46 protein-coding genes, 1 pseudogene and 1 riboswitch (2 of these 48 cut by a window edge) are annotated in these 57,671 nt (G+C 52.3%); of the genes and pseudogenes, 20 read left to right on the top strand and 27 right to left on the bottom strand.

What is annotated here, in order from left to right; genetic code table 11:
• A protein-coding gene (gene ahr / locus HF324_RS17505; RefSeq protein WP_168860360.1) for an NADPH-dependent aldehyde reductase Ahr crosses the window boundary here: on the top strand, positions 1-558 show its 3' portion. Its footprint begins 453 nt before the window's first position; only the last 558 of its 1,011 coding nucleotides appear in the window; the start codon falls outside the window, past its left edge; its stop codon occupies positions 556-558.
• Positions 559-621: 63 nt separating this feature from the next.
• On the top strand, positions 622-4,491 hold the full coding sequence (locus tag HF324_RS17500; protein WP_168860359.1) for a PAS domain S-box protein: 3,870 nt from the start codon (positions 622-624) through the stop codon (positions 4,489-4,491).
• A 2-nt stretch (positions 4,492-4,493) separates the two neighbouring features.
• Here HF324_RS17500 and HF324_RS17495 read toward each other — a convergent pair whose 3' ends face one another.
• From HF324_RS17495 to HF324_RS17470, 6 genes are read right to left on the bottom strand one after another with little or no spacing between them, the layout of a single operon-like run.
• On the bottom strand, positions 4,494-6,746 hold the full coding sequence (locus HF324_RS17495) for a glycoside hydrolase family 20 protein (protein ID WP_168860358.1): 2,253 nt from the start codon (positions 6,744-6,746) through the stop codon (positions 4,494-4,496).
• 20 nt (positions 6,747-6,766) lie between these two features.
• Positions 6,767-9,643 carry a tetratricopeptide repeat protein gene (locus HF324_RS17490; RefSeq protein WP_168860357.1) on the bottom strand — a complete coding sequence of 959 codons (2,877 nt, stop codon included), beginning with the start codon at positions 9,641-9,643 and terminating at the stop codon, positions 6,767-6,769.
• A gap of 17 nt (positions 9,644-9,660) precedes the next feature.
• Positions 9,661-11,157, bottom strand: a complete 1,497-nt coding sequence (locus HF324_RS17485; protein WP_220100770.1) for a glycosyltransferase family 2 protein — start codon at positions 11,155-11,157, stop codon at positions 9,661-9,663.
• Between the two features lie 24 nt (positions 11,158-11,181).
• Entirely contained in the window at positions 11,182-12,636 is a 1,455-nt protein-coding gene (locus HF324_RS17480; protein ID WP_168803698.1) for a glycosyltransferase family 2 protein, read from the bottom strand.
• Positions 12,637-12,642: 6 nt separating this feature from the next.
• Complete coding sequence (locus HF324_RS17475) at positions 12,643-13,788, bottom strand: HEAT repeat domain-containing protein (protein WP_168803697.1); 1,146 nt, start codon at positions 13,786-13,788, stop codon at positions 12,643-12,645.
• A gap of 46 nt (positions 13,789-13,834) precedes the next feature.
• Positions 13,835-14,212 (bottom strand): response regulator transcription factor, encoded by a 378-nt coding sequence (locus tag HF324_RS17470; RefSeq protein WP_168803696.1) that lies wholly within the window; start codon positions 14,210-14,212, stop codon positions 13,835-13,837.
• 104 nt (positions 14,213-14,316) lie between these two features.
• On the opposite strand from HF324_RS17470, the gene HF324_RS17465 reads away from it, so the two are divergent.
• Positions 14,317-15,423: a sensor histidine kinase gene (locus tag HF324_RS17465; protein ID WP_258539137.1), complete on the top strand. Its 1,107-nt coding sequence runs from the start codon at positions 14,317-14,319 to the stop codon at positions 15,421-15,423.
• A gap of 45 nt (positions 15,424-15,468) precedes the next feature.
• Here HF324_RS17465 and HF324_RS17460 read toward each other — a convergent pair whose 3' ends face one another.
• From HF324_RS17460 to HF324_RS17450, 3 genes are read right to left on the bottom strand one after another with little or no spacing between them, the layout of a single operon-like run.
• Positions 15,469-17,058 (bottom strand): MFS transporter, encoded by a 1,590-nt coding sequence (locus tag HF324_RS17460; protein WP_168860356.1) that lies wholly within the window; start codon positions 17,056-17,058, stop codon positions 15,469-15,471.
• Between the two features lie 6 nt (positions 17,059-17,064).
• Positions 17,065-18,114 carry an HlyD family secretion protein gene (locus HF324_RS17455; protein ID WP_168803693.1) on the bottom strand — a complete coding sequence of 350 codons (1,050 nt, stop codon included), beginning with the start codon at positions 18,112-18,114 and terminating at the stop codon, positions 17,065-17,067.
• Positions 18,111-19,418, bottom strand: a complete 1,308-nt coding sequence (locus HF324_RS17450) for a TolC family protein (protein WP_168860355.1) — start codon at positions 19,416-19,418, stop codon at positions 18,111-18,113. The genes HF324_RS17455 and HF324_RS17450 overlap by 4 nt, the downstream gene beginning before the upstream one ends.
• A gap of 89 nt (positions 19,419-19,507) precedes the next feature.
• On the opposite strand from HF324_RS17450, the gene HF324_RS17445 reads away from it, so the two are divergent.
• The gene (locus HF324_RS17445; RefSeq protein ID WP_168803691.1) at positions 19,508-20,296 is read left to right on the top strand and encodes a helix-turn-helix transcriptional regulator; all 789 of its coding nucleotides are present in this window, start codon (positions 19,508-19,510) and stop codon (positions 20,294-20,296) included.
• 6 nt (positions 20,297-20,302) lie between these two features.
• Positions 20,303-20,830, top strand: a complete 528-nt coding sequence (locus HF324_RS17440; protein WP_168803690.1) for a class I SAM-dependent methyltransferase — start codon at positions 20,303-20,305, stop codon at positions 20,828-20,830.
• A 109-nt stretch (positions 20,831-20,939) separates the two neighbouring features.
• On the opposite strand, the gene HF324_RS17435 is transcribed toward HF324_RS17440, so the two are convergent.
• Positions 20,940-21,584: an ankyrin repeat domain-containing protein gene (locus HF324_RS17435; protein WP_220100769.1), complete on the bottom strand. Its 645-nt coding sequence runs from the start codon at positions 21,582-21,584 to the stop codon at positions 20,940-20,942.
• Between the two features lie 225 nt (positions 21,585-21,809).
• Between HF324_RS17435 and bla the strand changes: the two genes are divergently transcribed.
• Entirely contained in the window at positions 21,810-22,565 is a 756-nt protein-coding gene (bla, locus tag HF324_RS17430) for a subclass B1 metallo-beta-lactamase (protein ID WP_168860354.1), read from the top strand.
• 13 nt (positions 22,566-22,578) lie between these two features.
• Here the strand turns inward: bla and HF324_RS17425 are convergent, their stop codons facing one another.
• The 4 genes from HF324_RS17425 to HF324_RS17410 are packed head-to-tail and all read right to left on the bottom strand — an operon-like array spanning position 22,579 to position 28,001.
• Positions 22,579-23,133 (bottom strand): hypothetical protein, encoded by a 555-nt coding sequence (locus HF324_RS17425; protein ID WP_168803687.1) that lies wholly within the window; start codon positions 23,131-23,133, stop codon positions 22,579-22,581.
• A gap of 12 nt (positions 23,134-23,145) precedes the next feature.
• The gene (locus HF324_RS17420; protein WP_168860353.1) at positions 23,146-24,642 is read right to left on the bottom strand and encodes a hypothetical protein; all 1,497 of its coding nucleotides are present in this window, start codon (positions 24,640-24,642) and stop codon (positions 23,146-23,148) included.
• Positions 24,643-24,649: 7 nt separating this feature from the next.
• Complete coding sequence (locus tag HF324_RS17415) at positions 24,650-27,133, bottom strand: PAAR-like protein (protein WP_168803685.1); 2,484 nt, start codon at positions 27,131-27,133, stop codon at positions 24,650-24,652.
• Positions 27,126-28,001 (bottom strand): hypothetical protein, encoded by an 876-nt coding sequence (locus HF324_RS17410; RefSeq protein WP_168803684.1) that lies wholly within the window; start codon positions 27,999-28,001, stop codon positions 27,126-27,128. Before HF324_RS17410 ends, HF324_RS17415 begins: the two co-directional genes overlap by 8 nt.
• Positions 28,002-28,278: 277 nt before the next feature.
• Between HF324_RS17410 and HF324_RS17405 the strand changes: the two genes are divergently transcribed.
• The 6 genes from HF324_RS17405 to HF324_RS17380 all read left to right on the top strand — a co-directional run bounded on the left by HF324_RS17405 (position 28,279) and on the right by HF324_RS17380 (position 31,935).
• Positions 28,279-28,617: an ArsR/SmtB family transcription factor gene (locus HF324_RS17405; RefSeq protein ID WP_168803683.1), complete on the top strand. Its 339-nt coding sequence runs from the start codon at positions 28,279-28,281 to the stop codon at positions 28,615-28,617.
• The gene (locus HF324_RS17400) at positions 28,610-29,116 is read left to right on the top strand and encodes an SRPBCC family protein (protein WP_168803682.1); all 507 of its coding nucleotides are present in this window, start codon (positions 28,610-28,612) and stop codon (positions 29,114-29,116) included. The genes HF324_RS17405 and HF324_RS17400 overlap by 8 nt, the downstream gene beginning before the upstream one ends.
• Complete coding sequence (locus HF324_RS17395; protein WP_168860352.1) at positions 29,113-29,676, top strand: dihydrofolate reductase family protein; 564 nt, start codon at positions 29,113-29,115, stop codon at positions 29,674-29,676. Before HF324_RS17400 ends, HF324_RS17395 begins: the two co-directional genes overlap by 4 nt.
• 350 nt (positions 29,677-30,026) lie before the next feature.
• The gene (locus HF324_RS17390) at positions 30,027-30,710 is read left to right on the top strand and encodes an outer membrane beta-barrel protein (protein WP_168803680.1); all 684 of its coding nucleotides are present in this window, start codon (positions 30,027-30,029) and stop codon (positions 30,708-30,710) included.
• A gap of 139 nt (positions 30,711-30,849) precedes the next feature.
• On the top strand, positions 30,850-31,290 hold the full coding sequence (locus HF324_RS17385) for a DinB family protein (RefSeq protein ID WP_168803679.1): 441 nt from the start codon (positions 30,850-30,852) through the stop codon (positions 31,288-31,290).
• A gap of 3 nt (positions 31,291-31,293) precedes the next feature.
• A complete protein-coding gene (locus HF324_RS17380) occupies positions 31,294-31,935 on the top strand; it encodes a phosphatase PAP2 family protein (RefSeq protein WP_168803678.1) in 642 nt (213 codons plus the stop codon).
• Between the two features lie 62 nt (positions 31,936-31,997).
• Here HF324_RS17380 and HF324_RS17375 read toward each other — a convergent pair whose 3' ends face one another.
• Positions 31,998-32,510, bottom strand: a complete 513-nt coding sequence (locus tag HF324_RS17375; RefSeq protein ID WP_168860351.1) for a hypothetical protein — start codon at positions 32,508-32,510, stop codon at positions 31,998-32,000.
• Between the two features lie 416 nt (positions 32,511-32,926).
• Complete coding sequence (locus tag HF324_RS17370; RefSeq protein ID WP_168803676.1) at positions 32,927-33,445, bottom strand: FUSC family protein; 519 nt, start codon at positions 33,443-33,445, stop codon at positions 32,927-32,929.
• 106 nt (positions 33,446-33,551) lie between these two features.
• On the opposite strand from HF324_RS17370, the gene HF324_RS17365 reads away from it, so the two are divergent.
• Positions 33,552-34,610 carry a PCMD domain-containing protein gene (locus tag HF324_RS17365; protein WP_168803675.1) on the top strand — a complete coding sequence of 353 codons (1,059 nt, stop codon included), beginning with the start codon at positions 33,552-33,554 and terminating at the stop codon, positions 34,608-34,610.
• Between the two features lie 16 nt (positions 34,611-34,626).
• Positions 34,627-35,388: a porin family protein gene (locus HF324_RS17360; protein ID WP_168803674.1), complete on the top strand. Its 762-nt coding sequence runs from the start codon at positions 34,627-34,629 to the stop codon at positions 35,386-35,388.
• Between the two features lie 196 nt (positions 35,389-35,584).
• Here HF324_RS17360 and HF324_RS17355 read toward each other — a convergent pair whose 3' ends face one another.
• Complete coding sequence (locus tag HF324_RS17355; RefSeq protein WP_246269583.1) at positions 35,585-37,132, bottom strand: S10 family peptidase; 1,548 nt, start codon at positions 37,130-37,132, stop codon at positions 35,585-35,587.
• A 74-nt stretch (positions 37,133-37,206) separates the two neighbouring features.
• Positions 37,207-38,016 (bottom strand): AraC family transcriptional regulator, encoded by an 810-nt coding sequence (locus HF324_RS17350; protein ID WP_168803673.1) that lies wholly within the window; start codon positions 38,014-38,016, stop codon positions 37,207-37,209.
• Between the two features lie 236 nt (positions 38,017-38,252).
• Between HF324_RS17350 and HF324_RS17345 the strand changes: the two genes are divergently transcribed.
• Genes HF324_RS17345 through HF324_RS17335 form a run of 3 tightly spaced genes read left to right on the top strand, consistent with a single transcriptional unit; the run spans position 38,253 to position 42,112 of the window.
• Positions 38,253-39,437: a TolC family protein gene (locus HF324_RS17345; RefSeq protein ID WP_258539545.1), complete on the top strand. Its 1,185-nt coding sequence runs from the start codon at positions 38,253-38,255 to the stop codon at positions 39,435-39,437.
• A 3-nt stretch (positions 39,438-39,440) separates the two neighbouring features.
• Positions 39,441-40,514, top strand: a complete 1,074-nt coding sequence (locus HF324_RS17340) for an HlyD family secretion protein (RefSeq protein WP_168803671.1) — start codon at positions 39,441-39,443, stop codon at positions 40,512-40,514.
• A gap of 2 nt (positions 40,515-40,516) precedes the next feature.
• Entirely contained in the window at positions 40,517-42,112 is a 1,596-nt protein-coding gene (locus HF324_RS17335) for an MFS transporter (RefSeq protein WP_168860349.1), read from the top strand.
• 122 nt (positions 42,113-42,234) lie between these two features.
• Here the strand turns inward: HF324_RS17335 and HF324_RS33795 are convergent, their stop codons facing one another.
• The 5 genes from HF324_RS33795 to HF324_RS17310 form a co-directional block, all read right to left on the bottom strand.
• Entirely contained in the window at positions 42,235-43,368 is a 1,134-nt protein-coding gene (locus HF324_RS33795; RefSeq protein WP_168860348.1) for a TlpA family protein disulfide reductase, read from the bottom strand.
• A 53-nt stretch (positions 43,369-43,421) separates the two neighbouring features.
• Positions 43,422-45,002, bottom strand: a complete 1,581-nt coding sequence (locus HF324_RS17325) for a RagB/SusD family nutrient uptake outer membrane protein (RefSeq protein WP_168860347.1) — start codon at positions 45,000-45,002, stop codon at positions 43,422-43,424.
• Between the two features lie 19 nt (positions 45,003-45,021).
• Positions 45,022-48,444 (bottom strand): SusC/RagA family TonB-linked outer membrane protein, encoded by a 3,423-nt coding sequence (locus tag HF324_RS17320; RefSeq protein ID WP_168803667.1) that lies wholly within the window; start codon positions 48,442-48,444, stop codon positions 45,022-45,024.
• 115 nt (positions 48,445-48,559) lie between these two features.
• On the bottom strand, positions 48,560-49,585 hold the full coding sequence (locus HF324_RS17315; protein WP_168860346.1) for a FecR family protein: 1,026 nt from the start codon (positions 49,583-49,585) through the stop codon (positions 48,560-48,562).
• An 85-nt stretch (positions 49,586-49,670) separates the two neighbouring features.
• The gene (locus HF324_RS17310; RefSeq protein ID WP_168860345.1) at positions 49,671-50,267 is read right to left on the bottom strand and encodes an RNA polymerase sigma factor; all 597 of its coding nucleotides are present in this window, start codon (positions 50,265-50,267) and stop codon (positions 49,671-49,673) included.
• A gap of 135 nt (positions 50,268-50,402) precedes the next feature.
• Here HF324_RS17310 and HF324_RS17305 point away from each other — a divergent pair, with 135 nt between their 5' ends.
• A complete protein-coding gene (locus tag HF324_RS17305; RefSeq protein ID WP_168803664.1) occupies positions 50,403-50,984 on the top strand; it encodes a TetR/AcrR family transcriptional regulator in 582 nt (193 codons plus the stop codon).
• Positions 50,985-51,038: 54 nt separating this feature from the next.
• Positions 51,039-51,830, top strand: a complete 792-nt coding sequence (locus HF324_RS17300; protein ID WP_168860344.1) for an SDR family NAD(P)-dependent oxidoreductase — start codon at positions 51,039-51,041, stop codon at positions 51,828-51,830.
• A gap of 17 nt (positions 51,831-51,847) precedes the next feature.
• Here HF324_RS17300 and HF324_RS17295 read toward each other — a convergent pair whose 3' ends face one another.
• Entirely contained in the window at positions 51,848-52,675 is an 828-nt protein-coding gene (locus HF324_RS17295) for a helix-turn-helix domain-containing protein (RefSeq protein WP_168803662.1), read from the bottom strand.
• A gap of 163 nt (positions 52,676-52,838) precedes the next feature.
• Here HF324_RS17295 and HF324_RS17290 point away from each other — a divergent pair, with 163 nt between their 5' ends.
• Positions 52,839-54,569, top strand: a complete 1,731-nt coding sequence (locus HF324_RS17290) for a hypothetical protein (RefSeq protein ID WP_168860343.1) — start codon at positions 52,839-52,841, stop codon at positions 54,567-54,569.
• Positions 54,570-55,260: 691 nt separating this feature from the next.
• Here the strand turns inward: HF324_RS17290 and HF324_RS17285 are convergent.
• The 3 genes and pseudogenes from HF324_RS17285 to glk all read right to left on the bottom strand — a co-directional run.
• Positions 55,261-55,698 (bottom strand): VOC family protein, encoded by a 438-nt coding sequence (locus tag HF324_RS17285; RefSeq protein ID WP_168803660.1) that lies wholly within the window; start codon positions 55,696-55,698, stop codon positions 55,261-55,263.
• An 80-nt stretch (positions 55,699-55,778) separates the two neighbouring features.
• A pseudogene (locus HF324_RS17280) lies at positions 55,779-57,067 on the bottom strand (voltage-gated chloride channel family protein).
• 46 nt (positions 57,068-57,113) lie between these two features.
• Positions 57,114-57,187, bottom strand: a riboswitch (Fluoride riboswitch).
• 9 nt (positions 57,188-57,196) lie between these two features.
• On the bottom strand, positions 57,197-57,671 hold the 3' portion of the coding sequence (glk, locus tag HF324_RS17275) for a glucokinase (protein WP_168860342.1). It continues 578 nt past the right edge of the window; the window shows 475 of its 1,053 coding nt (coding positions 579-1,053); the start codon falls outside the window, past its right edge; the stop codon is at positions 57,197-57,199.

The raw sequence follows: 57,671 nt of genomic DNA, 5'->3' as shown, positions 1-57,671 counted from the left end.
GGACTGACGGTCTTCAACCCGTTGTTGATCGAAGGGGTGAAACCTACCGACAGGGTGGGCGTGATCGGTATCGGCGGCCTTGGGCACCTGGCGCTGCAATTCCTCAAACACTGGGGCTGCGAGGTGATAGCTTTTAGTTCAAATCCCGCCAAGTATGAAGAAATTCTGCAGATGGGCGCCACCCGTGTGATCGACTCCAGGAACGCGGATGAACTGAAAACGATGCAGGGCCAGCTGGATTTTATTTTAAGTACGGTGAATGTACCCCTGGACTGGCAGGTATTCCTCGGCTGCCTTGCGCCCAAAGGCAAGCTGCATACGGTAGGCATCGTACCTGAACCGATGACGGTGCCCGTTTTTGACATGATCGCCGGACAAAAGTCTGTTGCCGGAAGCCCTGGTGGCGGTCCCGCCGTGATACGCAAAATGCTTGACTTCTGCGTGCGTCACAACATTTATCCTGTCGTGGAAGAATTTCCGATGGAACAGGTGAACGAAGCCATCCGTCATCTGGAACAAGGTAAGGCGCGCTACCGGATCGTCTTAAAGAACAATTGATCTACAGAAAGTAGGTGGAGAATGCGTTTAGTTTTTGTAAATTGACGGCATTAACCACCTATTATGTTGAACCAGTCGGCTGCTGCACGCACGGAGGAAATGGAACATTTCCGGAAGTTTTTTCTATTGTCCAATGATTTGTTCTGCCTCGTAGGCAGTAAAGGTACCTTTGAAATGGTAAACCCTGCCTTTGGCCGGGCGCTGGGTTGGAAACCTGAAGAAATACTGGGCCGGTCCGTTTTTGATATTATTCATCCGGACGATATTGACAGTTCGGGGGAGCAACTGAAAGGGCTAAACGAAGGAATCAATACGGTGAACTTTGTAAACCGTATGCGGACAATCAACGGCGAATATATATGGCTGCAATGGATGGCTTCCCCTGAGGTGTCCACCGGGCACATCTTTGCGGTGGGAAGAGATATCTCGCAGGTGATCTATCAGGAACGCCAGCTGCAGGAAAGCGAACACCAGTTCAGGGTATTCTTTAATAACTCGAGGGGCATGATGTGTATGCATGACCTCGATGGAAAACTGCTGGCGGTGAATCACGCCAGCGCTGAGAGTCTCGGTTATCAGCCTGCCGAACTGATCGGCAGAATGCTCTGGGAAATCGTTCCTGCGGTTTTCAGGGAGGGTGTTTTTGAATACCTCGAGACCATCAAAAGAGAAAAACAGGTGAGTGGCCTGATGCATACCTGCCACCGCGATGGCAGCATCCGGATCTGGTTGTATAATAACGTACTCGAATACTCTGTGGATGGAAACCCATACGTGATCGCCAATGCACTGGATATCACGCTGCGGCATGCCCTGGAAAAAGACCTGAAATGGACCACGGAAATGCTGGAGCGGACCAACAGCGTAGCACGGATTGGATTCTGGCATCTGGACCTGGAAAAACAACTGCCTTACTGGTCTGATGTAACACGTCGTATCCATGAAGTGGGAGACGACTTTGTACCGACGCTGGAGGGAGCGCTGGAGTTTTACAAAGAACCCCATCGCACGGTCATTGAGAATGCCGTCAACAGAGGGATTGAGTTTAATGAACCCTGGGATATTGAACTGGAGATCGTCACCGCCAAAGGCAGAGATATCTGGGTCCGTTCTATCGGCAGCCCTGAATTCAAAGACGGCAAATGTATCCGGCTATATGGCACCTTCCAGGACATCGACCGCCAAAAGCGGCTGGAAGAAGAAATACAACGGTCGCGCAAACTGCTGGAAGACATCCTGCAGTCGGCCACCGACGTCAGCGTCATCGCGACAGCGTTAGACGGCACCATTACCTTGTTTAACAGCGGTGCGGAAAACCTGCTGGGATATTCCTCCCGTGAAATGGTCGGCAAACAAACACCGGTCGCTTTCCATGAGCCGGCGGAACTGTCGGAAAGAGCGGCGGCCAAAGGCGTGAGCCCTGTGGAGGTATTTGCCGAAGCAGCGGCTGGTCAGCGCCCCGGCGCACAGCAGGAATGGACCTACATCCGGAAAAACGGCTCTGCGGTGAACGTGTCGCTCGTCATTTCCGCTATCCACAACATGAACAATGAACTCACCGGCTATCTTCATATTGCTACTGATATCACAGACAGAAAAAAAGCGGAGCAGCTGCTGCTCGATGAAAAAGCCAAGCTTTCCGCTTTTGTGAAACATACTCCCGCAGCGGTGGTGATGCTGGATAAACGGCTTCGTATTATCGCCTATAGTAATGCATGGCAGGAAGACAATCAGCTAACGGGGCAGCAACTGTATGGTAAAATGGTCTATGACCTGTTGCCCAATATCCCCGCGGGATTCAAACAGATCTACCGCGACACGCTGGCCGGTAAGGTGGACAAGAACGGCGAATTCATCTGGCGGCCGCCTGGATGGGAGCACGACCAGCACCTGCACTGGGAAGTAAGGCCGTGGTTTTATCATGACGGCGGCGTAGGCGGGATCACCATCCTGACGGAAGACGTAACGGCCAACGCAATGCACCAGGAAGAACTGCAACAAGCCAAACAGCTGGCGGAACAGGCCAGCGTGGCCAAATCGGAATTCCTGGCCAATATGAGCCATGAGATCAGGACCCCGCTGAATGGTATCATCGGGTTTACTGACCTCGTACTGAAAACACGGCTCAACGAAGTGCAGCATCAATACCTCTCTATCGTTAACCAGAGCGCCAGCACCCTCCTGAATATCATCAACGATATCCTCGACTTCTCGAAGATCGAAGCCGGTAAACTGGAACTGGATATCCAGAAACAGGACATCTTCGAAGTCAGCAGCCAGGTGAGCGACATGGTAAAGTTCCAGGCGCAGAGCAAAGGCCTGGAAATGATCTATGACGTGTCCGCGGACCTGCCCCGGTTCATCTGGACTGACCAGCTGCGGCTGAAACAAATATTGGTCAACCTCCTTTCCAATGCCGTCAAATTCACGGAGAAAGGGGAGGTCGGCCTGAAGATTTACCCCGTTTCACCGGCGAATGCTGAACTCTATCGCACCATTCGTTTCGAGGTGTCAGACACCGGTATCGGCATCCGCAAAGAGCGGCAGGAAAAAATCTTTGAAGCCTTCTCCCAGGAAGATATATCCATCACCAAAAGATATGGTGGCACCGGGTTGGGCCTTACCATCTCCAACAAGCTGCTGGGGTTGATGAACAGCCGGTTGCAGGTGGAAAGCATCCCCGGTGAAGGAAGTACTTTCTTTTTTGAAATAACCGTGGAAACAGCCGACGGACCACCGGTAACCTGGCAGCATATCGAGGCGGTAAAAAAAGTGCTGGTGACGGATGATAATGAACATAACCGCACCATCCTGCAACAGATGCTGTTGCTGAAAGGTATTGAAACCGACATGGCCCGCAGTGGCTTTGAAGCACTGCAGCTGCTCATGGAAGGGCGCACGTACGACGCCGTGCTGATGGACTATCACATGCCGGTGATGGATGGCCTGGAAACACTCCGTAAAATGCGGCAGATGGCCGACCAGCTGGGTACCTGGACGCCGGTCGTATTGTTGTACAGCTCTTCAGATGATGAAACGGTACAACGGGTATGTGAAGAACTGAAAGTGGAACAACGGCTGGTGAAACCCGTTAAAATGCAGGACCTGTACAACGCACTGGCACACCTGTCATTGAAAAATTCCGATCAGACCGATATTGCAGGGGCAACAACCCAAAAGCTGCAACCGGAGCGCACGTCGTTAAAAGTATTGCTGGCGGAAGACAATAGCGTCAATATGCTGTTGATTAAAGCCATCATTACCCGGTCTGTGCCCATGGCTACCATTGTGGAGGCAAAAACCGGCCTGGAAGCGGTGGAGCTCTATATGAGCGAACAACCGGACCTCGTGTTCATGGACATACAGATGCCCGAAATGGACGGGTATGATGCCACCCGTCGTATCAGGGAACTGTTTCCGGAGAAACATACTCCCATTGTGGCACTCACTGCCGGCAACACCAAAGGCGAACGCGAAAGATGCATCGCCGCCGGGATGGATGACTTTCTCTCCAAGCCTTTCGTGGAAGATGAAATACTCGCGCTGGTCAACAAATGGGGGACGGGTGACGAACCGGCCGGGATAGAAGCTGCAGGCGTCCGGCCACTGGACCTTTCCGTGCTCATGGGCTACCTGGGCAGCGATACAAAGCAAGACCCGTTGCTGCGCGAAACACTCTCCCTGTTGCTGGGGGACTGTAAATCAGTGAAAGCGGAAATAACGGGACAGGACATGAGCCAGCATCCCAAAAGGATCAGGGAGATATGCCACAGTATGCGGAGTGTAACCACCTACGCAGGTTTGACAGGGCTGGAAAAAGCAATCCGGGACACAGAGACGAACGGTGTTACAACGGAACAGCTGCAGGTATTGGCAACAGAGCTGGATAAAGCTATTGTAGCGGTGCAGCTGGCGCTGGACCAGCTGCCCTGATATTACTGTACATAAATTTCATCACAACAGATAGCCGGCCGTTTAGTTTCCGGAGCTTCCCGCCATACGGGGATTTCCGTCGGACAAACGCCGGTCACGCGGATATAGCGTACAGCCTTTCCCGTTAACCGGAAAGAAACCGGTATATTTTTTACATCATAGTCTTCTCCCTGTAAGGGCGTAATGACCTGCTCACCTGCGTCCGTAAAATGGGCGCCGTCTTCAGACACCGCCACTGTTACGCGGGACGGACTGAAAATATAATGCCGGGCATCCAGCAGAAAATGCATAAAGACAGTATTGACCGGTTTGGCAGCACCCAGGTCAATGACTGCTACGAGGTCCTTTCCATACAGGTACAGCCAGTTGAGGCTGAAATCTTTGCCGCCTTCCAGTCCATCGGTAAGCGTCTGCGCCCCTTTACCCGGAAACTCAGGCGGCGGCGGATTCACCAGCGATACCTGCGCCCTGAATGCCAGGCTGCTGACCCACTTGCGGGCAAATAGGCTGTCCCATTCCTGCTGGTAACCTTCAGGGCTAACGCCGCCTTCAGCCAGCGCAGTGACGCCCGCTTCCTTGCAGAGAGCCGTAAATTTCCGCACCCGCTCCGGCCAGCGCGGATTTACCGTATATTCCCTGCCGTTAGCGTCGAGATAACCATGTGGCTCTGTCCCGAAAAAGCGGGCCTGTTGCAGCACCGTATATTCCAGGGGTAACCGTGCCGCATATACGCGTTTTAACAGCTCAGGCTGTCCTTCCGCCGCGGCTTCCGCCTTGTCGAGCAGACGACTGTATTTGTCAATCGCCAGCGGCGAAAGATAGTCCCGGTGGTTGGTGACAGGGTTTCCGTAGATATCAAGCGCGGCGTGCGTTTGTTGTAGTGTGGACGTCAGTGCGTCTATATATTGCCGTATGTTTTTACCGGCCTTCCCATAATATCCCTGTAAGAAGTCATCCTGCACTTTGTCTGCATCCGTCCTGGGATTCCACAGGTACTTCGCCTGCACATAGGCGTTGTACGCTGCCATGTCGCTGTGCGTATCGCCGCTGCCCTGAGAAAAAACCCCGCTCACTTTCTGATCGGAAAAGTATTGCAGGTTGGGCCGCAGATGCGGATAGTCCGGAAAAGGCGCCAGGTAGTTGGTGAACTGCGTGGTATAGTCCCATACGAACAGGCGGGAGGTAACCGTACCCCAGGCTTCCAGGTTTTTACGGAAACCGGCTGCAGACGGGATCTTGCTCAGTGGCTCCTGCCGCAGTGCGTCAATAGAGCTGAGCATGATGATCACATTGGCAGCAGGCTTTGTGCGTAGCGGCGGTTTGGAGGAATACAGGTAGGAAAGCGTGGTAAACTGCTGCTCCGGAAACTGTGCGGCCACTTTGTTCACAAAACGAATCAGCGAGCCGGAGGGACCACCTTCTTCGGCGTCCACCTGGCGGCAAAGATCGCAGGTACAGTATCCGCCGCCATCTTCCTGGGAAACGGACCAATACATGGCATCAGGATTGCCGGCGATGGCTTTACGCAGCGAATCCACCACCAGGCGGAAAACGGCTTCATTGCTGAGGCACAGCTGCGTAGGCTGCCGTATGCCTTTCACCATGGCAAAGTATTCCGGGTGCGCGGCAAACCAGCTGCGGGGCGGAATCAGTTTAAAGAACGAATGGCCCCACAGTCCCCAAAGGTCTTCAAAACGATGCAGCTTGTGCCATTCGAGGTATTCATTGTCAAAGGCGGCGGGGTAGTAGGTTTCCCGATAGGTGAAAGCCGGCTCCTGCAGGTCGTGGAGCTGTGCCGGCACGCGTATATCTTTGGTGGCAGGCACCGTGGCCGGCGCCTGGCTGTATTTGCGGCAGCCGAGATACTGCTCCAGCAGGGTATATACGCCGTATACCACCCCTTTGCCACTGCCGCCGATAATATACACATCGCGCGCATCGGTCGCCAGCATAAAACCTTCCGGCTTTATTTTGCCGGTATTGATATTGGCGGCATGATCGGTATGGCCGATGTAAATCGCCGGCTGGTCTTTATCCTTTAAGGTGTGCTCATTGACGATGTTCAGCGTAGCGCCGGACATCCTTTTTACATACTCCTTCAGTACCGCTGCGGCATGCTGGTCGTTTTTGCCGGCATCGGCAGGCAATACGATCACATAATTGCTTTTACCGCCCGATACCAGCGCAATATCGCCGCCGGTAAAAGACTGGCAGCCATAACCCAACAGCGTCATGATGTATAGAAAATATGTCATCGTCCTGTGCATAAAAGTGGTTAGAATTTTCGTTGTACCGTTACAAAGATATCGTACTGGTTCTGAAAAATGGTAGGACTGATTTTCTGGTTGATCCAGGTGCCATACAGCCCCAGGGTGGTGCGGTACCGGACTGTTTTCTGGTAACCGGCGCCCACGCTGCGGGTCAGCAACCCTGACAACTGCGGGAACTGCACCAGGCGGCTGCGGTCATCCGGAGAGGTTCCCAGCCCCGCAATGAGCGACAGGTAGTCCTGGTCCCTGTTCATATAGTAACGGGTCGTCAGGTTAAAGGAAGTATAAAAATTGGGTTGGTCACTGATGAAATAAGCCCGGAAGTTCACATAAAAATCATGAAACCGGTTGGCGAGGGATACCACGCCGGAGTAGATGTCTGCGCTGTCGGTCTTCAGGTAGCGGCCTCCCAGTTCTGCTTCAAAGCTTTTGCCAAACGTGTGGAAGATAGAATAAGCCAGGCGTGCGGTGGGGAACACGTCCGAATTGGCATAACTGGCAAGGGCGTACGAATAGGTACGGCGGGAATGGGTGTAGTATAGTTCCGCTTCTCCCATAATGCCGGTGCCTTCGGCCGCTCGTCCGCCATAGTTAAGGCGTACGGCATAGCTGCCCCGTTTGATGAAACGCCGGTATTCGGCGGTGGCGATATTGTACCAGCGGCTGGTGCCATAGTCGTAGCTGGAGCGCAGGAAGAACAGGCCGAACTGGTTTTTCAGCGTCTTGCTCCGCAGGTAGTCGGCATAGTCGATATGCGCGGTGGTATTACTGTAGCGCAACAGCGAGTCTGCAGCCAGCGAGGCGGCGGAGAAATCTTTTTTGTTTTCGAGCGTGATGACCCGTTTTTCCAGGAACGCCGGATTGTCCGGGTAATACCGGAGGCCCTGGTTGGCATACGCCAGCGCGCTGTCATAGGCGCCTTTGCCGTTGTACAGGTTGATGGTATATAACAAGGCGGCGGAATCTTTCCTGTTGATGGCCAGTACCTGCCGGAAGGTTTGCAGCGCGCTGTCAGGCTGCTGGTTTCTCCGGGCGGCAGTTCCTGCAGCCAGCAGGTTGTCCGTATAGGCGTTACGGTATTTTACGGTAAAAGGGTATTGCTGACGAAGGCTGTCGAGTATAGCACCGGCGGCAGTATACTGCTGTTGCATACTGAGGATGCCGGCCTTTTTAAACAGCAGTTCGCGGTTATGTGGATCGCGAGCCAACGCCTGGTCCAGCCAGGACAATGCGCTGTCTGGCTGTTGCATGGCGCTTTCGGCGTTGACGAGGTACTGCAGCGCTTCCGGGTGGCCTGGCTGCAGTGCAAGTACGGCCTGGAACTGTCTTTTAGCTTGTTCGTATTCTTCGTTTTGCAGCAGTATCCTGCCGGCGCTGAGATGAATGTCCTGTAGTAAAGCGGAGTACTGCCCGTCTACCGGATGGCGTTGCAGCAACGATTCCAGGATGGCTGTCGCCTGATCGTACTGTCCCGTGTCCGCCAGTATGTTGGCTTTCTTCAGCAGGAAACGCGCGTTGCCGGGATGTTGTTGCAAAGCCCGGTCAAGGACGGCAAGCGCCTGCGCAGGCTTTTTCTGCAGCAGGTAGGTATTGGCCAGCAGGTCGGGGGCCGTGGTGTCGCCGGGAGTGGTACGCAGGGCGTTTTCAAATTGCAGAAGCGCTTCGGGGTATTGCTGCTGGGCGAGATATTCCCGTCCGCTGGCAAGGTAAAGGCGCCCTAGGCGTTCCCGTTCGGTGGCATTGGCTGGCTGGCGTTGCAGCAGCTTCTCTGATAGCATGGCAGCCTCGGTGTATTTGCGGTCGCTTTCCAGCATATCTGCTTTCAGGCCCAGTAGCCGGAGATCGTCCGGGTGACTTTTCAGGCCGAGGTTGATCCAGTTCAGCGCTTCCCGGTAGGCGCCGCGGGACATGCTCAGCCCGATCAGTTTCTGTAGCGCTTCCGGATTGCCGGGATGCTTTTCCAGTATGCTTTGATAAAGCGCGTAAGGATCGGTGTTGGTATAATAGGCGGCAGCTTCCATGCGTAGCGGCACCTGCTGGCTGCGGGCTTTATTATCTCCCGGAAAGCGCTTGACAATATTTTCCAGGTGGCTGATCGCTTCCGGATAACGGTGCATTTCCCGCAGTATCTCCAGCTTGGTCATCAGTAAATCGTAGGCGTTGGGGTGGCTCGCCAGTTCGGCTTCTATCCGTTCCAGCGCGGCGCTGTAGTTATTATCGCGTATATCTATGCCCGTAAGTGCCTGCCGCGCCTCCTGGTTGGAGGGATCGGTCATCAGGGCTTTTTCGTAATTGCTGCGGGCGAGGTTGTTGTAGTTGTTTTTACGGAAGTAGGCGCCTGCCAGCAGGAAGTGGCCGGTGACGGCCCTCTGCACGACGGTGTCGGTGCCATACCTGTCGAGCAGGGTATTGGCGTAGTTGCTGCCCTGGTAAAACTTGCGGGCTTCATCCATGACACCCAGTTTCTTCAGCATAAACTCACGGTCGCCGTTGAAATATCCCAGTGCCATATCCGCATAACATTCGGCTTCCTCGTATTGTTGTTGGGCCAGTTCAATATTGATGGCATACAGATAGGCATCCCGGTACCGCGGGGCAGTGGCCAGCACCTGCCGTATATATTTCCGGGCGCTGTCATACTGGTTGGTGAGCTGGTACAGCCTGCCCATAAGCAGCTGCTGGTCCACAAAGTCCGGCTGCTGGTCCAGCGCCTGACGGGAGAGGCGGATGGCCTCGGGGTATTGTTTGGCCCGTGTGGCTTTGACGGCGTCATCGTAGAGCGCTTCGGCAGCCCTGCTTTTGCGGTTGTTTTGGGCCATGGCCGGCAATACCGCTACGGTGGCGGTGATCAGGAAAATATATTTCAACACGGGTGTCCTCATCTATAAAAAAGTTTGTGCTAAGCGTTTGCGGTTTTCTTTTTGCCAAAGCCCTGGCGCTGCATATTGCCCCAGGAGTGTTTTTTGCCGGTCAGGAAATAATAATATCCCTTCAACGCGAAAAAGACGATCAGCGGATGATAAAACAACGGCTCCAAAAAGGCCATCAGGGCAAGCCCTATCACTTCCCGCCACGTCTTATAGTAATGGAAGGTCATATGGTCCCACCACACGGCCAGCGTGGTGATCATCACGGAATACAGGTATACAAAAAGCAGTAGTATCAGGGCGTAATGCCAGTTGATCTGGCCGGTGATGATCAGGTAGATGTAAAACAGGATGCCGGTGAACTCAATAATGGGCGCCAGGAATTCAAAAAAGAAATTGTAGGGCAGCACTACCAGTCCCAGTTGTTTGTATCTCGGATGAAAGAGGACCTTGCGGTGCATGGTGATGATTTCCGCGAGGCCACGGCCCCAGCGGGTACGCTGGCGGCCGAAGACTTTCAGGTTGGGCGGGCCTTCCGTCCAGCACTGGGAGGTGGGAATATACCGGATGGCGTATTTCAGTTTGTTGTCGATCATGTAGGTGCACATGCGGGTCACGATGTCCATGTCTTCTGCGAAGGACTGGCTGTCGTACCCGCCGGCTTTAATAGCTATTTCCTTATCGAACAGCCCCAGGCCGCCGGATACGTTGGGTACGCAGTTGATCAGGCTCCAACCCATTTTGCCGAGCACATAGGCCCGGATGTATTCCATTTCCTGGAAACGGGGCAGCCACTGGCGGGGCGGCCTTACACGGGTGATCACCCCTTCGTCTACCTCGCAGGAGTTGGCCAGCCGGAGTGTGGCGCCGGAAGCGATCACCCGCACGCTGTCTTCCTCGAAATGCACGTAACCGCACTCCGGACAGGGATCGCCCACGGCTTTAATCCGCTGGTGTTCTTCGTCCATAAAAGGTTTGATGAGCCGCAACAGGGTGTCTTTCTCCAGGATACTGTCTACATCGGTACAGAGAAAGTAGTCATACGACGCGGCGTTGATACCGGCATTGGATGCATCTGCCTTGCTCTTGCCGTTTACCTTGTCAATGACCAGCAGTTTATCGTAAACGTTATTGACTGACTTGAAGACACGTTTCACCGGCTGCGATTTAATCCGTTCGTTGTAGGCGAAATCCACTTCCTGTAATTCAAATTCACGGATCAGTTTATCGAGTGTGTCGTCTGTACTGCCGTCGTTGATGATGATCACCTCATATCTGGGATATACCAGCGTCAGCAGGGAGCGCACGTTGGAGATGATGGTCACGCCTTCGTTGTAAGCCGGCGCAATCACGGAGATGCCGGGCGCCAGGGGAGAGTCCAGCATTTTCGTATAGTCCACATAACTATGGCTGCGCTGGAAACGAAGGATGCCCCGGAGCGAGAGCAGGGCCAGCACGGCATACATCAGCAGCATCACGCAGCCAAACACAAAGATGAAGCCTTCATAAAATTCTTTAAACCATTCCACTATATCGGCAGTTTTAAAAGCTGATTAATTGGCAGCGGCAGTACCGGAAGCCTGCTGCTGGAAACCACGCCGCTGCATGTTGCCCCAGCTGCTCTTTTTCTTTGTAAGGAAATGAAAATATCCCCGCAGCGAGAAAAACACGATCAGCGGGTGATACAGGAACATCTCCATTAACGGGGTGGCGCAGAGATAGATCACTTCCCGCCAGCTCTTATAGTACCGGAACGTAAGCTGGTCCCATAGGATGGCGAGGGTGGTGATCATCACGGAATAAGTATATATAAACAACAGCAGCAGCACCGCTGTGGGCCAGTTGATCAGCCCCAGCACCGCGCCTGTAATGTAAAACACAATACCTACAGCCTCCACGATAGGCGCCAGCAACTCGAAAAAGAAGTTGTAGGGAAAAATAATCATGCCCATACGGCCATAACGGGGATGCATAAACATACTGAAATGTGCATGCATCAGCTGCGCCAGGCCCCTGGCCCAGCGGGTGCGCTGCCGGCCGAAGATGCGTACGGTCACCGGCGCTTCCGTCCAGCAGAGTGTGCGGGGAACGTACCGGATGGCATAGTCGATCTTGTTGTCGCAGGCGTACCGGCACATACGGGTCATCAGTTCCATGTCCTCCCCGAAGGAGCTGAAGTCATATCCGCCGCAACGGATAGCCACTTCCTTGTCAAACAGCCCGAGGCCGCCGGACACATTAGGAACGCAGTTAATCAGGCTCCACCCCATTTTACCCAGTACAAAGGCGCGGATATATTCCACTTCCTGGAAGCGGGGCAACAGCTGCCGCGGCGGCCGCATCCGCGTCATCACCCCCTGGTCAAACTCACAGGAATTGGCGATACGCAGCGTGGCGCCGGTGGCAATCACACGTTTATGCGGTTCCTGCATCACCGGTTTGATAAGCTCCACCAGCGTATGTTCGTGCAGGATACAGTCCACATCGGTACATACAAAGTAATCGTACGACGCGGCATTAATGCCGGCATTCACGGCGTCAGCCTTGCTTTTACCATTTACCTTGTCGATAATGGTGAGCAGCGCATAAGCCGGATTGGAGGATTTATAGACGTGACGCACCGGCTGTGTGGGGATCTTCACGTTATAGGCGAAGTCCACCGCCACGAGCTCAAAAGCCTCGATCAGCTGCTCCAGGCTATTGTCCGTGCTGCCGTCATTGATGACGATGATCTCATAACGGGGATAGACCAGCGTCATGAGTGAACGCACGTTATAGATGATCGTCAGGCCTTCGTTATAGGCGGGGGCGAGCACGGTGATGCCCGGCGCCAGCGGTGATTTGAGCAGCATCTCTACCTGCTGAGATTCCCCTTTTTTGGCGTAAGCCCGCACCGCGATGATGGAAAACAGCGCTAACAGGGCATAGGTGCCCAGCAGCACGGCGCCGTAAACAAAAATGCCGGTCTCGAATATATTCCTGAGTATTTCCCAGAAGGTACTGTCCATCAGCGACTAGAATTTGATTAACGGGTTCATACAGTGTTTCAGGATGAGTTTGTTCTCCCGGGTAGCAGTATCTACCAGCTCCTGGATAACCTCGCCGGCGGCCCATTGGTTATTAATGAGCGATTTGGCGGCGTGTTTACGGATCTCAAAATCCGAGGAATGCAGGAACTCCTGCCGGAGGAATTCTATCTGTTTTCCGCTGCTGATACGCCCGAAAGCCTTCAGTATTTCTGTTCTGCAATGGTGCGGCTGACTGTCATACATGCTCCGCAGTTTTTCCTCCACCTGTTCAATCTTTAACTTACCGAGGCAGTTGATGGCATTGGCCCGCAGGTAATGATCGCGGGTGTCCAGCAGCTTTACCACAGCAGGCACGGCGCTTAACTGCTGGTAATGCTCTACCAGCTTCAGACAGAAGGAGATAATACTTTTATTGGAAGAGTAGGTGATCCACTGGGCAAAGTTAGGAATGGAGATGCGGTCGGTGGTGGAAATGATACGGAAAAGCTCCACCTGGTCCCAGAGCAGCAACGGCTCTGTGGCGACGTCGAAAAATTTGAATGGCTCGTTTTTGCTTAGCTTGATGTAAGCGTGACGGGCAGCGGCGCGTAACTCACGGTTACGGCTATTCGTTAACGGCAGGATGATCACGTCGGCAATAGGAATGTCCATGTTGGTAAGCTCGCCAAGTGCCTGTATTTTATGGTTCCAGCGGCTGGACTTCAGCTTCCTGAGCGAGTCCTTGTCCAGCCCCAGCTGCACGTAAAGGTTGCGCAGCTGGCTGCCCATAGCGCCCTGTACGTTGTCGCGGTACTGCATCAGCCGCTGTATCAGCACCTGCCGCGCCCATTTCTTTTCAAAGATGGGTTTGTCGAATACTTCCACCGGAACAGCTGCCTCTACCGGCTCATCGGTATACAGCTCTTCGTTCATTAATATATGTTCTGTGAGCAGATCATCGATCATCGGATGTAAAGCCGCCAGCTTTTTATCCCGAAGGTAGCTCCGGTAGCGGTTGATCAGGATGGAGATATAGGCGATGGCTGTCATCGAGACGGCTATCACGGTAAAGGCTACCGCGATCTGGATGACGAGCGGGGCGTAACGGAACTGGTCCACCGTAGCCGAAAAAAAAGCCGGTATGGTTTTCATGGTCGCAGGAAATGGTCAGTAAAATATCACATGGCAAAAGGCACAACTACTGGTATTGCATCAGCAGGCGTTTCACACGGATCAGCAGTTCACCGGGGATGACCGGCTTCTTGAGAAAATCGTCCGCCCCCAGTTTGAAGCCTTCCAGGATCATATCTTCATTGCCTGCATTGGAGACAATGATAACAGCGATAGGCTTGCCTTCTTTTCTGCCCTTTACCCGGCTCAGGATTTCGAAACCATTGGCATACGGCATCATAATATCGGTTATGATCAGGTCGTATCCATAGTTGGTCTCTTCCAGCTTTCTAATGGCCTCTTTTCCATTAACTACATGGTCCAGCTGATAGGCTTCCTTATGAAGTATCCGCTCAATGATTTTGGGCATCACTTCATCGTCTTCAATAACAAGGATCTTATACATATACTCGATTAGCGGTTACTCATGGTGGTTATGGTCACTGTATTCAGTGTAATAAAGATAGGGATTATATGTAAATCTCTGCATTTTTAAGCCCTATATTTGCGATGGATTATATAGTTATGACCACGAAGTTTAAAATATTATTGGTAGATGACCATAGGGCCAATCTCCTGGTATTGCAGCGTATGCTCGAGACGGAAAAACGGACCTTTGTGCTGGCCACCACCGGCCGGGAAGCCCTGGATATCGCCCGGGAACAGGACGATATAGGACTGGTAATGCTCGATGTCCAGATGCCGGACATGGATGGCTATGAGGTAGCCCGCCAGCTCAAAGCCCACCCGCAGACAAAGGATATCTCCGTCATTTTCGTAACAGCTACCAACAAAGACGAGGAAGATATGCTGAAAGGCTTTGAGAAAGGAGCGGTAGACTACCTTCCCAAACCCCTGCACAAACACCTGACCCGCGCCAAAGTGGATGTCTTCGAACGGCTGTATTACTATCAGCGTGAGCTGAAAATGGCGCTGAAAGCGAAGGAACAGATCAACGGGCAGCTGGAGCGTTTTATGCATGTGGTGGCCCACGACCTGAAATCGCCGCTCTCCGGTATTACCAGCCTTTTGCTTATTCTCCGCGAGGAGGAAGAGCTGCAGCGGTCCACAGAACTGCTGTCTTTTGTAGACATGGCGGTAGACGCCTCCCATAAACTGGCTGATATGATCTCCGCTATCCTGGAATACAGCCGCGCACACCAGGACAACCAGCCGGAAGAACTGACAGCGGTGAATGAACTGCTGGGAACACTGGTACAGCTGTTGTTCCCGCCGGCCAATGTGCATATACAGATAGCGGATAATCTTCCCGTTTTATATACCAGCCGCCAGAAACTGCAACAGGTGTTCCAGAACCTGATCAGCAACGCGATTAAATATGTAGACAAACCCCGGGTGGAAATCAGTATCGGGGGAGAGGATAAGGGCGAATACTATGAGTTTTTCGTAAAAGACAACGGGCCGGGGATCGCAGACAAAGACAACGAACGCATTTTCCGGCTGTTTGAAAAAGTAGAGAATGACGGCGATAACGGCAAAGGGACCGGTATCGGTCTTAATATCCTGAAACTGCTGGTGGAAACACAGGGCGGTAAGGTATGGGTGGAATCAGTGAAAGGGGAAGGAAGTTGTTTTTATTTCCAATGGAGAAAGTAATCAACCGTATAAAATATCCCCGGGCAGATACGCCCGGGGAATGCTTCAATACGGCGTAAACGCCTTCCGGGGGCGCAATACCTGTTGTTTGACCCATGGTCCCGCTATTATAACGGTAATCAATACACTTAAACCGATAATCATCCAGCCATAATAATCCATCGATGCCCGTAAGCCTGTTTGTTCCTGCAACAGGCGCCTGGCGGCACCGTCTGCCAGCTGCCGCGCAGTGGCCATATCCCGCCCGTTGGCCAGGAAATGTTGCCGGAACTGCTCCAGCACATTTTCCCGTATGGGATTGATATCGGTGAACTGCTCCCTGAATTTATTATAATGAATGCTCCTGGCATATAACTGGAAATAGTTCGCGAAAGCCAGGCTGCCGCAAAAGCCGGTAAAACGGGCGGCAATACCAATGAAGGAAACACTGCCCGCCATGGCTGCCGGGACCGTCCCCACGACATACATGATGATGGGCACGAACAGCGCTCCTGTTCCAAAACCCTGTATCCACATGGGCGCCAGAAACTGGCTGGTGTTGGCTACGCGGGAAAACAAAAAGTACATCCAGATATGAAACAGCAACAGTGACAGAAAGCCGCAGCACAGTATCCGGCGTGTATCCGTTTGGTTAAGTACCAGCCGGGAAGCGACCACCACGCCTGCCACTATACCGGCGATATTGCTCACCCATACAGGGGTCAGATGCACAGGGTCTACCTGCAGCACCCCCTGCAGATAAGCATATACATGCCCGGTGGTACCCTTAAATACATAATAGGCGACGAGTAGCAACAGCCCGTTTCTGAAGCCGGCAAAACGAAACAACCGGAGATTCAGCAACGGACGTTTTAATGAAAACTGCCGTACGCAGAAAAGCGTCCCGCTGATCAGCGCGATGAGCAGCAGCCAACACAGCTGCGGGTTGGAGAACCAATTGAGCTGCTGGCCGTAGACAAAGATGTAGCCCGCTATACACAACAAAACAGCGTATAAAAAAGCACTGGGCCAGTCCAGCTGGTACAACGGGAATTTCTTCCGGAGGCGTACGTTGTTCGTGATCATGAGCAGGAGCAGGATACCCGGGACCTCCAGCAGCACAAGGAAATAAAACAGCTGGTTGAATTCAATATAATATAATAACCAGCTGCAAAAGAGCGCGCCGCCGGGTATAGATATCTGCAGGCTGCCATAGAAGACGGAGTAACCGATCACCCGTGCCCTGTCGGAGCGTAAGCGGGAGAAAATCATATGGAGGCAGATGCTGCAGAACGGGGCGCACATCACCCCCTGGATGAAACGGCAGATCATAAAGACGGATATGTTCCGGCTGCTGGCGCAGATGAAACAGGTCAGCGTATTCACGACGGCGCCGATAAGGAGGTAGGGCCGGGGCTTCATATATTTCACCAGCCGGTCGTCTACCGGGAGAAAAGCCACCAGCATGGCGTACATCAGCACAACGGAATATTGTACGTCTGCCGGCTCCATACCGTAATAACCGGCGGTTTCCGCGCCGTTGCTGAAATAGAGCGCGAAGATGCCCAGTGCCGGCAACAACACGAGGAAGATCGTCACACGGATCAGCCATTCAGGGACCCAGGGTTTAAAAAGTGGTAAAGTGGCGGATGACATAAGCGGCTATTTACTGACAGAAACATTGGCATTCATACCGGCAACGAGGCGCGCCAGTACGGTGGGATTTTCCAGCAGGCGTATACGTACCGGTATCCGCTGGATGATCTTGACGAAGTTACCGGTGGCATTGTCCGGCGGCAGTAACGAATAACGGGAACCTGTAGCGGGAGACAGGGAGGCGATCTCTCCGTGGAAAGTCTCACCGGGGAAAGCGTCTACCGTAACGGTCACCGGTTGCCCGGTCCTGAACTGCTGCACCTGCGTCTCTTTGAAATTGGCCACCACCCATTTCGGCGTATCGTCGTTGGAAATGAAGGTGAGCGGCTGGCCGGCCTGTATCAGTTGCCCTTCCTGAATATTCTTGCGGCCTACGCGTCCGTTATAGGGAGCGCGGATAACGGTATAGCCTACACTGAGCTGGTGCTGTTCGGCCACCGCCTCGCGGCGCCTGATTTCTGCTGCTACGGCGGCCGACTGATGGGCGGCTTCCGCAATGCGGGCTTCGGCAGAGGCATGATCGCGCAGCGCGGCCTGGTATTCGGAGGTGGCGATGTCCAGCGCTGCCTTCACATTGTCATACCGTTGCTGCGTGGTGGACGCTTCGGCCAGCAAATTGGCGAACCGCTTATACTCCTGTTCCTGGTGCGACAGGCGCGCTTTGGCAGCATCTATACGGGCGGCGGAAACAGCAGCTTCGTTTCTCAGGGTGGTGATACGGCTTTCCAGCAAAGTGGTCTGCGCACGGGCGTTTTCCAGGGCCGCCGCAGCTTCGGAGGCCTGTGCCTTATAATCCCGGTCGTCTATGATCACCAGTGTATCGCCGGCATTGACGAATTGGTTTTCTTCGAAACGTATCTGGTGGATGTAGCCCGATACGCGGGCGCTGATGGGATTGATATAGGCTTCTATCTGTGCGTCGTTGGTTTCTTCATAGCGCAGGAGGCGCATGCAGTACCAAACTCCCCAGCAGCAGAGGCCTGCGGCTGTAAAGAGCGCTGCTGCCCGCGTGCCGTAAAGGATAAACCGGTCGGTGGTTGTCAGTTGTTTGTTCATATTCTTCCTGTTAATCTGAGTAATTGATAATGTTGTACCTGCACTCTTACCATGGCGGTGGTGAGGTTGAATTTTGATTGCAGCAATTGTGTTTCTGCGTCCAGCAGATCACTCAGCAGCGATTGCTGGTTGAAATAGGCATTGCGCAGGATGCGCAGGCTCTCTGTGGCTTGCAGCATATTATTGCGTGCCACGGCTGTTTGTTGGACGGCTTCCTGGTAATGGAGGTACGCTGCATGTATGTCCTGCCGCAGTTTGTCCTGTACGCTGGCGGTCAGCGTCTGCTGCTGTTGCCATGCAATGCGGGCAGCCCGTGTTTTATGCCGGTTCTGATAAAAAGCGGCGACGGGCACGCTGAGGCTAAGACCTGCCTGTCCGGCGGACCATGGCACCCTGGAATACGGATAGTAAGACGTTTGCGGATAGGTGTAGCGGTATTCCGCGAAGAAGCCCAGCTTCGGCAACGGCGCAGCTTTGACCTGGTCCAGCTTTAAGGCGCCGAGACTGGTATGCTTCAGTGCCAGTCTGTATTCGGGGGCATCCTGACTGCTGGTGTCAGGCGGCGGCGCCGCGGTTGGCGGCAGTGCAACGACAGGGTACAGCGCCCCGGTATCGGGCCGGCCCATCAGGTAGTGGAGCCGTTGGGTGCTGATGGCGATGTTGTTGTTGATCTCCGTCAGCGACAGCTGCTGGTTGGCGATCTTTACTTCCTCCCGCAGCACATCGCTTTTCAATACCAGCCCGTTTTTGTACAGGTGCTTTATTTCGGTGAGCTGCAGCTCACTGGCACGGATATCCTGTTCCAGCAACGTCCTGAACTGCTGGTACCGATAGAGGTCGAGGAAATGTACCGCAGCTTCGTAGCGAATGTCGGCTACGGAACGTTGCAGCCGCGTGGCGGAGATTGACTGTTCCGTTTTGGCGATGGCTATTTCCCGGGTGGTCTGTCCGCCGTTGTACAGGTTGACGTACAGGTTACTGCCGGCGGCATAGTGCTCATGGGAAACGGGAAACTGCTTAGGGGCGTGCAGGATACCCTCTGTGTACAATGGCATATTGCTCAGGCGGGAGTAGGAGCCGTCCAGGTTGAGCGACGGCAGCCGTGCGTCGCGGGCCGCCAGCACTTTCTCCGTGCTGCCCGCCAGTTCCTGCTGTTGCAGGGCGATCTGCCGGTTGCCGGCTTCCGCCTGCTCCCATACCATGGCCAGCGTAATTTCGCCCGGACGGGGCTGCTGGGCGCAGACCGGCCACGGATAAGCGGTGGCCAGCAGCAGGGATAAACGTAAAATATCGTGTTTCATCATCTACAGAAAAATGGTTAGTGCAAAATTCACGATTGAGGGAAAGTCTTATTTAGTATAATAGGCCAAAAGTTTACTAATTTTGGCCACGTATGGATGTCTTCAAAAAATTCAGGAATGAAATAGACAGTAACCCGGGAGCGATCTATGTATTAAATGAACCGCTGGAGAACCGGTTCCCGATGCACCGTCATGATAAAAGCCAGATACTGCTGGTGGAAGGAGGCATTGCTTACCTGAACACACACAATAAACAATACTATATTCCTGCACAACACTACGTTTGGATCCCTCCGGGGATGGACCACAATATCAAGTTCAACAGCTCCTCGCTGGTAATCCACAATATTTATTTTATGGATGAAGAAGATGCCAGCCATCCTTTTTACGGCCGGTTGAGCATCTACCCGGTAACGGGCGTGGTGAATGAAATCCTGCAGCTTTCCGCTGCATGGCGGGGAGATATCCTGCCGGGCACCTGGCAGCATGAGGTATTGACAACGTTGAAGCATATACTGCCGCATACCAGCGGCCGGCCCTTTTCCATCCTGCTGCCCACTACGGAAGACAGCCGCATGCAGGACATTCTCCGTTATCTGCACGACAACGTCAGCGAACCGCTGATGTTGCCGGACGTGGCTGCGCATTTCGGCCACAGCGTACGTAACCTGACCAGGCTTTTCAAACAAACACTGAACACTTCGTTCCTTCAATACGTAAAAATGCTGAAGATGATACGGGCCATGGAGCTGCTGTTACAGACGGAAATGAATGTGAGTGAGGTGGCGTACGAGGTGGGTTATTCGGGTATCACCGCGTTCAGTAATACTTTCCAGCAAATGCTTAACATGCGGCCCAGTGATTTCCGGCTGCTGAAATAAAAAACAATGGAACTACAGGAAGCAATACAACTTATTAAAGCCGATTATATCGCGGGTACCTGGGCAGACCTGGGCTGCGGCAGCGGACTGTTTACCTACGCGCTGGCCAACCTGTTGCCCGCCGGCAGTACTATTTATGCGGTGGACGCAGCGCCGGTCCAACTGACAGCGCGGCCCAATCCGGCGCAGCAAAACATCCTTCCTTTGCAACTTGATTTTGTGCAAAATGAATTGCCTGTGGAAGGCTTACAGGGTATTCTCATGGCCAATTCCCTGCATTATGTGAAAGATAAACCGGCCTTGGTCCGTCAATTGAGCCGGCGGCTGGCGCCCGGCGCCCAGTGGGTATTGGTGGAATATGATACCGATGCCGCCAATACATGGGTGCCTTACCCCATCCGGCGGGATGCGCTGCAGCAGTTGCTGGCGGCCGAAGGATTTTCTCAGGTGACCTTCCTCGGTGAAAGGCCGTCGGTGTACCGTTCCGGCAGGATGTATGCCCTGAGGGCCATGGAACGCAAAAGAAAAGCATAGCGAGGCCGCTATGCTTTTTTGTTGTAACAAGTCATCGGTTAACCCTTATCTGTTCATGTTGATTCGTCTCTTGCTTCGGTCTTTGGTTTTTCCAGGTTTTGGTATATAGTTATTTCGCACCGGCGCTTTCCAGCATACCGGCAATCTCTTTAAATCCACGCTGCCGGGCATGCGCCAGCGGCGTAATGCCGTCTTTGTCTGCGAGGTTTACTTTACAGCCGGCGTCCAACAGCAGCTGTACGATTTGTACATGCGCGGGGCCGCCGTTACTCAGGATGATGGCTTCCAGCAGGGCTGTCCAGCCAAGGCGGTTCACATGGTCAACTGGGAAGGTTTTGTCCTGTAACAGGGTCCTTACTACTTCCACATGCCCGCGTTCGCAGGCCGGTATCAATGCAGTGCCGCCATAACGGTTGTACACTTTATAATTGGCGCCTGCTTTCAGGCATAACTGTAAGATGTCAAGGTAACCTTCCGCACCGGCATAAAGGAACGGACTGTTGAGCATATCGTCCTGCGCATTCACGTCGGCGCCGGCGGCTGTCAGCAGTGCCGCTGCCGCAGTGTGATGATGATAGGTGGCTATCATCAGCGCGGTACGTTGTTTGTTGTCCCGTGCTTCGGTATTTGTTTTACCTGCCAATAACTGTTTGATGACAGCGGTGTCATTGGCCGCCGCTGCCTTCAGTAAAAGGCTGTTGCTGTCACTGCCGGAAGGAGTGGCAGCCTGTTTATCCTGGGCACATCCGGTCATGGCAGTCATCATTAAAAATAGCAGTGATAAAATAAAGTGACAGTACCGCATGCAGGGCTATCGTTTGATGCTGATGCAAAATTACACCGGTCCTGTACCCCGGAATGGTAATAATTATCACTATCGTGGTACTTTTCGTTACTTTGCGTGGAGGCTCATTTTTGCGGTGTGCACAAACTTGCCTAACATTGCACAGCCGACATACCCTTCAAACTTGTCCATTCCATGAAACGACTGAAATATATCACGGGCATCGCCCTGATGGCCGCTATGCTGCCATCCGCAATGAAAGCGCAAACACAAAACGAACCGCTCCGCATCCAGCGCCTGGCGGGTAACTGTTACGTATATACGACAATGGGCACGCTGGAAAACGGGGCCCGTTTTCCGTCCAACAGCATGTACGTCATTACCCGTCAGGGCGCCGTGATGATAGACATCCCGTGGGATACGGCTCAGCTGATGCCGCTGCTCGATACCATCCGGCAAAGGCATGGCAAAGAGGTGATCGCCTGCATCGCCACCCACTTCCACGACGACCGCACAGCAGGTCTCAACGCCCTGGCGGCGAGAGGCATCAAAACCTATTCCACCGCCCTGACGCTGGCGCTGTGTAAAAAGGAGCAGAACGATCAGGCGGAGTATATTATCCCGGAAGACACGACCTTCCGCTTCGGCGACCGCCGGCTGGAAGTATTTTACCCGGGCGCCGGACATAGCCCGGACAATATCGTCATATGGGTACCGGAAGATAAAGTGCTGTATGGTGGCTGCTTTGTTAAAAGCACCGATTCCCGCGACCTGGGCAACCTGTCAGATGCCAGTCCGCATGAATGGAAGAAATCCATGATGAAGTTAAAAGCCCGCTACCCGCGGCCGGTAGCCACAGTGCCGGGACATGGCCCGCTGGACAGCCGTCATAACGCCTGTGACCATACGCTGCAATTAATAAAAGCTTACGGGGAGGAACATCCGCAATAAAAAACCGGGGAAACTAGTCCCCGGTATATTTCTTTATACTAACAGGCTTCAGCTGTTTGCCTTTTTTCACGACGGTTTGGGCCGCATCTGCATTGAGCGCATCTTCCGTGGTGATGACCACCTTGTTCAGCAGCCAGTCTTTTTTGGCCGGCACATAACAGAAGGTGGTTTCGGTGCGGGTCCTTTCCCGGCTGCCATAATATTGTTGGACTGTAAAGGAGCAGCTGTCGATCGTGGTGCTGACATAAGGGTCCCCCTGTGTGCCGCCGATATCTGCCGGCAGGATGAAGTCCTTATTGGTAACAACCAGTGACAGCCGGTGCCGGCTGTCGGCCAGCAGGATCATGAAGGGCCGCGCTTCCGGCGTATCGGGCGAAGTGGCTGCCGCTTTCGGTTGCAATACCAGTACTACATCCGGGATATGGTCCCCGTTGAGGTCTCCGCTGACCGCATCCCTGACTTCATACCCGGCGGGAACGAACTTCTTGTAGGCGTCATTGTCAGCGGGCTGCTGCGCCCGTATAGCCGTTGTAGTGAGTAGTGCCAGAAAAAGGAAAGCTATTTTCATGCTGCTGTTTTTTTAATGTTTGGGAGCGGGTTTGCCGGCAGGTGCCTGTCCGGGGGCCGGCTTGCCGGTCTGACCAGCCTGACCGGGAGCTGCCGGCGGCGCTTTAGACTTGTCGTCTTTTTTGCCTTTTGCCGCGTCCTGTTTACTATTCCCGCCAAATTCGTCCAATATTGCCTGTGCTTCAGGATCGGCGTCAACGGAGATGCAATCTGCGTCAAATTTCTTGGTTTTTTTACTATAAGCACATACGGACTGTGCGGATGCCGCTTTGGTCAGCGCGTCTTTGAGCTTTTGTTTAAACTTTTCGTCCTTCGAGTTTTCCAGCAGGTAGCGATAGTGATCATACACCAGCAGCTCTTTCCGTCCGTTCAGTAGTTTGGTATAGCGGTCTTTGGTGCCGTGGTTGCCGCCGTTGATCACATTGGTCACGCCGGCGAAATTTTCATTGTCAGACTTACTCTCAAGTTTTGAGCCGCTTTTGTAAGTGCTCCAGAACCATACCGCGCTTTGTACGGCGTACTTGGGATCGGCCTTATCGCTCAGCAGGTCGGAGTTACATTTTTTAACGCCTTTTTCTTCCGAGGTGGCGGTGAAATCCAGGGTACTCTTTTCGTTGTTGAAACCTGTTTTCTGCGCAAACCCGGTGAACGAGGTATAGGCAGGCTTGTGGGTAAGCTGGATAATGCCGTGGCCGCGGAAGTTGTAGCCGTCGTCATTGTCTTTGCTGTTGCCGTCTCTGCCGCCGTATTTGCGGTTGCCGACAATCCGCTCATCTGCTTTGTGTTTGACGAGGTTAAGTTCAAGTTTACTTTTGCCGTCGCTGCTGGTGAGCTTAACAGTACTTTCCTTGTTGGTGTTACCATATATATAAGCAGGGTTCAGGCTGAAGTCTTTGTACTTATCCGCCACAGGAGCAGCCGGTGCGGCGGCTGGCGCGGCTTTGCCGTCCTTGCCTTTGGCCGGCTTAGGCTCGGCCACGGAAAAATGTGCCTTGTGCGCGGCGATATTGGCATCGGTAAGTGCGATGAATTCCTCTTTCTTCCAGTAACTGGTCAGCGAGGAGGGGCGGTAGTTGAGATCTTCTTCCAGCACGCTGAAGCTACCGGATTCGTGCAGGGCCTGGGCTATAAAGTGGGCTTTACGCACGCAGGTATCTATCTTATGGTCTGCCTTGTAAAGGTTCAGGTATTCCAGCAGCTTGGTCACCATGGTTTCATCTTTGGCGTTGATGGTGGTGATGGCCTTTATCTGGGCCAGTGTGATATCGTCTTTACAATGCGGGCATTTGGTATCGTCGGTCTGTTCTTCTTTTTCATTGACGGCGGTGCCATCATATTCGCTGTCTTTTTTGTCTTCCTTTTTCTCTCCGTCTCCTTCTTCTTCTTCATTCAGACCTTTAAAGCCGGCGTCATAGCCGTCTTTGTCCGCATCCGGCGTAGCGTCTGCGGGCGCCGCTGCGGGCGTGGGTTGTGTGCGGTTGGGGTCCGGTACCGGGTTAATACGGGCCATGGGTATGTTATTTCGTTTGAAGTAATTGGATGATCGCCTGTGTGCCGGCAGCAGCCTTTTTATCGCTCTGTGGCTGTGCGCGCTTTTTCCGCGCAATGTCCAGCGCAGTTAGTTGCTGGGCACTGCCGCCGTCGGTCATATCGTCTTCATGATAAAACCAGGTGGTACGTTGTTTGGCGGGAACGCCGGCAGCCAATAGTTTTTTCACCGCAGCCAGGTCGTTCCGGTACACAGCATAATGCAGCAGGTTAAACCCCGCATCCTGGTATAGCCGGTAGCGGTGTTGTTCCAGTATCTCCAGTTGTTTAACGGAAATCGTATAGTCGCGGGCGTACTGATGGCGGATGGCGTCTGTTACGCCGCCGGTACCGGCGCCCTGGTCCAGCAGCCAGGTGAGCAGCGCAGGCGGGCAGTTGCCCCGCAGCGCCGCGGCGGCCAGCTGGTTGCCTTTGGCATTACTGATATTGAACCGGCCTTGCTGCACAATGCTTTTGAACTGATCTGCCGGCGGGTCGGTCAGCAACAACAGTTCCAGGTCTTCGGCCGACGGACGATAACCGTGCCGTATCAGTAGCAGCGCATAGCGGCCCTGTTTGCGCTTGATGCGTTCATAGCTGTTTTCCCCCTTGCAGTCATCAAAAAAATGATGCTTCGGATTTTTGTTATAGTCGATCACATAGGTGAAAGGCGTATAGCGTTTGATGCGTATCGGCAGTGTGCCCAGATCGCTGTACTGTACACTGGTGTCCGGCAGGATGACGGTATTGGGATTATACCCTCTGGCCAGCAGCTGCAGCAGTTGGGTGCTGTCGCCACTGTCGATGGCTTTCATGAAAGCGTCCGACGTATCGGCGCGGAGCGCATGGGTAGCCGTTAAAGGCAGGAAGCGTGCAAAGGAGGGCGCAGTAAAACTGAGCTGCAGCAATACCAGGATCAACAGGGAACGGATCCCGCGATTACCGAAGGGGTTGAGCGGCTGCCATGCGCCGCCGGGCTGTTGCGGATTGGGACGCAGCGGGTTGGATGGCAGTTCTGCCGGGAGCCTCCACGGTGATTGCTGTCCGGCAGGCTGTGTACCTCTTCTCTGGTCGACAGCCCTTTTCCAGGGATCGTATATCTCTACTTTGCTCAGTTCCGGCAGCGGGTCTACTTTTACATAGAAGAGCGCTTCTTCCTTGGCGTCGAATTTTTTCTTGGCCATCTTGCCGGTGCCTGTCTGGACACGGTAGATATTGAGCAGTTCAGGGATCTTGTCGATCAGCTTATCGTTGAGCGCCGTAAAGTATGCGCTTTTACCTCCGGTAAGTGCCTGAAAGTAGCCACCTTTGCCATCGCGGATACCGAGACAGCCTTCGAGGTCGGCGGAAACGAAAGGATCGATGGATATGCCGGCGCGGCTTACGTCGCCGCGTTTTTTGGCTTCCACGATCGTGAGGGCGCTGGTATCGGTCTTATCCAGTACTACCCTGAAACGGGGCGTACTGGACACGGTATAGTTAAGGGCGTAATATTCAGGCTGACCGTTAAATCCGGTAGGCGGCACGGGGCCGCCGTTTTTCATATAGTCGGTATTGTTATCCCGGGTATGCCGCGCTATTTCGAGCATGAGGGCCGCCTTGCCGTGGTTGTTGGCGTTGATGTCCTGTTCCACTTTTTGTTTGGCGTCGCCTGCATTTTCTCCTTTATAGATATATAACTTATAGGTGGGATAAGCGTTGGTGAATACCCCGTTGCGCAGGTAAAGGGGATAAGCGGAATGCAGTTTGTCATCTGCGGAAGCCAGCTTATTGCCGTAGTCGGCGGTTTTGGACACGCCTTTTTTGTAGGTGGTCTGCACGCCTTTTTCCGTATGATAGAAGATGGTGCTGTTACCCGGGTCCGGCTGCAGTTGCGCGATAACGGCGGCGGTGAGCTTGGCCGGTTTAAAGGTTTTACCTTCCACCTTGTACCACAGGTCGGCCGCAGGCACATCGTTGTATACTTCATTGCTGGCGAGCCATACGACTTCCTTGTTTTTCACTTCCAGCGGGGCGGCGATGGGCAGGTCCTGTGCGGGCGGGTTGATGTTCTGCACGGTGGACTGTTGTTTGCCGCTGGTGATGGTGATTTTGCCGCCACCGGCAGAGCACTGGTTAGTGGAGCGTTCGAGGATAAAGTGGGCCTGGTCGCCCATGTTTACATCGGCGGCGATATCCTGCCATTCCATCAATGCAGGTTGACAAGGATTATTGCGCTGAGCGGAGCAGGTGCCGAAATTAGGGGTAATGGTCTTGTCCCTGGAGGTGGCTTTCAGCACGTCCTGCAGGAAAACGCCGGGGTTGGCGGTCACCTTCAGTTTAGCGGGACTGCTGCCACAGGAACACTTAACGTCAGCCATATCGCGGACATACTTGTTTCCGGCGGTGGAGGATTTTTTCTCCTCTTTTTTCTCCTGGGCCTTGTCCTGTTGGCCGCCCTGCTTTTTTCCCTTCTGTTGAGGTTTCTTAGACATGGTGTGATGATTCAATCGGGTTAATATGAAATCTGCATTTACGCTGATAAACCGTTCCCATAGCAATGTTGTACTGAAGGAGCGCTTTCTGCGGAATGCATGTCTGTTCGTCCAGGGTATAGTGCCCGGCGTACCGCTGCAGCAGCAGGTCGGTCTGTTCCTGTTCGGAGAGCGACAGCTCATGGTAGGCGTAATGTCCTACCGCCGTCGTGTCCAGCCGGGGTTCGTCTATGTTGCCACTGATGTCTATCCGGATGTTGTCCGGCAGATTTTTAATGGTCCTTGTTTCCTGCACGGGTAAGGCTGCGCTGCCAAAGACCGGGAAAATATCCCGTTGTGCAGTGTGCGTGCCCGTATAGGCGTACAGGATATTAATGTGATTAAGGAACAGGCCATAGAGGTTGTATTGAAGGAGAGAGGCGGTAAGCGCCTGTTTATTGCGCAGCCGGTTGTCATATCCTTCCGTGAACTGCTGTATTTCCGTGCCTTTATAGTCGTTCCACAACCGCTCTTTTACGTCCGTCCATTTATCGAGTATATCTTCCCAGTTGGCCAGCATGAGCTTTCCAGTAGGTTCATGCAGGTAAAAATGCACCTCCCGGGTAACGTCGCTCACTGCCCGGATGATATATTCGAGGTGAGAGGACTGATGGTCCAGCAGGAAATGGTCTTCTCCCGCGCGGATGGAGTACACGGACGGTTCTTCCGGCGATGCCGCCGGAAGATACTCCAGTTCCAGTTCCCGGGTAAATTCGTTCTCGGTGGTTTGTTCCTTTACCCTGGTGTAACTGGCCATGGTAAAGCGGTAAGCCTGCCGGTAGGGCGCTTTCAGCCGAAGGTCGGTATTGGTGAACAGGATCGAGGACATCAGGAATGAAATTGAGGTTTACGGAAGATGTCATCGCAGGTAATGGCAAATGGGTCCCTTCGCAGATGACAGGGAATACAACCGGCAATCCACCGGGTAGCGGCGTGGCTTTTCAGAGTGGCTAGCGTTGTCATGGGTGTTGTTTCAGGTTAACAGGCTGTTGCGGCTTCCTCTTTATGAAGCCCAACGAACCAGCCATGAAAATAATGTTTTTTTATGAAGAAAAATTTGTGCAAGTAAATCCTTGCGCATATATTTGCAATCAAATACTTGCATATTGGAAATCAGGAGAGACGTTTTTCAGGCGATAGCCGACCCTACGCGGCGGCAGATTATTGAAATGGTGGCCCGTCAGCCGCTGAACGTGAATGCGATCGCGGAGAACTTTGACGTGAGCCGTCAGGCGGTTTCACTGCATGTCAAAATTCTGACGGAGTGTGGTTTGATCGTTATCAGGAAGCAGGGGAGGGAACGGTATTGTGAGGCCCGGCTGGAGCAGCTGCAGGAGGTAACTACATGGGTAGATCATTGCCGGCAGTTCTGGGCTACGCAGTTCAAGTCGCTGGACAACTATTTACAAAAAATGCAAACCGGAAAAAATCAAACCAATGAGTAATCATACAACCACAGAGTTTAGAATGGAATACCGGTTCAAAGCCACGCGCGAGCAGGTATTCAATGCTTTTTCCGATGCTGCGGCGCTGAACGAATGGTGGGGTCCTGTTGAGATGCGCAACAGCGTGATCAGCCTGGATTTCAGGCCGGGGGGCATTTTCCATTTCAGAATGGAAGGGCAGGGGCAGGTGAACTACGGCCGTTTCCTGTTCCGCGATATCCAGCCGCCGCACCTGCTGGAGTTTACCAACGCATTTGCCGATGAGCAGGCCCGGGTGGTGAAAGCCCCCTTTGATATGCCGTTCCCGCGGGAAATCCTGTACCGGATCACGCTGCGGCAGGAGGGAGAGGAAACGGTACTGTCGCTCACAGGCAGGCCGCTGGAGGCCAGCGGGGAGGAAGCAGCCTCCTTTTTGGCCATCAACGGCAGCATGCAGGAAGGTTTTGGCGGCACCTTCGGTCAACTGGCCATTTATCTCCATAAAATAAACAGCATATGAGAAAACTGAAATTGCAAATGCAGGTTTCCCTTGACGGTTTTGTGGCGGCAGGCCCCAACGATGAACAGCAGTGGGTCACCTGGGCCTGGGAGGAAATCCGCAAAGAGGTGCTGGACCTGGCAGACAGCTGCGATACCATTCTGATAGGGCGGAAACTGGCGGTAGATTATATTCCTTACTGGGAGGACGTTTATACCCGGCCGGACGACCCGATGTATGAGGTTGCACAGCGTATTGTACCCATGCAAAAGGTCGTCTTTAGTAAAACACTGGACCGCCCGGCCTGGAGGAACACTACGGTGGCCAATGACCTGGTGGCGGAAGTGGACCGGCTGAAACAACAACCCGGCAAAGACCTGGTCGTATACGGCGGCACTTCCCTGGTGTCTGATCTGTTGAAAGAGAACCTGATAGATGAATATTACTTTTTTGTCAACCCGGTGGCATTAGGCCATGGAGACCAGGTTTTCGGCGGGTTGTCCGGCTTCCGGCAGCTGACACTGAAAAACTGTATCCGGTATGACTGTGGTATTGTACTGATGCAGTACGTGCCGCGCTGAGCTACAATGCGGGGCGTCCGGGACTGGTGCGTTGGCAACTGTTCCGTACAGGCGTTTCCGTTGTCCGTCCTGTGCCTTTGCAGCATGGTAATGTCTGATAATAAAACCCGGCACCGGGGTAAAATGAAGATTGTCGTCTTTTCAACGCTGCTTTGGCGCAAGGTCGGGCAGCGTCGCCGCGGTTGCAGTGCAGCGTATAGGGGCCCGGTTATAGTGGTTATCTAGATAGTTAATTAGAGCGGAAAATATGGGTGATTATATTTATTTTACATCTTAAATGTGTGGCATTATCATCAACCTATAACAACACCCGCTACCTATCAACTTTAATCAGCTATATACTTTTCCCAATGAAAAAATGGTCCCTTGTACTTATGATGAGCGCCATGGCGCTGGGCGTGCGTGCGCAGGAGCAGGAAGCACCCCGTTTCCGGATTGTAGTGAACGGTGGCTACAGCTACCGCGTAGGTAAACTGCCTTCCGGCTTCTCCGGAGAAACCCGTGACTATATGAAGAAACTGAAATCCGGTTTTAATATAGGCGCAGATGTTCAGTACTATTTTAATGACTCATGGGGCATCGGGCTCAAATACCTGCGGTTCCAGTCCTCCGGAAGCGCTGTAATCCCCGTCGAAACGCCCGATGGTCGGGTACGTGCCGCTACATCTGATAATATCGGCATCAGTTTTTACGGTCCCACTTTTCTGGGACGCGTATACACGACCAAAGACAACAGTCAGGCGTTCATCATAGGAGCGTCGCTGGGGTATATGCGGTACAAGGATAATGGTAAGGTAGCTGCTTACCCGGTGGTAATCACCGGCGGTACGGTAGGCTCAGGAGTGGATGTCGGTTATGACATCCGGATAGCGCGTAAATTATACGCAGGCGCCCAGATATCCTACTTTGCCGGAAGCTTGAGTAAATACACCATCGAACAGGGTAACCAGACAACGACGAGAGACCTGAAAGATGATGAAAGAGAAAACCTGTCGCACCTTAGCATATCTGCAGGGCTGCGGTTCCATCTGTAATCAGCATTGCTGGTAAACATCGCCGCCGGTCAGTTGTTACGTCTTTCTCAAAGGCGTATCAACTGACCGGCGGCCTTTATAACCCTACTGTCCGCCCGCAAATGTGAGACGTTGCCAATTGTTCCTTATCTTAGCTGTTATGCTTACAGAAATATTAATCAATTTATTTGAACGGGACCTGAGCCGGTTGGAAGATGAAATCGCCGCTTATGAAACCGAAGACGCCATCTGGCGCGTACCGGAAGGCATCAAAAACTCCGCAGGCAATCTGTGTCTGCACCTGTGTGGCAACCTGCAGCATTATATCGGCGCCATATTGGGCCAGTCGGGTTACATAAGGGAAAGAGACCGCGAGTTCAGCGATAAAAATGTGCCGCGGCAGGAGCTGCTGGCGCTGGTAGGCGTTACACGTCGTGTAGTGCTGTCCGTTATAGTGGGACTGACACCGGAGGTGATGGCCAGGCAATACCCGGAGCGGGTGCTGGGAGACATGAACACAGACAGCTTCCTGGTGCACCTGTACGGACACCTGAATTACCATCTCGGGCAGATCAACTATCACCGCCGGTTAACGCGATAGCCTATGCTACAGCCAACGTTTGCGCAGCGGCTGCTGCAGGTGTACCAGCAGCTGAAAATGCTGATATGGCCGTTTATCGGACTGGTGACCATCGTGTTGATGCTTCGCAGTATCTATAGCCGGGAAGAAGTTTACTTTTATGTCAACAGGCTACACACCAGTTGGGGCGACTGGCTCTTTCCGCGCATCACTGAGCTGGGCAGCACCGGGGCCTGTGTGGTATTCACTGCGCTGCTGTTTTATTTTAACAAACGACAGGGCATCGTGCTGGCGGCGGCTTACCTGTTTAACTCCATGGTGAATTTCGCGCTGAAATTTATGGTGGCGTTTCCACGGCCCAGCCGTTTTTTTGCGGAACGGCTGCACGATATATATTTTGTGCCCGGCGTGGAGGTACTGGATAATTTCAGAAGTTTCCCTTCCGGACACAGCGTGTGTGCCTTCACTGCAGCCACCGTGTTTTCCTACTACGTTAAAAACAAATACTGGTCGTGGTTGTTTCTGCTGCTGGCAGCGATGGTGGCTTATTCCAGGATGTACATGAGCCAGCATTTCCTGGAAGACGTGACCGCCGGCGCCACGGAAGCCATACTGCTGACGATGTTATGGATTACCCTGATAAAAGATAAAACTCCCGCAGATTAACGGGACAAAAGACAGGCTGACAATGACGAATGGGACCACTATGTAGACATTCGTCATTTTTTTTATGCCTGGTTTTCCAGGAGCAGTATCTGGTAAAGCAGGCCCGGCTTTAGTTCCGCTGTGTCCACCTCGCCGGTATAGGGCGGCGCAGGCGTCATGCTGTGGTAGTAACGGGGTGGCGGCGTGTAACGCGCCCAGAGAATTTCGTAACCAATGTAGATGGAAGCACCGTCCCGCTGTACATGGTCCGTGTGGCCCAGCCGCCGCTCATCGCCGGGCGCCAGGCTTTCGATAATGCGGATGCTGCTGGTGGTGCCGATTGGCGTACGTACTATCTGCCGCGTGGCTACCGTTACAAATCGATGGGAGGAAATGTTACGGATGTTACGCAGATAGCGCGAAATAGTAAAAGCACTGTCTGATATACCGGTAATGGCTACATCCGCAATGGCATCGTCGCCCTGCGGCGGCTCCGGCAGTTGCGGTACAACCGGTAACGAAAAACGGCCGGCTTTGCAGACGGCATATGTTATTGTACAGACAATCAGAAAAGAAAGCGCCAGGACAAAGTACATAAGAGGGTTAAGGTTAAATCTTGGTCGTCAAATATACTACGACTCGATTCTCCAAATGTAAATCCGATGTTAACGCCTCGTTATTTGATAATATTATTTTCATGGTAATAGATACAGAATTAACACCGCTGCTTTTTTTGGAGGATTAACAATTGACTCACAAAAAAAACAGAAAGAATCCCCCAATTTTGCCTGACGTTTTTTTAGGGTGTTTGTAACCTTGTGCTGTCTTTAGTTTTACGTATCATTAAGTGTCTGTATTACCCCTATTTTTATGAATACTTGTTGTTACCGCTTACGCATAAACGGCAGGACGTTATATGTGTGCCGGTGACCGGTAGAGTACCGCTATGGCCGGTGACCTGGCTGTATGATCAATATGGTTGCAGCGTTGCCGGCCATATAGCGATGCTTTATTATTCCCCGCCACGGTCCGCCGTTTTGGAGAGGATCATCTCGGCAGTTTGTTTCGTGTAGCGGTTATGAAAGATAAAAGTGATCACCAGGCCCAGCATGCAGCCCGTGAGCACGGATATAACGCGCCCTACGGCAGTATCCCATAAATGCGCACCCGCTTCGTGGGTCATCACGATGATGGTAGCAGCCAGTGCGGTACGGGTGGCCGCTTCCAGGTTAAACAGATTACATAGCACTACGGTAATGCATACCGCTATACTCATCGTGATCAGCAGGTTGGGATGAAACAACAGCAGCAGAAATCCCGATATCGCCCCGATCACATTGGCCTTGATACGGGTCACCGCCAGCGTAAGAGCGTCAGAACCGTCCGGCGATAACACCAGCATCACTGAAATCAATACCCACACTACATCCTGGTAGTCCAGCAGCCAGGACAGGAATAAAACTACCAATACACCGCTTACACATTTGGCAGCGTAGATCAGTATCCGTTGTATGCGTGCTCTGTTCATCATATCGCAATGTTAGGACTTTTGTCACATATGCCGCTAAACATATATATAGCATATTGAAGTTTAGTTTACCTACCTTTACGCCTATTTCGTTAACCAACTGATAACCATGAGACTACGAAACTTATGCTACCTCACTGTACTGGTAGGGCTACAGGCCTGTATTAAGGATGCTCCTATGAATCCTGAGGCCGACATCGAGACGTTTAGTATTGACAAAAAATTGCTCAGCAGCGATGTATTCATTGACCAGGCAAATGCGAAGGTGATGTTGTACCTGACACATGAAGCCTATGAGACAGGGATTGCCCCGACATTGACCCTTTCCGCCGGCGCGACGGTCACCCCGGCTTCGGGAGACTCCATCCACTTTGAACCTGGTGTGCATCCGCAATATGTGGTGACTTCCGCCAATGGTCTTAATAAAAAGACCTATAAAGTGGAAGTGATCACCATCGGTACCTGGCAATGGGACTTTGAAAAATGGATGACCAACAACAAAGACAAATACCAGTATCCTATCAACGACGACAGCACCGTCGTTTGGTCATCCGGCAACCCTGGCATTGCGCTCTCCGGTGTGCCTAAAGATCCTATGGAATATCCGCTGCGCGTCACAACAGATGCTTATCACGGCCAACATGCGGCCGAAATGGTGACCCGTAAAGGCACTGCGCTCTCCAATCTGGTGGGCATCAAACTTTTTGCAGGCTCACTTTTCGTCGGCGTTTTTGACGCCCAGTTCGCTTTCCTTGAGCCACTGAAAGCAACACAATTCGGTCAGCCTTACATCGGAAAGCCACTGCGCTTCACCGGATATTATAAATACAAACCGGGCGCTAACTACCAGGACAAAGCCGGTAACATAGTTCCTGGCATGACCGACTCCTGCGCTGTATATGCGGTGCTGTATAGCGGTACCACCAGGCTGGACGCGACCAATATCAGTAATTCAGAACGGATCATAGCAACGGCCTACCTGCCGGACGGTTCCACCAGGGAAAACTGGACCCGGTTTGACATTCCCTTTGTACTGAAGAGACAGATCGACAGCAAAGAAAAAATGATGATGGCTATCGTGGCCTCTTCCAGTAAAAACGGCGATAGCTATAAAGGCGCCATCGGCAGCCGCCTGGTACTCGATAGCCTTGAAATTGTTCACCAATAAAGATCCGTAACCACTCATGAATATAAAAATAAAAGGACTGGTGGCCGCGCTGTTACTGACAGCCGGACAACTTTCCGCTCAACAGAAAGATAAAAAGGAAACAACCTTTACACCACACCTGGAACACCGTATCATCGCCGGATTTAACTTTGGCGCTTCTGCGCCGGTGAACCTTCCTAACACCATCCGTAAAATCAATGGCTACTGGCCTGAATTCAGTCCGTCACTGGGATATGAACTAGGCTACCGCATCACCCCAAAATGGGGCGCTGCCATCGGGGTAAAACTCGACTATAAAGGAATGGGTACCAAAGACGAAGTAATGTATTTCCCGACCATCATCACCACTGATGATGGAGGTACTTTTTCCGGCATCTTCACAGGCAAAAACAAAACGACTGTACGCAATGCATATGTAGTACTGCCGCTCAGCGCTACCTTTACGCCTAACCAGAAATGGCGCTTCAGCCTCGGTGGTTATGCCGCCTGGCTGTTCAGCTCCAACTTCTATGGCAACGTATCCGACGGCTATATCCGCAACGGCGGCCCTACCGGAGAAAAAGTAATCATCGACCACGCCACCTTCGATTTTGGTACCGATGTCCGTAAATTTGACATTGGCCTGCAGGGTGGCGCCCTCCGTAAGGTAGGACGTAAACTCGAAGTGATGGGTAACCTCAACTGGGGTTTAAGACCTTTGTTCCCCGGTGATTTTAAAGGACTTGACTTTCCTTTGTACAATATTTACCTGACACTGGGCGTGGCGTATAAAATCTAGCGCTCGCTGGCTCGCGGAGTTTCTCGCAAAGCACGCAAAGGAGCAAAGAGCGCAAAGATTATAAAAGCGAGCAGAGAAAGCAAAGGAGCGAAGATCAATTCGATTTGATCTTCGCTCCTTTGCTTTCTTATTTAAACTTAAAAAAAACTTTGCGCTCTTTGCTCCTTTGCGTGCTTTGCGAGAAACTCCGCGAGTGCTAGTACTTCGCCGGTTGACCCGCTTTTGGCAGCGACTTCCGGATAAATTCCCGGATATCTTCATTGCCTGTAGCCAGATCGTCTTTTCGCAGATACATCATATGCCCGCTGCGATAACCTTTCCAGGACAAGCGGTTTTTAAGCCGTCCGCCGGGATCGAGCTGCCACATGCTGTACTTGGCATTGAAATAATCGCAGGCGCCGTCATAATAGCCGGACTGTATCATTACATGGAGGTACGGGTTGGCAGCCATCGCCTGCCGCAGGTTCTCGCCGGTCTTGTCGTTGCTGCGGTCCCAGGGATGTACTGGCCCAAACATCATATATTTCAGATCGGTGCTGAACTTCAGCTCGTCGCGCAGGTAGATGTTCATGGCAGGGGTAAAGGCGTGCAGCCATGACGTCAGCTCGGCATTGTAATCGGGAGAACCGCCGGCATCTTCCTTGTCCTGCCCGAGGTAACGGGAATCCAGGCGGCCTACGGTATAACCGCGGTCCCGCAGCAGTTCTTTCCAGAAGAAATCAACAGGTATATTGAGGTTATGCTGTAAAATGACTTTCTCGGAAAGACCGGAGTAGCGGGCCATACGGGCGGCGATCTCCTTTCGTTTCTGATCGTCGAGGAACCCACCCTGACTGATAGCGGGTATCAGCTCCTGGATGGTGAACTGCTCCACTTCCGGCAGCATAGCGGTAAGGTCTTTCTGTTGCAGGTCCGCCGGCAGCGCTTTGTGAAACCAGGCCGTGGCGGCAAAGTAAGGCAGTGACAGGGCCTGGTCTACCGGACCGCTGCGGGCAATGCCCAGATCGGTAGGCGATACCAGTATCACGCCGTTGAGATACATCCACTGGGCGTTCTGCAGCTCCAGCGCCAGACCGGAAGCCCGGGTGGTGCCGTAACTTTCTCCGATCAGGTATTTGGGAGAAGCCCAGCGGTTATGACGGGTCACGAAAGTGTTGATCCATTCGGCCAGGTATTTTATATCGGCGTTGGTGCCGAAGAACTTTTCCCGGGGGGCGTCTTTATTAATCCGTGAATAACCGGTATTGGCCGGATCGATGTATACTATGTCTGCAATGTCGAGGATAGACTGTGGATTCTCACGGATGCCGTAAGGTTGCACGGGATATCCTTCGTCGTCGATGTTCAGCAGGCGGGGACCGGTGTAGGCGATCTGCATCCATACGGAAGGCGTGCCGGGGCCGCCATTGAAAGAGATAACCAGCGGACGGGAAGCACGGTCTTTCACATCTGTCCTTTCATAGTAGGTATAGAAAATTCCCGCGATGGGTTTACCGTCCTGGTCCCATACAGGTTGTGTGCCGGCTATGGCTTTATAGGGAATTTTCTGGCCTTTCACCGTAACATCGTGGTAGCTGGTGACAGCAGTGTCCGGGTTGAGGGAGAGTACCGGGTTGGCGCCGGTGATGTCTGCTTTGGGCGCCGGTTTACCAGGCGGCGGCGCCTGTTGCGCCTGTACTGCGGACGACAGGCAGGTAAGGCCGGCCATAAATAAAGGCATCCAGGCCTTGTTAAATACGCTCATAATTAGATCAGATATTTGGTGATAAGCTGTTGTAGAATGCTATTTATAACCAAATATCCGGAAATCCAAACCGGTCATCCCTTTCCTGTTTCCCGCAACTGGAAGTCGGAAGGGCGCTTACCCACCAGTTTGAAGAAAGTGTTGCTGAAGGCAGACACGCTGTTGTAACCGGTGTCCCAGGCGATCTCACTGATGGTTTTCTCTGTCTCCAACAGGTAACCCATGGCCCGGATCATACGGGCCAGTTTCAGGTATTGAAAGAACGATATGTCCATGGTAGCGCGGAACAAACGGGTTAACGTACGCTCGCTGATATTGAACTCCGTACTGATGCTTTCCAGCGTCAGTGGCTCGGCCAGGTTCTCGTTGATATGACGCAGCACGGGCTGCAGCCGCTTATTGTCGGTTGTCGGCAGGTTAATCGGCAGCGGCGATGTACTGATGTCCGGCAGTATTTTTTTTATGGCCTTTACAAAACGGTAACCGTTGGAGCCGGGCAATACGTCCTTGTCCCATTTGGTCGTGTACAGGATCATTTCCAGCAACAGGTTATTGACCGGGTATATGCCTGTCTTCCGGTAGAAAGGCTCCTGTTCATCATCCTCATCCCGGAAGAAATAGATGGTACGGACGTAGTTGGCAGGGTACCGGTGCGCAAAGTAATGTTCCACTCCCGCGGGTACCCACATGTAATGCCGCGCCGGCAGGAAATAGGTCTTATCCCGCGTATATAAAAAAGCGACGCCTCCCTCTACATAGGTGAGCTGCCCCTTGTTGTGCTTATGGAAGGGAAAGTGATGCTCCGTTTTCCAGTGCCATATGTAGGCGGACTCCGGTATCCTGTCCACTTGCTCGAGAATAAGTGCTGGTTTAAATTCTTCCATTTGGCCGGATTTAGCAAATTAATGGCAATTTATAACAAATAATTTAACCGGGATGGGCTGAACTTTGCATCTTCATCAGATTAAATATGTTATCAATTAGTAAGAAATGGCTTGCGGGAATAATGCTCTCTGCATTATTGGCCGGCAAAACAGCCGTTTGTCAAAACCCTGAGCAGAGTCCCCTCACGTTAACGGATGTATGGAATAAAGCTGCTGTGTACAACAAACAGCTACAGATGCAACAGCTGCGGGTGGCTGGCGCACAGCAGCAGGTAAAAGCTGCCAGGGACGAGCGGCTGCCGGAGATAAAGGCCAGCGGCTCCTATTCCAGGGTGTCCAACCTGCCCATGTATGAAAAAGGCATATTCAACGCGCCCACACAGTTCCCGGTCGTGCACCAGTCATATTCCGCAGGCGCCGACGCTTATCTCAATGTATACAACGGCGGAAAAACATCCCGCGAAATCATCATTAAACAAACGGAGAGCGAGCTGGCAGCTGAACAGCGGAACATGACCAACGCCGAAATAAAATACAAAGCGGCGGCATACTACCTCGATATATACCGGTACCGGATGTACGAAAAAGTTATGTTGCAGGATATCCGTGACCGGGAGAAAGAACTGGAAGAGATCAGACAGCTCCTGAAGAATGGCGTAGTACTGAAAAGCGATGTGCTGCGGGCTGAACTGAAACTCTCCAGACAGAAAATGACCCTGCTGGAGATCAGGAACAGCCTTATCATCGCTAACCAACGGCTCAATATTATGATCGGCCAGCCGGACAGCATCGATAACCACCTGGCGATGGACACCCTCGCCATGGCGGCGGTACCGGATAAAGACTATAACGGCTACCTCGCGGAAGCCTATGAACACGCGTTTGCGTTTAAGATTTCAGAAAAGGAGACAGCCCTGAGTGAGCTAAGGCTCAAAGCAGTAAAGTCCAATATTCTGCCTAAAGTAGGATTGTTCGCCGAGTACTCCTACGCCTATCCGCAGATCCTGTTTTATCCCTATGCCATCAGCCTGTACGGTCTCGGTCAGGTGGGCGTGAAAGCCGGATTGCCCATATCGGCGCTGTATCAGAACAAACACAAAAAGGAAGCGGCAAAGATTGACCTGGAACGACAGGAGATAGAACACGCCGATACGAAAGATAAAGTCAGGGAAGAAGTACGGGCCGGCTACCTTCGTTACACCGAAGCATTGGAACGTATCCGCGTGGCGCAGGAGAATATCCTCCAGGCACAGGAGAACTTCCGGATTGTCAATAATACCTATTTCAACCAGCTGTCGCTGCTGACAGACCTGCTGGACGCCGAGACACAGCTGCTGCAGTCCCGCTTCGATCTCACCAGCGCGGAAGTGACCGCACAACTACAATACTATCAATTATTGAAAGCAACAGGCAACCTTTAATATATGAGCAACACACACACGAACACGAATACGAACAAAACAGACAGGATTATATCGAAGATCACCACCGTGGTTGCCTCCATCGTGGTAATATGTCTCGCCATATGGGGCGTAAGGACACTGTTGCGCCAATGGAAATATGAAGAGACCAACGACGCCCAGGTCGATGAATATATCAACCCCGTGGTAGCCCGGGTCACCGGTTATGTGGAATCCATCCGCTATGAAGAAAACCAGGAGGTGAAGAAAGGCGACACCCTGGTGGTGATAGACAATAGCGAATATGCCGCCCAGCAACAGGAAGCCGGTGCGGCGCTGCTCAATGCAAAAGCACAGGTGAGTGTTGTTCAAAGCGGAGTCACCACTTCCTCGGAAACGGCTAAAGTATACCAGTCCCAGATAGCCGCGGCTAAAGCAAAGCTGCACAACCAGGAACAGGAATATGACCGCTATAAAAAACTCTACGACGCCGAATCGGCCACCAGGCAACAGCTGGAAAAAGTGGAAGCAGCGCTGGCTGTGGCCCGTTCCGAATACAATACGGCTATAGATGCCTATAATGCATCTCTGGCCAGGATCAACGACGCCCGCGTTCAACAAAGCGCGCTGGAAGCCGAAATCAAAAGAAGGGAGGCGGTCGTGAAAAACAGGGACCTCACCGTATCCTATACAGTGATCACCGCGCCGTATGACGGCAAAATGGGACGCCGCACCATACAGCCCGGTCAACTGATACAGGCCGGCCAGACGCTGGCCTACATCGTGGATTGGGAAGCGGGGAAGTGGGTGGTCGCTAATTTTAAAGAGACGCAAATCCGCCACATGTTTATCGGGGAAACGGCCGGCATCGCTGTAGACGCTTTCCCGGGAAAGACGTTCACCGGTAAAATAGAATCCCTGTCCGGCGCCACCGGCAGCCGGTTTTCATTGTTGCCGCCTGATAATGCTACCGGTAACTTTGTGAAGATCGCCCAGCGTATTCCCGTACGGATACGGCTAAACGGTAGCCCGGAAGAACTAAAGGCGCTTTCGGCAGGCATGAGTGTAAACGTATCTGTATCTAAAGCCCGCCGGTGATCATGAGTAAAGGTAACCGTATATTCAGAGCCTGGGCGCCGGAATGGCTTATCCGGCTGACGATTTTCCTCGTCCTGTTTCCAACTGTCATGCTGTTTGCGCTGTCAACGGCCAATATCAGCGCGGCGACGGGGTTCTATGGAGTAGAGCCGGCGGACATGCAGTTCTCTATGTTATTGTACTATGCAGCACTGGCTGGTTTTACTCCCCTGGAACGCCGTTTCTTCAGCCGTGTTTCCACCAAAGAGTACTTCCTGATATGCCTCGTGCTCCAGGTGCTGATCAGCTACGCCTGCTACCGTACCCGCACGCTGCCGGTACTCTTCGCCTGCCGGTTTCTCCAGGGGATGGTCAACTGCGGCGTTACAAGCATCTGCCTGACATTGCTCTTCGGAAGGTTAAAATCAGAACATGCGCGGGAAACAGGGTACACCATCTTTTATTCCATGATCCTGTGTTCGGCTTCGCTCACCTCCCTGGTGACAGCCCCGCTGGTAGATAACTACGAGTACAACGTTCTATATAAGATGATCATCTACACTTTTGTGCCCGGCGGGATACTGTTACTGCTGCTGATGAACAAAGTGCACCTGGTAAGAAAAACGCCGTTGTACCAGCTGGACTGGGCCAGCTTTTTCCTGTACAGCCCTATGCTGATCCTGATCGCTTATGTGGTCACCTACGGGCAGCAATACTATTGGCTGCAGGATGACACCATCGTATGGAGCCTTATCTGCATTGTATTCCTGGCGGTAGTGTTTGTGACGCGGCAGCTGGTCCGTAAGCGCCCGTTTATACACCAGGAGGTTTTTCGGTCAAGGGCTTTCGTGTTCGGTATTTTCCTGCTTGGGATGTTGTATTTAATACGAGGCGCTTTCTCTGTTACCACCACCTATTTTTCTACGGTACTGGGGATGGACCCGATCAACCTCTATGAGCTGCTGATCTATAATATTATCGGGATCGTTATAGGTGCGGTGGCTTCTGCGCGGCTGGTCATTAAAAAACGTCCGCTTCAGTTTATCTGGCTGGCGGGTTTTTCCCTGTTGTTATTATTTCATGGCGCAATGTACTTTTTGTTTGCCTCGGAAGCAGACATGAATACCTTTATTATACCGTTGCTGTTGCAAGGCATGGGCGCCGGCATGGTGTTTACGCCAATACTGCTGTTTATTATTTCCTCCGTACCGGAAGCCCTGAGCCAGTCAGCCGCGGCGGTCGGCGTATTTATCCGTTTCGCATTTTTCGGTATCAGTACGGCACTGATAAACTATTTTTCCCTGTTCTATTCCGGCACGCATGCGCTGCGGTTGACCGACCATGCCTCGCGGGCGGACAACGACCTGGAGGAACGGTTGAAGTTGTACCAGTCGGCCCTGCATGCCAGGGGGATGGAACCGGGTATGGCTACCCGGGCAGCTACCCGTTTGCTGGACAAGGCGGTAAATAAACAAGCCTTTCTGAAATATGCGATGGACTATAATGAGCTGGTCGTAATGTTGATCCTGGGATTGATGTTGCTGATTGTTATGGCGCCGTTTATTAATCGTACTATCATTGACGTTAAGGCCAAGCAGCCCGCTGCTGCTACGTTCTAGTGTTACAGCGCTACATGAAGCGGAAAAATATAAACAGTTGATTCTGATAACGATATAGCTGTTAAAAGAAAAGACGCATGAACTGCGTCTTTTCTTTTTTGCGTGATTTTATGCTGATGAAATTACGGCATCAGCTCTTTCAATTTTTTATCGAGCTCGCTGCCTTCGAGTTTTTGAGCAATGATCTTTCCTTTCGGATCGAGGAGGAACAACGTTGGCAACACCTGCACATTGAACGTGTTTTTGGATACCTCGCTTTTAGCGTCATGGGCTTGCGGCCAGGGATTGTTTTCCTCTTTTACCGCTTTAAGCCATGCGGCTTTGTCACGGTCGGTAGAGATGCTGAGGATCTCGAAATTTTTGTCTTTGTACTGTGCATACAGTTCACGCATGTGTGGGAAAGATGCGCGACAGGGACCACACCAGCTGGCCCAGAAATCGATCAGCAGGTATTTGCCCCGGTAGTCGGAGAGTTTCACTGCTTTTTCCACTTCGTTCTTCAGCGTAAAGTCGGCCGGTGTGGCGCCGTTGACGCTAAGTTTACGGGCAGCGATTTCTGTTTTAATGGCTTCACCTTCCCGCAGTGCTTTGATACCAGGCGTAAGCTTTTCGTACAATGCAATCAGTGTTTTGTTGTCCAGGGAACGGCTGTTGCGTTGCAGGATGACTACGGAAGCATAAGATCTCGGGTTCCTGCTTACATGGCGTTGTAGCAGTTTAGCGGTGGCGGCTTTTTCCATGGTCTCCATGTCAGCGGCTGCGGCAGCATTGGGATTTTTACCGTAAAGGCTCTTCATTACATCTGCACCGTATTTCTGCTTCATGGTCTTTTCGATGGCTTCCCAGGCTTTATCCTGTTCGGCAGAGAAGGCGGCGTACACCTGTTGTGCGGCGCCGTCCACAGAGGAATAATGGGTGCCGTTGCTGTCTATCGTAGCTACCACACGGTAAGTGCCGGGTTTGTCGATCAATATTGCCTGTGGTGCGTAACCGCCCCTTACTTTTGAATCATGGAGTGAAGCAAACAGCAGGCGGTAAGGTGCTTCAAAAGGTACTTCTCCTGAGAAGGTATTGTTGACCACATTCATGGAGTCGTAGCGGTCCGGATTACGGGAGTACATATCCATGCGGTTGTAGCCGCGGGTGTCACCGATCACAGTACCTTTAATGACAACGGTCTTTTGTTGTGCATAGGCCCCTGTGCTTAAGGTGGTGAGCAGCAGCAGGATGCGGGCGCTTGTTGTTATTTTTTTCATATTGACTGATTAAATGGTTGGCGTTGTAAGCTAATGTATTCCGGACGACGGCGTTAATCCCATTCCGGGTTTTGCTTCAACTCTTTTCCTGCCGGGTACTTATTGAGCACATCTATCGGAATGGGGAACAGGTACATCTTCGGCGCCACAAATACCCTGTCTTCTATTTTCGTACGGGTATAGGTCCGCTTGCCGTTGACAACACTGATGACCATGCCATACACCGGTTGACCGATGATCTGCGGGCCTTTGTTCCAGCGGCGTATATCGGCCCAGCGTTGTCCTTCAAAGGCCAGTTCCACCGTTCTTTCGCGCTCGTATTTCTCCCAGGTCATTTCTCCGGCAGCGATCGTCGGCATACCGGCGCGCACCCTGAGCAGGTTCACGTAGGTACGGGCCTCTTCTGTATTGCCCATTTTCAGCTGGCACTCTGCATAGTTGAGATATATTTCACCCAGCCGTATGATAACGGCATTGTTCAGGTTGGGATTGGAAATGTTCTTCAGATCGTAAGTGGTGTCCAGGAATTTTTTGAGATAGTAGCCCGTCTGCGTGCCACGCTCGGCAGGATTAGCGGCGCTGCCTTTCTGCAGGTCCAGTATCTCTCCGCGGAACAGCATACCGTCGTACAATACGCTGCTGTAAAGGCGGGGGTCGCGGTTATCGTAAGGGTGCTCCGGATTGTAGTACGGAGACTCGTTCCAGGGCTTGCCGTCTTTCATCAGGAACGCATCCACGATGTTCTGGGTCGGATCATTAACGCCGCTGGCGAAGCCGGTGAAGTTGCGCGGATATTCATAATCGTTCAGATCGTGTTTTTGTTTGCTTTGCAGGCTGCCAAACTGTTTGTCGAAAATGACCTCAACATTATTGTCGTTGCCCGGCTGGAACATGGATTTGAAATCAGGGAAGAGTTTGTACTGATTCAGGTCCATCACTTGTTTGGCAGCGGCGGCAGCGCGCGGGTAGTCCAGTTCATTGAGCAACAGCCGGCATTTCAGGGCATAGCAGGCGCCTTGTGTGGCGCGGCCTGTCTGTGCCGGATCGGAATATTTGGCGGGAAGGAGAGTGGCGGCTGTTTCCAGGTCTTTCAGGATGAAGTTCACACATTCTTTGGCGGTAGCGCGTGGAATGGCCAGTTCATCATTCAGTCCCAGTGCTTTTTCGATAATGGGGAACGCACCAAAGTGCGCATAGATGTCCATATAAAAGAATGCCCGGAGGAAGTGAGCTTCCCCGCGCATCCGCTGCTGCAATGCGGCGCTGAACGGTGCTGACTGTAGTTGCTCCAGCAGCGTGTTGCACTTACGGATGCTGGTGTAGTTGTCTGTCCATACTTCGGAAAACACAGCGGTAGCGGAGTTGTATTGCGCAAAGTTGACCAGCTGGCATTCCAGGTATGGCCGGTTGGCTTCGCCCTCGTCAGTATAGCTCATTGTCAGGGCGCCGCCGGCCCTGTCATATTCGGAAATAATACCGGAGTAGATATTGGCAACATAGAGGTTCACCAGGCTGCTGTCTTTCCAGATGACTTCATCGGTGAACTTGTCCAGTGGCCCTTTGTTCAGAAAATCCTTCTGGCAGGCCGTCAGGCAGTAGGCGGTGAGCAAAAGGAGAAATATATATCTTTTCATGATGTCTGTTATTGGTTGTTTACAGTTGAATGTTGACACCGGCATTATAGCTCCGGATGATCGGATAGGCTACGGTACCGTTGGCCGCCGCTTCGGGATCTATTTGTTTCAAACGGCTGAAGGTGAGCAGGTTGTTGCCGTTGAGATAAACCCTTACTCCTTTAATGCCTGCGAGGCGCAGCCACTGAGCGGGAACGTTGTACGCCAGTTCGGCATTTTTCAGACGGATGAAGGCGGCATTGCGTAACCAGAAATCAGAGTCCTGTGTGTTATTGACATAAGCGATGGACAAACGGGGGAAGGCCGCGCCGGGATTATCCGGCGTCCAGTAGTCTTTATGTATCTCCTGTGCGTGGCCGTCAGCATAAAACGGGAAGGAGTAAGGCCCGTATACGTAAGCCATCACGTTACCATTTCCCTGCCACAGCAGGTTGAGTTCAAAGCCCTTGTAGCGGCCGCCCATGGCGATACCGTATTGTATTTCCGGGTAACCGCCGTTGTCGGTGATGATCTTGTCATTGTTGGTGATCTTGCCGTCACCATCGATATCCACATAACGGATATCACCGGCGGATACGGTAGGATACAATGGCTTAGGTCCTTTCTCCACCTCATCCTGCGACTGGTACAAGCCATCTGATACAAATTTCGGTTTAGAACTGCCGCCATTGAGCCTGATGGCGACCGGTTTGCCCGTCAGCCGTTGCCATTCCGGGATGCTGCTGGCCTCCGGGTAGTACACCATTTTGTTGCGCGCAAAGGTGATGTTGGGTTTTACGTAGTAGGTGAATTTACCTGCGGTACCATTATAGCCGGCGCTGATTTCGAAACCACGGTTATCCACGATACCTGCGTTTTCCACGGGCAGGGTGATGCCGATAACATCCGGTACGGCTTGTGCACGGGGAGCAAGGATATCCTTGGTGCGTTTGTAGAAGTAGTCGGCGGTAATGCTGATCCGGCTGTCCCACAGCTGCATATCGAAACCGATGTTGCTCATCACCGCTTTTTCCCAGGTGAAGTTGGGGTTAGGCAGTACGTTCAGCTGAAGGCCCTGGTAATATACCGGGTTGACGCCGCCAAAAGAATAGCCATGGCTCACGCCGTAAATATCTGCACCTACGAGGCTGTAGCTGGCGAGGAACTGGTAGGGATCTACACGGTCATTACCCAGCAGGCCCCAGGAACCACGGAGTTTAAGATAATCGACCAGGCCCCGCTGCGGGAAGAAATTTTCTTTGGATATCACCCAGCCGGCACCGATAGAAGGGAAGAAACCGAAGCGGCCATCCCGGGGAAAGATATCGGACCCATCATACCGGAAGTTCATTTCCAGCAGGTACTTCTGTTGATAGTCATAAGTGAAACGGCCCACCACCCCTTGTCTGTACTGACGGCTGGCAGTGCCTTCCACGGCTGTATTGGTAGGATCTGAAGCATTCAGGATTTCCAGTGCCGGTGATACGAAGTTTCTGCCTGTAGCGCCGAAATACCGTTCGTTAAAAACTGTTTGGGTATATAACACCATGCCGCCTACGTGATGATCTTTAAAAGAACGGTCGTAGTTCACAGAGAATTCGCTGGTGGCATAGTAGTTCTGCCGGTTGCTCTCTGTCAGCTCGGGCGCTGTGGGGGTGTTGTTGGCCTTCTTCATAACGCCGGCATTGTCCATGGTATACAGCGCGTACGGCTTTGCGAAGCTCCGGAAATTGGTCATGTTCCTGTCGTAGGCGAAAGTTCCTTTTACGGAGAGGCCCTCTGTGAAAGGCAGCTTATATTGTAACGACATGGTACCGTTGAAGGTGTTGACGTTATTTTGCCTGTAGCCGTCTTCCCCCCTGGATTGCTGATAAATATTGCCCTTGGCGGCAGGAACGAATCCGTAAAGGCCGTTGCTGTATTTATTTACATAATACGGCGGACTGGAAATGGCTATTTTCATGATGGTGGAACTGCCGGCACGGGCGTCTCTGCTGTCAGACATAATACCTGCCAGCTTCACATCGAACAGCAGGCCTTTGGCGATTTCAGACTGGAGGCTGCTGCGCACGTTATACCGTTTGTAGGTCACCATCGGGTAGAAACCACCTTCGTTGTTGTACCCTGCGGACACAAAGTAGCGCGTCTTTTCGCTGCCACCGCTCACAGACAGGTCATACCGCTGCTGTATAGAGGTGGGAGCAAGGATATCATTGTACCAGTCAGTGTTAGGATAGCGGTCAGGATCGCTGCCGGTCCTGAACTTTTCCAGTACTTCATCGGTGTAACCTTTACCCACGGCCGGGTTAAAGCTGTTCTCGTTTTTGAGCGCCACGTTGTACAGCCCAGCATACTCATAGGATCCCAGTGGTTTAAGGGCTCTTGTCTGTTGCTGGACTGTCAGGTTGCCGCTGAAGCTAATGGATGGTTTACCGGACCCACCGGCTTTGGTGGTGACGAGTATCACCCCGTTAGCCGCCCTGGCGCCGTATACCGCGATAGCGGAGGCGTCTTTCAGCACGGAGATGGTTTCCACGTCGGAGGGGGCGAGGTCGTCCAGGCTTCGGTTGGGGATACCATCTATTACCACCAGTGGTTCGGAGTTGTTGGTAGTGCTGATGCCACGCACATAAAAGGTAGAGCCTTTGCCGGGAGCGCCGCTGGCTTTGGATACAAAAAGGCCCGGCACACGGCCGGATAAGGCGTCGGTCACCCTGGCCACGGGTGCTTCGGTAATTTCCTTGCTGTTGACCGTAGCGACTGCACCTACTATTTTTGCTCTCTTTTGTTCACCGTAACCTACGACCACCACTTCCGTCAGTTCTTTGGAAGAGGTGACCAGCTTCACGTTTACCGGGGAGGCGCCGGAGACCAGCACCTCCTGCGGGGCATAACCCACGCCGCTGATCATCAGTTTTTTATTGGCGGCATTCGGTATGCTGAACAAGCCGTCGGCGTCCGTATAGGCGCCGGTGGTGGTACCGGCTACCTGTACGCTGATACGTTCGAGGGGGGCGCCTTTCTCGTCGGTTACACGCCCTCTTGCTGCGGACAACGTAGCGGCTGGCAGTGGTTGTGCTTCGTCCTTTTTAGCTTCATTATCAGCCGTCAGCATCTGGTTGCTTTTGTCTTTATTGACGGTAATAGCGTAATAATCCTTTTTAATATAAAGGAACAACAGGCCGTTAGGGTAGAGGATAGCTTTCAGCTGATCTTCTACGCTTTGACTGCCGGCATGGTCGGGATTAAAGGAGGTGTACTTTTCGTTGGCCAGTGTTTTGTCATAGACAAAAGTGACACCGTATTTCTTTTCCAGTTTTTTCAATGCCGCATCCACGGTCATCTTTTCCTGTCGTTGTTTGCCGGTTGGTATGGTTTGCTGTGCCATAGCCCTTTGCGGAAGAGTGGTGGCGTTCAGGCAAAGCAATACCATTCCCATAGGGAAGAATAAGACTTTCCTCATCGTTAGTTGGTTTTATGATTTTGGTTAGCGTCGCGCTAGTCCTTGTTTAGCATACAGTCGGGGAATGGTCGGTGTTCCGGACTGGATGGTTGGTGATTGGTGTTTGTTCGTATTTTTATTTTCGGTTACTGAAATACATAGTATCGTTTCTGCGGCTGATTTGTATGTCAAGCACGTTGGAGATAATAAAGAGAATGTCTGCTTTGTTCTCCAGGTATATAATACCTTCTATTTTCCTTTCCTTTATTTTTTCATCGCTCACTACGATTTTTTCCCCGTAGTTGTTCTCCAGGATATCTATAATGTCAGACAGGGGAGCGTCTGTCAATGTCAGCTTACCCTGTGTCCAGCTGCTGTAGCTGCTGTCGGTTTTCGACGCGGAGACTTGTTGATGCTGTGCGTCATATTCCACGAGGTCGCCAGGGGAGAGGATCCTGCTGGTCCGCTGCGGATCATGAAAGTCGACGCGCACTTTCCCGGATTGCAGGAAGATGGCGGTCCGGTGCCGGCGTTGCTTCAGGTCGAAGGTAGTGCCCAATACCGTTACATCGGCATCTTCCGTGTGCACAACAAATCCGGCTGCTTTTTTATCCGGGTTCACGCTGAACCAGGCCTCTCCACGGAGCCACAATTCACGCAGCTGTCCATTCAGGGAGCGGCGGTATTGCAGGGTGGAATTGGCGCGCAGCATCACGAGAGAGCTGTCGGGAAGTACTACCTGCCTGGTTTCCCCGAAAGCGGTAGACACTTTCATTGTTGTTTGCTGCCGCCAGGTGTAAAACGCAGCGGTACCTGCTATGGCCAGCAAGCCTGTCCAGATGGCGGCGTTGCGCCATGTCAAAAAAGCGTATAGGCGCCGGCGTTGAACGGGTGATTGCCGGAGTGCCGCGATGGTACCGGTAAACCTTTGGTACGACTGTGCCGCCATTTCTTCCGTTGGCAGGTGTTCCGTGAACCGGACCTGTAACAGCAGTTGCTTCGCCGTTGCTGCGGTAGTAGCATTGTCAGGGCCTGCAGCGATCCACTTTTCCCACCGGGCGGTATCCGTTGGGGCTTGCTGTAATGCCCATCGCACAAAAGACGGATCGCCCAGCAGAGCTGTTACACTGTATTTTTCATTGTCCGGTTTATCGCGCTGCATCCTGTTTTTAGCTGTTTACTGATATATATAAGTCGGCACAGGGAAATATTACCCCATGAAAACAAAAAATTTTTTATTTTTTTTATTACTGCCGGATAAACAATAACCGGAGCATAGGCAGCAGCAGGTAGAAGGGGATGTTCACCAGTTGTTTGAGTTCATCCAGTGCCCGGGCCATGAGTTTATAAGTGGCTTTAACGGAGATATCCATCACCGCGGCGATCTCATCATACTGCATGTTTTCATAGAAGCGGAGATAGACGGCTTCCCGCTGCCGGGGGGTGAGCTGTTGCAAAGCCTGTAGTATGGCTGTTTTCAGCTGTTGGTCCTGTTCGCGGTGGATCAGGATATGGTCGGCGCCGAATTCGGGTGCTGCGGACTCGCTGGCCCGCTCTTCGCGCTGCATCCGCCTGATGGCATCTTCGTGATAGCGGACCAGTTTACGGCGAAAGCTGCTGTATACGTAGCTCTTACTGGCGTCCATAGCTGGGTTGCGGCTATGGGCCTGCCACATGGACACAAATACGTCATGAATGGCGTCTTCGATCAGGCTGTTGTTGTCCGTCAGTTTCCTGCCGTAGTTGTACAGCTGCCTGTAATACATTTTATAAGCGGCTGCCGCCTCTGGGGAATCCGGAGCATTAAATATAACGTTGATATTCCGTTGTTCATGAGTGTCCATCAGCGAGGCTAAAGATAGAAATTTTCCGGTTATTATCTTGTTGATCAATGGGTAGGCGGCAGATAACAGGGAAGAAGCAGAAATATTTTTGTCAGAACGGTAGATATTTTTATTTTTGTATTGATCGTTACAAAAATGAAAGGAAGACCAGCAATATATGATAACGACGCAGTTATCTTAAAGGCCCAGGAGGTATTCTGGGAGAAAGGATATAGTGCTACATCCTTGCAGGACCTGCAGGCAGCTACTCAAATGGGAAGCGGCAGTTTATATAATACTTTTCGCGGCGGTAAGAAAGAACTTTTTTCCAAAGCCTTGCAGCAACGCCGGGAGGCCTTTCTGGCCTTTAAAAGAGAATTGAAAGAGCATGCCTCGCCGGTGGACCTCATCAAAGACTTCTTCAGAAGCCTCGCAGAGGCCGATGAACACACGCACCTGAAAGGATGTATTGTGGCCAACACGGTAACCGCCCTGGCTTTTGTGGACCAGGACCTGGAGACCGAAGCCATAAGTATCCTGAAGGATGTGGAGCGGATGTTTACAGAAACGGTCCGGGAAGCCCAGAAGTCGGGGAGTATTACCAACCCCGCTGATGCCGCTGTTTTAGGCAGATACCTGGTCACCTGCTGGAATGGTCTTAACGTGACCCGAAGAATGCATCCTAATAAAGAGAAACTGAAAGAGCTGATTGAAGTACAACTCAGCATACTGCAATAAAAATTTCTGCCAATTTTTGTAATGATCATTACAAAAATAAATTTGAACTGAAACATGGATGTACAATTAGTATCGAAACGTGCTTTCATCAGCGGTTCCACACAGGGAATCGGATTCGCGATCGCGCAGTATTTAGCACAGGAGGGAGCAGAAGTGATCCTTCACGGAAGAACACCTGCCAAAGTGGATAAGGCCGTAAAGCGCCTGGCAGCGTTGGTTCCCGAAGCCATCGTAACAGGAATGGCAGCAGACCTGTCAGTACAGGAGGAGGTGACGACATTGCTGCAGCAGCTGCCGCCGGTAGATATACTCGTCAACAACGCAGGCATATTTGAAGTCAAAGATTTCATGGATGTTACAGATGACAGTTGGAGCCATTTCTTCGACATCAATGTCATGAGCGCTGTAAAGCTCTCCAGGCAGGTGTTGCAGGGAATGCTGTCCCGCCATTGGGGACGGATCATTTTTATCAGCAGTGAATCCGGGATCAATGTCCCGGGCAACATGATCCACTACGGTACTACCAAAGCGGCCATGCTGGCGCTCAGTAACGGATTGTCGAAACTAACAAAAGGCACGCAGGTAACTGTAAACACCATCCTGGGAGGCCCTACTTATTCTGATGGCGTGGCAGCGGCGGTGGAGTATATCGCCGCCAGTCACCAGCAACCTGCTGAAGTCATCAGGCAACAGATCATGCATAGCGCCAATCCTCATTCACTATTGGAACGATTTATCGATCCTGCAGAAATAGCCAGCCTGGCGGTATACCTGGCAAGTCCCTTGTCATCAGCCATCAACGGCGCCTCCATAAGGGCCGATGGCGGCGTGCTAAGAACGCTGTAATAGGCTGTTACAGGCAGTTAAAACGCAAATTTTTCGGCCAGGAAACGAGAGGGAGGCACCCCCAGAAATTCCCGGAAATCGCGGACAAGGTGCATCTGGTCGGCGTAGTGGAACTCATAGGCGAGGTTAGCCCAATTGACATCGGGAAACTTATCCTTATACTTCAGCATATGTGTAAACCGGATCATGCGGCTGAACAATTTCGGCGTGGTACCTATTTCACGGATAAAATTCCGCTCCAGCTGCCGCCGCGACAGAAATATTTTGTCCGATAAATCACGGATAGACGAAGGCGCCAGCGTGCCCTCGATGTTGGAGACCAGTTCCGAAACTGCGGCTGATGGCCGGATTTCTTTTTTCCGGCTCATCGCCAAACGCAAAAGATAAGGTTCAACGAGCGCTACACAGGAAGCAATATCCTGGCAGGAGGTAAGCTGTGCCTGTATTTCGGCGAAATAGGCGGGGAGCACCGTCATAGCATCCACGGACTGGTCCCGTAGTTCGTCTGCAGGAATGGCCAGTAGCCGGTACAGCCCTCCATGCTGAAGGCGGACGGAAAAGGATCTGAAATTGCCGCGCAGATCAATCTTATACTTGGTGAAAGTCCTGGGCCCCCGGATACTGCATCGCGCAAAAGGCAGCGTTTTCCCGGTATGCAGGTCCCGGGTCTCAAACGGATCGCCCGGAAAAAAATCGATGGAGCTGAAGATACGCAGCGGCATGTCCCTTACCAGGGTCATGCCATCCGGAATACTGATGAACCGGTACACATATTCGTAAACGAACGGAGCTAATGCCCGTGTTGGCGGACAATGGTTTTCATATATGGTTTCGGCGGTTAACATGGCATCATAAAGCTACACCAATTTTCGAATGCGGCTATGCGTATAAACACGCTTAATTGCCGGTATAAACGTCGTTTTTCTTCTATACAGGTTCACTTATCCTTGGGAATTTTGTCGTAAAATCAATCTTCTCACCCCCAAAAACTGAAGGAGGAAACAGTATATGAAATCCAGAACCTCATTGCAGTTAAACATCCAGTTAAATCACATTCATTGTTTCGATGAAGGTGACGGCCCCGGCAATGCAGAGCCTTATCTGTGGACACTCTTCTATAAAATCGATGGCGACACTTTCCGCTTTGGTAACGATAATGATCCTGACGAACAGCTGTTGTGGGGCGCCGTCACCATTGAAAAGCGAAACCCCTTACATGGCAACCTGAACAGAAACAGTGTAGACGAAGGCGATATAGTCGCCATTCCACCTGCTGTCGGAAAATGGGAAACCGTGCTTCGGCCTATCCCGGTAACAGATAACAATAAAAGCATGGTGGCGGCCCTGTCCCACGACTTTACCGACTTGCCTGGCATTGCAGGCGTGGTAGTGATCCTGATGGAGGAAGACAACCTGAGCAACGACGCTGTGCAGGCAGGATACGACGCATTCTGCGCCACATTCCAGGCCAAAATGAACCAGCTCATCAATGGCCGCGACCTGGTCCGGTTGGCTGCCGGCATCACAGATGAAATGGAAAACGATGTAGAAGCAGCGGTTCGCGAGGCGGTTGAATCCGCCATCCCGGACAGTATGAACTTCTTCGAAAAAGTATGGAACTGGCTGGCTGGGCCGGACCAAACGCTTGGTTCCGCATCCTTCCGGTTCGGGCATGATGATCTCGTGAGGCACGGGCAAATTCTCTTCCGGGAACGCTGGAAAGAGGGCGTCAGTGTTACCACACCGCTGGACGTAAACGTCAAAGAGTTCATTATCAGAGGCCCCGGCAGAGTTATCGAAAGTGGAGGAGAATGGGAAATTTTCGGTCAGGCTTCCGCAACGCCATTGCCCGTTGAGCAGTTCATCGGAGAATTCGGGCCTCCGGTCACTTTCACGCAAAGCGAACTGGCGATACAGTCCTTCCGTCATCGGTCAGAGACAGCCCGTCGCGAAGGTTACCCAGGTGCGTACCCGACGTTTAAGACAGTGCGGGACAAGTACGGTAACGAGTTCGGTACTACGGTATTTTTTACCCACGAAGGCGCCGAGCGAAGCAATATATCATGGTATGCATTGGGAATGCCTGACCTGGAAGATTTCATTGCGCGCATGAAATCGGCGCATACCTATGCGGTGCAAAACGGGTATGTGAGCGGTCTCCCGGCGTTTTACGAGGCCCCGTCCATCCTGGGTATTCTGAAGGCCTTCGAAAATACATCGTTGCAACGGTGGACCGGCAACACTGTCGGTCAGTCGAAACCGAAACCGGTACATCAACCCCCGGTCAGGCATTCAAGCCTGGCGCTGGCCGGATCGGCAAACGGTGGCCGCCATCAAACGGCTGCCCACTTATCAGATGAACTGGTGGTAAGCCCGGTGAAACCACAGCAGGGAAATGGGCTCTTAAAGCATCAGACGCTGACCGAAGAAATAGGTAAGATCAATCCGGTGCTGAACAGCATAGAATGCAGTACCGTATTTATTAAACCGGACTTTGCCGACGTGGAATATGTTAAACTTGCCGACCTTGGAAACCCCAAACTGGGAGATATTCCGTCACGGTTCATTGCAGCGCACGACTATGCCGTCAGGCGAGGATACGTTAGCGGATTCCCTACATTTTTCGACCGCAATATGTCATTCGAAATGTCAGGCTTCGATCTGCGGTGTGGCACTGTATTACTGAAGCAACAGGCAGCGGTAGTAAAAGACGTGTTGACGTTCAAAGCGCTTACCTGAGTAGCCCTGTGCTATAATTTACGAAATCTGATAACGGGCACCAACATTGTCCAACCAAAGGTCCGACCGGGAAGTGCCGGACCTTTGGTTTTGTGGTTTTGCATTGCATTTACTCTTACCATATAAAGCGCCCGTATTCGCCGGGAGTACGCCCGTCGTTATTGTCCAAGGCCGAATTCCCCGAAAACGAAGGCCCTGAGAATTGGATATTTCACATTTCAATTGACCCGGCGGCAGGGCAGCATACGAAGGCTATAGTACCGTGGTTTAAAACCCTTAAACACCCTACAGATCTGCGCTATCCGGAAGCGTTTATCCAGGAGTAGCTTAAATGGATTCAATTGGCTTCACATGTAAGGGTAGACCTAATAGCTTTTCCATACTCCAATGGCTTTATTCTATTTAACATAATGTTTATTATAAGAATATTCGGAGGCCGCAATTATCATCATCCCTCAGCGAAGAAGTTTCTAATAATCCGGGGCGGAAATTCTGTGAAATGAAGCCGCTGTGGCTCGTTTATACAGCTTTGTACCGGGCCAGTGTACGAATATCTGATTCTCAGCACACTCGGTTTGGGCCTTTAATGCCCTGTGGAGTCAACCCGGCTTATTTTTAGCGCTGGCAATTTTTCGACGGGAACAAACTAAAATGCCGCCAGGTCAACTCATACCCCGGCGGCAAAAAAAAATTAAATAAAAGCGATGAATTCGATCACTTCTCCATCCGGCCCGTACACCAGTGCGTTACGAACTTTCAACGGCGGAATTCCCAGCGATAATTCACAAGGTTCGACGCAGCTCGTAGCGCCGAGCGATAATGCGTGCGCATAGGCGCCGTCCACATCAACGACCGTCAGCGCCAGGTGCAGCAATGCACCGGTCACGACGCTTTCTCCGGGCATTTTCCGGCGGCCCTGCGCCGCTACATTCGCATCTTTGTCGAAGATCTCGATGAAGGAATTTGTGCCCGGGATCCGTAACAGTGCGGCGTGCGTGATATTATATTCCGGAAGCGCCCAGGAATGAAAAGGTTCAAGACCCAGCGCCTCGTAAAATCTGCAGGTGGCGGCGAAATCATTGGCCTGTATAGCCAGATGATGGATGCCGGTGATATTCGTTTTGTTCATGCAGCAAACTTACACAGGATAAGTACGCAGACATCGGGCTAACAAAATTGTTAGTTCTAAAACCAGCCACCACGGCGGTTCTAGCGTTCAAATTTAGAGACTATCAGCTTCTGTGAGGCATATATACCGGAATGACCGCTGAAATAATACGCGGTGAAACATGCTACGGCAAAGTACAGCACATGATCTGCGCCGAAAAGTTCTACGCCCATCAACGTACAGGCCAGCGGGGTATTTGTGGCTCCGGCAAAAACAGCAATGAATCCAAGTCCGGCAAAGAGATCTACGGGCGCGCCCAGTAACAGCGCCAGCGTATGACCCAGCGCGGCGCCCATGAAAAACAGGGGGTCACCTCCCCTCCTTTAAAACCCATTCCCAGTGTCACAGCGGTGAAAACGAGCTTCCAGAGCCAGCTCCAGTCGGATATATGCCCCGTGTCGCGGAAAGCGTTGACAATACTGATCCCGTCGGCCGACTGGCTGTACACGCCCAGCCCCAGGTAATCACGGGTACCAGCAATGAAAGTCATGGCAATCACCATCAGTCCACCCACGACCGGAATCAGCCAGGGTATTTTAATATAGGTGTTAGCGTTATATTTAATGGCATGTATCAACCAGGAAAATAAAAAACTGGTCAGCCCGAAAGCTACACCGCAAACTATCACTTTCAGCAACAACAGCAGATCTGCTTTCACAAAAGGTATATAAGGCGTCAGATGCGTACCCGTATATAATATCTGGTAATGAGTATGGGATATGCCCCAGGCGGAACAAACCACATCGGCCAGCACGGCGGCTATCAGGCAAGGTACCAGTGCATCATACCGCATAGCGCCAATGGCCAGCACTTCCAGCGCGAACACGGTGCCCGCAATGGGAGTACCAAAAACAGCCCCGAAGCCCGCGGCAATACCTGTCATTAATAATATACGTATATCCTTTTCTGTTAGCCCCAGCGTTTTTCCGATCCAGGCGGCCATACTACCGCCAATCTGTACTGCTGTACCTTCCCGTCCGGCAGAACCGCCAAACAAATGGGTGATCACCGTCGTCAGCAGCACCAACGGCGCCATCCTCGCGGGAACGCCGCCACCCGGCTGGTGTATTTCATCCATGATCAGGTTGTTACCCTTCTCCGCATTTTTGCCGCCAAGACGGTACAACCAATAAATCAGTACCCCTGCCACAGGCAACAGGTAGAGCAGCCACCCATGCTCAAAACGAATGTGGGTCGCCTTGTCGAGCAACCATAAAAAGAGGGCTACCAGGCTGCCCACGACCAGGGCAACGGGTAATACCAATACAGTCCATCGCAGCAGCTGATACGCTACTGTCACCTGTTCCGGTTTATTTGTGAATTGTTTCATGTCCTACAAACAGCAGTTTATAACGATATCTCCGTATCGCCAGGTTCGTTTTGTAGGCGCCATCAGTTCCGGAGGACCCGGAACGGTTCTGAGCAGGAAGACACCATTTCCTGTGCCGCAAAAATAAAACTAATCTGCTAATAATCCAGCATAATATGCCGCGCCCCAAAGGGCTGACTTATCATTATTGACAATATGTATCGGAACGCTGGCCAGTAATTCTGCCATCCGGTCGCCCTGCAGGTAATGATGATAGAATTCCCCGGTCTCCAGCAACCGTGCAATCTTTGGAGGAATGCCGCCGCCGAGGAACAACCCTCCGGTGGACTTCATCTTCAGCACCAGGTTGCAGGATTCACGGGCCAGATAACGCACAAACAGCTCCATCGTCTTCACGCAGATGGCGGTTTTGCCTTCCATCGCTGCCTTGCTGATGGCTGCCGCATCGTCGCCGGCCTCCATTTCAGCCTCCAGCGCCGCCGGCACTTCCATACCTTTCACATCACGGAGAAACTGGTAGATGGTCACGATGCCCGGTCCGGAAATCACACGCTCCCAGCTGGCAATCTCATATTTCTCCTGCAGATAACGTAACAAGGCGATG

It is taken from the genome of Chitinophaga oryzae (genome assembly GCF_012516375.2).
GTDB classification, from domain to species: domain Bacteria; phylum Bacteroidota; class Bacteroidia; order Chitinophagales; family Chitinophagaceae; genus Chitinophaga; species Chitinophaga oryzae.
The sequence above is the reverse complement of the archived record's forward strand: the minus strand, read 5'-3'. Positions and strand labels throughout refer to the sequence as shown.

Coding starts and splice junctions, on each gene's coding strand:
- HF324_RS17380 (WP_168803678.1), top strand. CDS start 31,294: ATGCTACAGCCAACGTTTGCGCAGCGGCTGCTGCAGGTGTACCAGCAG.
- HF324_RS17435 (WP_220100769.1), bottom strand. CDS start 21,584: ATGACCGGATGTGCCCAGGATAAACAGGCTGCCACTCCTTCCGGCAGT.
- HF324_RS17415 (WP_168803685.1), bottom strand. CDS start 27,133: ATGTCTAAGAAACCTCAACAGAAGGGAAAAAAGCAGGGCGGCCAACAG.
- HF324_RS17410 (WP_168803684.1), bottom strand. CDS start 28,001: ATGTCCTCGATCCTGTTCACCAATACCGACCTTCGGCTGAAAGCGCCC.
- HF324_RS17365 (WP_168803675.1), top strand. CDS start 33,552: ATGAGACTACGAAACTTATGCTACCTCACTGTACTGGTAGGGCTACAG.
- HF324_RS17400 (WP_168803682.1), top strand. CDS start 28,610: ATGAGTAATCATACAACCACAGAGTTTAGAATGGAATACCGGTTCAAA.
- HF324_RS17480 (WP_168803698.1), bottom strand. CDS start 12,636: ATGGACAGTACCTTCTGGGAAATACTCAGGAATATATTCGAGACCGGC.
- HF324_RS17445 (WP_168803691.1), top strand. CDS start 19,508: ATGGATGTCTTCAAAAAATTCAGGAATGAAATAGACAGTAACCCGGGA.
- HF324_RS17315 (WP_168860346.1), bottom strand. CDS start 49,585: ATGCAGCGCGATAAACCGGACAATGAAAAATACAGTGTAACAGCTCTG.
- HF324_RS17455 (WP_168803693.1), bottom strand. CDS start 18,114: ATGAACAAACAACTGACAACCACCGACCGGTTTATCCTTTACGGCACG.
- HF324_RS17350 (WP_168803673.1), bottom strand. CDS start 38,016: ATGGAAGAATTTAAACCAGCACTTATTCTCGAGCAAGTGGACAGGATA.
- HF324_RS17300 (WP_168860344.1), top strand. CDS start 51,039: ATGGATGTACAATTAGTATCGAAACGTGCTTTCATCAGCGGTTCCACA.
- HF324_RS33795 (WP_168860348.1), bottom strand. CDS start 43,368: ATGAAAAAAATAACAACAAGCGCCCGCATCCTGCTGCTGCTCACCACC.
- bla (WP_168860354.1), top strand. CDS start 21,810: ATGAAACGACTGAAATATATCACGGGCATCGCCCTGATGGCCGCTATG.
- HF324_RS17370 (WP_168803676.1), bottom strand. CDS start 33,445: ATGATGAACAGAGCACGCATACAACGGATACTGATCTACGCTGCCAAA.
- HF324_RS17320 (WP_168803667.1), bottom strand. CDS start 48,444: ATGAGGAAAGTCTTATTCTTCCCTATGGGAATGGTATTGCTTTGCCTG.
- HF324_RS17500 (WP_168860359.1), top strand. CDS start 622: ATGTTGAACCAGTCGGCTGCTGCACGCACGGAGGAAATGGAACATTTC.
- HF324_RS17465 (WP_258539137.1), top strand. CDS start 14,317: ATGGATTATATAGTTATGACCACGAAGTTTAAAATATTATTGGTAGAT.
- HF324_RS17490 (WP_168860357.1), bottom strand. CDS start 9,643: ATGAGGACACCCGTGTTGAAATATATTTTCCTGATCACCGCCACCGTA.
- HF324_RS17425 (WP_168803687.1), bottom strand. CDS start 23,133: ATGAAAATAGCTTTCCTTTTTCTGGCACTACTCACTACAACGGCTATA.
- HF324_RS17355 (WP_246269583.1), bottom strand. CDS start 37,132: ATGAGCGTATTTAACAAGGCCTGGATGCCTTTATTTATGGCCGGCCTT.
- HF324_RS17395 (WP_168860352.1), top strand. CDS start 29,113: ATGAGAAAACTGAAATTGCAAATGCAGGTTTCCCTTGACGGTTTTGTG.
- HF324_RS17340 (WP_168803671.1), top strand. CDS start 39,441: ATGAGCAACACACACACGAACACGAATACGAACAAAACAGACAGGATT.
- HF324_RS17385 (WP_168803679.1), top strand. CDS start 30,850: ATGCTTACAGAAATATTAATCAATTTATTTGAACGGGACCTGAGCCGG.
- HF324_RS17460 (WP_168860356.1), bottom strand. CDS start 17,058: ATGTCATCCGCCACTTTACCACTTTTTAAACCCTGGGTCCCTGAATGG.
- HF324_RS17450 (WP_168860355.1), bottom strand. CDS start 19,418: ATGATGAAACACGATATTTTACGTTTATCCCTGCTGCTGGCCACCGCT.
- HF324_RS17295 (WP_168803662.1), bottom strand. CDS start 52,675: ATGTTAACCGCCGAAACCATATATGAAAACCATTGTCCGCCAACACGG.
- HF324_RS17285 (WP_168803660.1), bottom strand. CDS start 55,698: ATGAACAAAACGAATATCACCGGCATCCATCATCTGGCTATACAGGCC.
- HF324_RS17420 (WP_168860353.1), bottom strand. CDS start 24,642: ATGGCCCGTATTAACCCGGTACCGGACCCCAACCGCACACAACCCACG.
- HF324_RS17360 (WP_168803674.1), top strand. CDS start 34,627: ATGAATATAAAAATAAAAGGACTGGTGGCCGCGCTGTTACTGACAGCC.
- HF324_RS17475 (WP_168803697.1), bottom strand. CDS start 13,788: ATGAAAACCATACCGGCTTTTTTTTCGGCTACGGTGGACCAGTTCCGT.
- HF324_RS17335 (WP_168860349.1), top strand. CDS start 40,517: ATGAGTAAAGGTAACCGTATATTCAGAGCCTGGGCGCCGGAATGGCTT.
- HF324_RS17390 (WP_168803680.1), top strand. CDS start 30,027: ATGAAAAAATGGTCCCTTGTACTTATGATGAGCGCCATGGCGCTGGGC.
- HF324_RS17440 (WP_168803690.1), top strand. CDS start 20,303: ATGGAACTACAGGAAGCAATACAACTTATTAAAGCCGATTATATCGCG.
- HF324_RS17310 (WP_168860345.1), bottom strand. CDS start 50,267: ATGGACACTCATGAACAACGGAATATCAACGTTATATTTAATGCTCCG.
- HF324_RS17290 (WP_168860343.1), top strand. CDS start 52,839: ATGAAATCCAGAACCTCATTGCAGTTAAACATCCAGTTAAATCACATT.
- HF324_RS17305 (WP_168803664.1), top strand. CDS start 50,403: ATGAAAGGAAGACCAGCAATATATGATAACGACGCAGTTATCTTAAAG.
- HF324_RS17345 (WP_258539545.1), top strand. CDS start 38,253: ATGCAACAGCTGCGGGTGGCTGGCGCACAGCAGCAGGTAAAAGCTGCC.
- HF324_RS17375 (WP_168860351.1), bottom strand. CDS start 32,510: ATGTACTTTGTCCTGGCGCTTTCTTTTCTGATTGTCTGTACAATAACA.
- HF324_RS17470 (WP_168803696.1), bottom strand. CDS start 14,212: ATGTATAAGATCCTTGTTATTGAAGACGATGAAGTGATGCCCAAAATC.
- HF324_RS17495 (WP_168860358.1), bottom strand. CDS start 6,746: ATGACATATTTTCTATACATCATGACGCTGTTGGGTTATGGCTGCCAG.
- HF324_RS17325 (WP_168860347.1), bottom strand. CDS start 45,002: ATGAAAAGATATATATTTCTCCTTTTGCTCACCGCCTACTGCCTGACG.